The organism is Mycobacterium sp. NGS62, from assembly GCF_059812285.1.
This window is the reverse complement of sequence record NZ_JCALCK010000001.1, coordinates 170,955-226,512: the sequence shown is the minus strand read 5'-3', so window position 1 is coordinate 226,512 and position 55,558 is coordinate 170,955. Positions and strand designations below refer to the sequence as shown.

Annotated in this window: 59 protein-coding genes and 1 pseudogene (2 of these 60 only partly in view); 29 read left to right on the top strand and 31 right to left on the bottom strand. The window is 65.2% G+C overall.

Translation table 11 applies throughout. The features are described from left to right. Positions 1-377, bottom strand: partial view of a Dps family protein gene (locus AC5Y49_RS01110; protein ID WP_499883998.1) — the 5' portion only. 124 nt of this gene lie to the left of the window's left edge; only the first 377 of its 501 coding nucleotides appear in the window; it begins with the start codon at positions 375-377; its stop codon lies off the left edge, out of view. A 21-nt stretch (positions 378-398) separates the two neighbouring features. Next, entirely contained in the window at positions 399-1,052 is a 654-nt protein-coding gene (locus AC5Y49_RS01105) for an HD domain-containing protein (protein WP_499884607.1), read from the bottom strand. Positions 1,053-1,173: 121 nt separating this feature from the next. Here AC5Y49_RS01105 and AC5Y49_RS01100 point away from each other — a divergent pair, with 121 nt between their 5' ends. After that, the gene (locus AC5Y49_RS01100) at positions 1,174-2,121 is read left to right on the top strand and encodes a GlxA family transcriptional regulator (protein ID WP_499884606.1); all 948 of its coding nucleotides are present in this window, start codon (positions 1,174-1,176) and stop codon (positions 2,119-2,121) included. A gap of 7 nt (positions 2,122-2,128) precedes the next feature. Here AC5Y49_RS01100 and AC5Y49_RS01095 read toward each other — a convergent pair whose 3' ends face one another. Both AC5Y49_RS01095 and AC5Y49_RS01090 read right to left on the bottom strand, forming a co-directional pair. Beyond that, a complete protein-coding gene (locus tag AC5Y49_RS01095) occupies positions 2,129-2,818 on the bottom strand; it encodes an Rv0518 family GDSL lipase (RefSeq protein ID WP_499883997.1) in 690 nt (229 codons plus the stop codon). A 110-nt stretch (positions 2,819-2,928) separates the two neighbouring features. Beyond that, positions 2,929-4,170, bottom strand: a complete 1,242-nt coding sequence (locus AC5Y49_RS01090) for an acyltransferase family protein (RefSeq protein WP_499884605.1) — start codon at positions 4,168-4,170, stop codon at positions 2,929-2,931. A gap of 245 nt (positions 4,171-4,415) precedes the next feature. On the opposite strand from AC5Y49_RS01090, the gene AC5Y49_RS01085 reads away from it, so the two are divergent. The 3 genes from AC5Y49_RS01085 (at position 4,416) to AC5Y49_RS01075 (ending at position 7,615) form a co-directional block, all read left to right on the top strand. Further along, positions 4,416-4,805 carry a Fur family transcriptional regulator gene (locus AC5Y49_RS01085; RefSeq protein WP_499884604.1) on the top strand — a complete coding sequence of 130 codons (390 nt, stop codon included), beginning with the start codon at positions 4,416-4,418 and terminating at the stop codon, positions 4,803-4,805. A 49-nt stretch (positions 4,806-4,854) separates the two neighbouring features. Continuing rightward, a complete protein-coding gene (gene katG, locus AC5Y49_RS01080; protein ID WP_499883996.1) occupies positions 4,855-7,095 on the top strand; it encodes a catalase/peroxidase HPI in 2,241 nt (746 codons plus the stop codon). A gap of 100 nt (positions 7,096-7,195) precedes the next feature. Then, positions 7,196-7,615 carry a nitroreductase family deazaflavin-dependent oxidoreductase gene (locus AC5Y49_RS01075; RefSeq protein ID WP_499883995.1) on the top strand — a complete coding sequence of 140 codons (420 nt, stop codon included), beginning with the start codon at positions 7,196-7,198 and terminating at the stop codon, positions 7,613-7,615. Between the two features lie 3 nt (positions 7,616-7,618). On the opposite strand, the gene AC5Y49_RS01070 is transcribed toward AC5Y49_RS01075, so the two are convergent. Next, positions 7,619-7,738 (bottom strand): nuclear transport factor 2 family protein, encoded by a 120-nt coding sequence (locus AC5Y49_RS01070; RefSeq protein WP_499883994.1) that lies wholly within the window; start codon positions 7,736-7,738, stop codon positions 7,619-7,621. A gap of 138 nt (positions 7,739-7,876) precedes the next feature. Between AC5Y49_RS01070 and AC5Y49_RS01065 the strand changes: the two genes are divergently transcribed. Next, on the top strand, positions 7,877-8,335 hold the full coding sequence (locus AC5Y49_RS01065) for an STAS domain-containing protein (protein ID WP_499883993.1): 459 nt from the start codon (positions 7,877-7,879) through the stop codon (positions 8,333-8,335). A gap of 36 nt (positions 8,336-8,371) precedes the next feature. Then, positions 8,372-8,929 (top strand): Rv1352/Rv1906c domain-containing protein, encoded by a 558-nt coding sequence (locus tag AC5Y49_RS01060; protein WP_499883992.1) that lies wholly within the window; start codon positions 8,372-8,374, stop codon positions 8,927-8,929. 17 nt (positions 8,930-8,946) lie between these two features. Here the strand turns inward: AC5Y49_RS01060 and AC5Y49_RS01055 are convergent, their stop codons facing one another. After that, a complete protein-coding gene (locus AC5Y49_RS01055) occupies positions 8,947-9,603 on the bottom strand; it encodes a nitroreductase family protein (protein WP_499883991.1) in 657 nt (218 codons plus the stop codon). A gap of 73 nt (positions 9,604-9,676) precedes the next feature. On the opposite strand from AC5Y49_RS01055, the gene AC5Y49_RS01050 reads away from it, so the two are divergent. Beyond that, positions 9,677-10,345 carry an alpha/beta hydrolase family protein gene (locus AC5Y49_RS01050; protein ID WP_499883990.1) on the top strand — a complete coding sequence of 223 codons (669 nt, stop codon included), beginning with the start codon at positions 9,677-9,679 and terminating at the stop codon, positions 10,343-10,345. 72 nt (positions 10,346-10,417) lie between these two features. Beyond that, a complete protein-coding gene (locus AC5Y49_RS01045; RefSeq protein WP_499883989.1) occupies positions 10,418-11,632 on the top strand; it encodes an acyl-CoA dehydrogenase family protein in 1,215 nt (404 codons plus the stop codon). Positions 11,633-11,661: 29 nt separating this feature from the next. Here AC5Y49_RS01045 and ureG read toward each other — a convergent pair whose 3' ends face one another. The 9 genes from ureG to AC5Y49_RS01000 all read right to left on the bottom strand — a co-directional run bounded on the left by ureG (position 11,662) and on the right by AC5Y49_RS01000 (position 18,922). Then, positions 11,662-12,351, bottom strand: coding sequence for an urease accessory protein UreG (gene ureG / locus AC5Y49_RS01040; RefSeq protein ID WP_499883988.1), 690 nt, complete (start codon positions 12,349-12,351; stop codon positions 11,662-11,664). Then, positions 12,344-13,138, bottom strand: coding sequence for an urease accessory protein UreD (locus tag AC5Y49_RS01035; RefSeq protein ID WP_499883987.1), 795 nt, complete (start codon positions 13,136-13,138; stop codon positions 12,344-12,346). The genes ureG and AC5Y49_RS01035 overlap by 8 nt, the downstream gene beginning before the upstream one ends. 19 nt (positions 13,139-13,157) lie before the next feature. Continuing rightward, positions 13,158-13,823 (bottom strand): urease accessory protein UreF, encoded by a 666-nt coding sequence (locus AC5Y49_RS01030; protein ID WP_499883986.1) that lies wholly within the window; start codon positions 13,821-13,823, stop codon positions 13,158-13,160. Positions 13,824-13,825: 2 nt separating this feature from the next. After that, positions 13,826-15,535 carry an urease subunit alpha gene (locus tag AC5Y49_RS01025; RefSeq protein ID WP_499883985.1) on the bottom strand — a complete coding sequence of 570 codons (1,710 nt, stop codon included), beginning with the start codon at positions 15,533-15,535 and terminating at the stop codon, positions 13,826-13,828. Next, positions 15,528-16,121, bottom strand: coding sequence for an urease subunit beta (gene ureB / locus AC5Y49_RS01020; protein WP_499883984.1), 594 nt, complete (start codon positions 16,119-16,121; stop codon positions 15,528-15,530). Before ureB ends, AC5Y49_RS01025 begins: the two co-directional genes overlap by 8 nt. A gap of 28 nt (positions 16,122-16,149) precedes the next feature. After that, positions 16,150-16,452, bottom strand: a complete 303-nt coding sequence (locus AC5Y49_RS01015) for an urease subunit gamma (RefSeq protein ID WP_499884603.1) — start codon at positions 16,450-16,452, stop codon at positions 16,150-16,152. 61 nt (positions 16,453-16,513) lie between these two features. Then, entirely contained in the window at positions 16,514-17,317 is an 804-nt protein-coding gene (locus tag AC5Y49_RS01010) for an MBL fold metallo-hydrolase (protein WP_499883983.1), read from the bottom strand. A 44-nt stretch (positions 17,318-17,361) separates the two neighbouring features. Next, positions 17,362-17,931, bottom strand: a complete 570-nt coding sequence (locus AC5Y49_RS01005; RefSeq protein ID WP_499883982.1) for an XRE family transcriptional regulator — start codon at positions 17,929-17,931, stop codon at positions 17,362-17,364. Between the two features lie 115 nt (positions 17,932-18,046). Further along, a complete protein-coding gene (locus tag AC5Y49_RS01000) occupies positions 18,047-18,922 on the bottom strand; it encodes a Rieske (2Fe-2S) protein (RefSeq protein WP_499883981.1) in 876 nt (291 codons plus the stop codon). A gap of 182 nt (positions 18,923-19,104) precedes the next feature. Here AC5Y49_RS01000 and AC5Y49_RS00995 point away from each other — a divergent pair, with 182 nt between their 5' ends. Then, entirely contained in the window at positions 19,105-19,923 is an 819-nt protein-coding gene (locus AC5Y49_RS00995) for an alpha/beta hydrolase (RefSeq protein WP_499883980.1), read from the top strand. A 16-nt stretch (positions 19,924-19,939) separates the two neighbouring features. Here the strand turns inward: AC5Y49_RS00995 and AC5Y49_RS00990 are convergent, their stop codons facing one another. Further along, the gene (locus AC5Y49_RS00990; RefSeq protein WP_499883979.1) at positions 19,940-21,007 is read right to left on the bottom strand and encodes an amidohydrolase family protein; all 1,068 of its coding nucleotides are present in this window, start codon (positions 21,005-21,007) and stop codon (positions 19,940-19,942) included. Positions 21,008-21,043: 36 nt separating this feature from the next. On the opposite strand from AC5Y49_RS00990, the gene AC5Y49_RS00985 reads away from it, so the two are divergent. From AC5Y49_RS00985 to lipJ, 3 genes are read left to right on the top strand one after another with little or no spacing between them, the layout of a single operon-like run. After that, entirely contained in the window at positions 21,044-21,958 is a 915-nt protein-coding gene (locus AC5Y49_RS00985) for an alpha/beta fold hydrolase (protein ID WP_499883978.1), read from the top strand. Next, on the top strand, positions 21,955-23,211 hold the full coding sequence (locus tag AC5Y49_RS00980) for an MFS transporter (protein WP_499883977.1): 1,257 nt from the start codon (positions 21,955-21,957) through the stop codon (positions 23,209-23,211). Before AC5Y49_RS00985 ends, AC5Y49_RS00980 begins: the two co-directional genes overlap by 4 nt. A 9-nt stretch (positions 23,212-23,220) precedes the next feature. Beyond that, on the top strand, positions 23,221-24,588 hold the full coding sequence (gene lipJ / locus AC5Y49_RS00975; RefSeq protein WP_499883976.1) for a bifunctional lipase/adenylate cyclase LipJ: 1,368 nt from the start codon (positions 23,221-23,223) through the stop codon (positions 24,586-24,588). 2 nt (positions 24,589-24,590) lie between these two features. On the opposite strand, the gene AC5Y49_RS00970 is transcribed toward lipJ, so the two are convergent. From AC5Y49_RS00970 to AC5Y49_RS00960, 3 genes are read right to left on the bottom strand one after another with little or no spacing between them, the layout of a single operon-like run. Then, positions 24,591-27,884 (bottom strand): helix-turn-helix transcriptional regulator, encoded by a 3,294-nt coding sequence (locus tag AC5Y49_RS00970; RefSeq protein ID WP_499883975.1) that lies wholly within the window; start codon positions 27,882-27,884, stop codon positions 24,591-24,593. A gap of 40 nt (positions 27,885-27,924) precedes the next feature. Further along, positions 27,925-29,382: an HNH endonuclease signature motif containing protein gene (locus AC5Y49_RS00965; protein ID WP_499883974.1), complete on the bottom strand. Its 1,458-nt coding sequence runs from the start codon at positions 29,380-29,382 to the stop codon at positions 27,925-27,927. 32 nt (positions 29,383-29,414) lie between these two features. Continuing rightward, complete coding sequence (locus AC5Y49_RS00960) at positions 29,415-30,677, bottom strand: competence/damage-inducible protein A (RefSeq protein WP_499883973.1); 1,263 nt, start codon at positions 30,675-30,677, stop codon at positions 29,415-29,417. Positions 30,678-30,694: 17 nt separating this feature from the next. Between AC5Y49_RS00960 and AC5Y49_RS00955 the strand changes: the two genes are divergently transcribed. Further along, on the top strand, positions 30,695-31,186 hold the full coding sequence (locus tag AC5Y49_RS00955; protein WP_499883972.1) for a macro domain-containing protein: 492 nt from the start codon (positions 30,695-30,697) through the stop codon (positions 31,184-31,186). On the opposite strand, the gene AC5Y49_RS00950 is transcribed toward AC5Y49_RS00955, so the two are convergent. Beyond that, positions 31,183-31,491, bottom strand: coding sequence for an MTH1187 family thiamine-binding protein (locus AC5Y49_RS00950; RefSeq protein ID WP_499883971.1), 309 nt, complete (start codon positions 31,489-31,491; stop codon positions 31,183-31,185). The two genes, AC5Y49_RS00955 and AC5Y49_RS00950, sit on opposite strands and share 4 nt — an antisense overlap. A 40-nt stretch (positions 31,492-31,531) precedes the next feature. Here AC5Y49_RS00950 and dtd point away from each other — a divergent pair, with 40 nt between their 5' ends. The 4 genes from dtd to AC5Y49_RS00930 are packed head-to-tail and all read left to right on the top strand — an operon-like array spanning position 31,532 to position 34,698. Next, positions 31,532-31,963 carry a D-aminoacyl-tRNA deacylase gene (gene dtd / locus AC5Y49_RS00945; protein WP_499883970.1) on the top strand — a complete coding sequence of 144 codons (432 nt, stop codon included), beginning with the start codon at positions 31,532-31,534 and terminating at the stop codon, positions 31,961-31,963. Positions 31,964-32,000: 37 nt separating this feature from the next. Beyond that, positions 32,001-32,954, top strand: coding sequence for an anti-sigma factor RsbA family regulatory protein (locus tag AC5Y49_RS00940; RefSeq protein ID WP_499884602.1), 954 nt, complete (start codon positions 32,001-32,003; stop codon positions 32,952-32,954). Then, on the top strand, positions 32,954-33,805 hold the full coding sequence (locus AC5Y49_RS00935) for an MEDS domain-containing protein (protein WP_499883969.1): 852 nt from the start codon (positions 32,954-32,956) through the stop codon (positions 33,803-33,805). Before AC5Y49_RS00940 ends, AC5Y49_RS00935 begins: the two co-directional genes overlap by 1 nt. Continuing rightward, positions 33,805-34,698, top strand: coding sequence for a class I SAM-dependent methyltransferase (locus tag AC5Y49_RS00930; RefSeq protein ID WP_499883968.1), 894 nt, complete (start codon positions 33,805-33,807; stop codon positions 34,696-34,698). Before AC5Y49_RS00935 ends, AC5Y49_RS00930 begins: the two co-directional genes overlap by 1 nt. Positions 34,699-34,779: 81 nt before the next feature. Here AC5Y49_RS00930 and AC5Y49_RS00925 read toward each other — a convergent pair whose 3' ends face one another. Both AC5Y49_RS00925 and AC5Y49_RS00920 read right to left on the bottom strand, forming a co-directional pair. Then, positions 34,780-35,517 (bottom strand): glucose 1-dehydrogenase, encoded by a 738-nt coding sequence (locus AC5Y49_RS00925; RefSeq protein WP_499883967.1) that lies wholly within the window; start codon positions 35,515-35,517, stop codon positions 34,780-34,782. Between the two features lie 6 nt (positions 35,518-35,523). Beyond that, positions 35,524-36,606: an NAD(P)H-dependent amine dehydrogenase family protein gene (locus AC5Y49_RS00920; protein WP_499883966.1), complete on the bottom strand. Its 1,083-nt coding sequence runs from the start codon at positions 36,604-36,606 to the stop codon at positions 35,524-35,526. A 120-nt stretch (positions 36,607-36,726) separates the two neighbouring features. Between AC5Y49_RS00920 and AC5Y49_RS00915 the strand changes: the two genes are divergently transcribed. Next, on the top strand, positions 36,727-37,857 hold the full coding sequence (locus tag AC5Y49_RS00915) for a nitronate monooxygenase (protein WP_499883965.1): 1,131 nt from the start codon (positions 36,727-36,729) through the stop codon (positions 37,855-37,857). Positions 37,858-37,871: 14 nt separating this feature from the next. Here AC5Y49_RS00915 and AC5Y49_RS00910 read toward each other — a convergent pair whose 3' ends face one another. Continuing rightward, the gene (locus AC5Y49_RS00910; RefSeq protein ID WP_499883964.1) at positions 37,872-38,090 is read right to left on the bottom strand and encodes an Rv1893 family protein; all 219 of its coding nucleotides are present in this window, start codon (positions 38,088-38,090) and stop codon (positions 37,872-37,874) included. 28 nt (positions 38,091-38,118) lie between these two features. Beyond that, entirely contained in the window at positions 38,119-38,568 is a 450-nt protein-coding gene (locus AC5Y49_RS00905) for a hypothetical protein (RefSeq protein ID WP_499883963.1), read from the bottom strand. 207 nt (positions 38,569-38,775) lie between these two features. On the opposite strand from AC5Y49_RS00905, the gene AC5Y49_RS00900 reads away from it, so the two are divergent. Genes AC5Y49_RS00900 through AC5Y49_RS00885 form a run of 4 tightly spaced genes read left to right on the top strand, consistent with a single transcriptional unit; the run spans position 38,776 to position 42,552 of the window. After that, on the top strand, positions 38,776-40,053 hold the full coding sequence (locus AC5Y49_RS00900) for a cytochrome P450 (RefSeq protein ID WP_499883962.1): 1,278 nt from the start codon (positions 38,776-38,778) through the stop codon (positions 40,051-40,053). A gap of 18 nt (positions 40,054-40,071) precedes the next feature. Then, positions 40,072-41,085 (top strand): alcohol dehydrogenase catalytic domain-containing protein, encoded by a 1,014-nt coding sequence (locus tag AC5Y49_RS00895; RefSeq protein WP_499883961.1) that lies wholly within the window; start codon positions 40,072-40,074, stop codon positions 41,083-41,085. Positions 41,086-41,110: 25 nt separating this feature from the next. Further along, a complete protein-coding gene (locus tag AC5Y49_RS00890; protein ID WP_499883960.1) occupies positions 41,111-41,671 on the top strand; it encodes a YceI family protein in 561 nt (186 codons plus the stop codon). Between the two features lie 8 nt (positions 41,672-41,679). Next, complete coding sequence (locus AC5Y49_RS00885; RefSeq protein ID WP_499883959.1) at positions 41,680-42,552, top strand: LLM class F420-dependent oxidoreductase; 873 nt, start codon at positions 41,680-41,682, stop codon at positions 42,550-42,552. A 4-nt stretch (positions 42,553-42,556) separates the two neighbouring features. Here the strand turns inward: AC5Y49_RS00885 and AC5Y49_RS00880 are convergent, their stop codons facing one another. After that, positions 42,557-43,756, bottom strand: coding sequence for a DUF7159 family protein (locus AC5Y49_RS00880; protein WP_499883958.1), 1,200 nt, complete (start codon positions 43,754-43,756; stop codon positions 42,557-42,559). Positions 43,757-44,132: 376 nt separating this feature from the next. Between AC5Y49_RS00880 and AC5Y49_RS00875 the strand changes: the two genes are divergently transcribed. Then, the gene (locus tag AC5Y49_RS00875) at positions 44,133-45,107 is read left to right on the top strand and encodes an esterase family protein (RefSeq protein WP_499883957.1); all 975 of its coding nucleotides are present in this window, start codon (positions 44,133-44,135) and stop codon (positions 45,105-45,107) included. Positions 45,108-45,131: 24 nt separating this feature from the next. On the opposite strand, the gene AC5Y49_RS00870 is transcribed toward AC5Y49_RS00875, so the two are convergent. Together AC5Y49_RS00870 and AC5Y49_RS00865 are read right to left on the bottom strand one after the other, a co-directional pair. Beyond that, positions 45,132-45,734 carry a lipoprotein LppJ family protein gene (locus AC5Y49_RS00870; protein ID WP_499883956.1) on the bottom strand — a complete coding sequence of 201 codons (603 nt, stop codon included), beginning with the start codon at positions 45,732-45,734 and terminating at the stop codon, positions 45,132-45,134. Further along, a complete protein-coding gene (locus AC5Y49_RS00865; RefSeq protein WP_499884601.1) occupies positions 45,715-46,185 on the bottom strand; it encodes a hypothetical protein in 471 nt (156 codons plus the stop codon). Before AC5Y49_RS00865 ends, AC5Y49_RS00870 begins: the two co-directional genes overlap by 20 nt. Positions 46,186-46,419: 234 nt before the next feature. Here AC5Y49_RS00865 and AC5Y49_RS00860 point away from each other — a divergent pair, with 234 nt between their 5' ends. From AC5Y49_RS00860 to AC5Y49_RS00845, 4 genes and pseudogenes are all read left to right on the top strand, one after another. Further along, positions 46,420-46,848, top strand: coding sequence for a DUF6188 family protein (locus AC5Y49_RS00860; protein ID WP_499884600.1), 429 nt, complete (start codon positions 46,420-46,422; stop codon positions 46,846-46,848). Between the two features lie 16 nt (positions 46,849-46,864). Then, a pseudogene (locus AC5Y49_RS00855) lies at positions 46,865-47,390 on the top strand (SRPBCC family protein). Continuing rightward, a complete protein-coding gene (locus tag AC5Y49_RS00850) occupies positions 47,387-48,220 on the top strand; it encodes an SDR family oxidoreductase (RefSeq protein ID WP_499883955.1) in 834 nt (277 codons plus the stop codon). Before AC5Y49_RS00855 ends, AC5Y49_RS00850 begins: the two are co-directional and overlap by 4 nt. After that, on the top strand, positions 48,217-49,533 hold the full coding sequence (locus AC5Y49_RS00845) for a cytochrome P450 (RefSeq protein WP_499883954.1): 1,317 nt from the start codon (positions 48,217-48,219) through the stop codon (positions 49,531-49,533). The genes AC5Y49_RS00850 and AC5Y49_RS00845 overlap by 4 nt, the downstream gene beginning before the upstream one ends. Positions 49,534-49,539: 6 nt before the next feature. On the opposite strand, the gene AC5Y49_RS00840 is transcribed toward AC5Y49_RS00845, so the two are convergent. Beyond that, the gene (locus AC5Y49_RS00840) at positions 49,540-50,412 is read right to left on the bottom strand and encodes an acyl-CoA thioesterase (RefSeq protein WP_499883953.1); all 873 of its coding nucleotides are present in this window, start codon (positions 50,410-50,412) and stop codon (positions 49,540-49,542) included. An 11-nt stretch (positions 50,413-50,423) separates the two neighbouring features. Continuing rightward, complete coding sequence (locus tag AC5Y49_RS00835) at positions 50,424-52,187, bottom strand: CocE/NonD family hydrolase (RefSeq protein WP_499884599.1); 1,764 nt, start codon at positions 52,185-52,187, stop codon at positions 50,424-50,426. 303 nt (positions 52,188-52,490) lie between these two features. On the opposite strand from AC5Y49_RS00835, the gene AC5Y49_RS00830 reads away from it, so the two are divergent. Both AC5Y49_RS00830 and AC5Y49_RS00825 read left to right on the top strand, forming a co-directional pair. Beyond that, positions 52,491-54,272 (top strand): N-acyl-D-amino-acid deacylase family protein, encoded by a 1,782-nt coding sequence (locus AC5Y49_RS00830; protein ID WP_499883952.1) that lies wholly within the window; start codon positions 52,491-52,493, stop codon positions 54,270-54,272. Further along, the gene (locus tag AC5Y49_RS00825; RefSeq protein ID WP_499883951.1) at positions 54,262-54,705 is read left to right on the top strand and encodes a nuclear transport factor 2 family protein; all 444 of its coding nucleotides are present in this window, start codon (positions 54,262-54,264) and stop codon (positions 54,703-54,705) included. Before AC5Y49_RS00830 ends, AC5Y49_RS00825 begins: the two co-directional genes overlap by 11 nt. A 51-nt stretch (positions 54,706-54,756) precedes the next feature. Here the strand turns inward: AC5Y49_RS00825 and AC5Y49_RS00820 are convergent, their stop codons facing one another. Both AC5Y49_RS00820 and AC5Y49_RS00815 read right to left on the bottom strand, forming a co-directional pair. Further along, positions 54,757-55,194, bottom strand: a complete 438-nt coding sequence (locus tag AC5Y49_RS00820; protein WP_499883950.1) for an SRPBCC family protein — start codon at positions 55,192-55,194, stop codon at positions 54,757-54,759. After that, positions 55,194-55,558, bottom strand: the 3' portion of a protein-coding gene (locus tag AC5Y49_RS00815; RefSeq protein WP_499883949.1) for a lysophospholipid acyltransferase family protein. 469 nt of this gene lie beyond the right edge of the window; only the last 365 of its 834 coding nucleotides appear in the window; its start codon lies beyond the right edge, outside the window; it ends in the stop codon at positions 55,194-55,196. Before AC5Y49_RS00815 ends, AC5Y49_RS00820 begins: the two co-directional genes overlap by 1 nt.

Below are 55,558 nucleotides of genomic sequence, written 5' to 3'. Positions count from 1 at the left end.
GTATCGACGGCGGCATAGATCCGGTTGGTGATCATCTCGACCGCTTCCGCGCTGCCCAGTAGGCCGGGCGCTGCGGCGGGAATGGACGTTGTCGCCACGACCGTGTCGGAGCGGCCGTCTGGGACGGCGTCAAGCGCCCGCATGCGCTCAGCAATCGTGTCGCTGGCTTCGCGGGCGGTGTCCACGATGGTGTCAAGTTGCAGATGCAGGTCTCGGAAGTTCGTCCCGACGACGTTCCAGTGCGCCTGCTTCCCTTGTAGCTGCAACTCGATCAAGTCGACGAGTACCTTCTGCAAATCTTCCAGCAAGCTGGCCGGAGCTTGGAATGCCCGCACCTCGTGGATATTTCGACGGTTGACCGACAGCGAAGTTGTCATCGCGGATTCCCTTTCGTTGAGTTATTCGGGCCAGGTGTTGTTGAGGATCATCTCGACCAGATCGTCGCGGACGAACGACTCGTCGTAGTGTTCGAGGACGTCGGCGTTCATGGTGCCGAAGGTGGTGCGAGGGCGGTCCTTCATGCCGTCGGTGAAAGCGGCCAGGATGCGGCGCTTGAAATCGGGCCGCGGGTGTGCGGCGGTGACGGCCGCCAGCGCCTCAGGTGAAAGATCATCCCGACCGATGCCGACCACGTCGGTTTCGACTCCCGCGGTGACCAACGCGATCTCGGGTTCCAGGAATTCAGTCACACCGGGCGTGGTGTGTAATGCGATGCCCAGCCATACTGTGCGAGCATCGCTTTCATCGACGCCATGCCGCAGTAAAAAGTCGCGTGCTGCATTCGCGCCGTCTACCTCGAAGCGCAGAGTGGAAGAACGGTAGCGCGCAGTGAGGCCGAGGTCATGGAACATCGCGGCGACGTAAAGCAATTCCAGATCGGGCTGTATCCCCCGACGGCGACCCTGTAGCGCCCCGAAGAGGAACACTCGCCGGGAATGGTCGAACAGCAAGTCGTCTTCGGCATCGCGAATGAAGTCGGTGGCGTCGCGTACCAGTGCGGTATCGGGGATCGCGATGCCGGCAATTCTTTCAATCGACTGAGTGTCCACGATGAACCTCCTTGGTTGGGTGCAGCCAGTTTGCCTGCTCGGCGGCCGTTCCGACCGTGGCCATTGAGCCGTGCTTCCCACAAAAAGCGACACAATGAGGTCTGTGAACGAAGCCAATTCGCGGGTGGTGGTGATCGTCGTCTTTGACGAGGTGACGCTGTTGGATGTCGCGGGCGCGGCCGAAGTCTTTGCCGAAGCCAACCGGTTCGGAGCCGACTACCGGCTCAAGATCGCATCGGTGGACGGGCGCGACGTGACGACCTCCATCGGGACCCGGCTGGGCGTCACGGACCGCGTTTCCTCCATCGATGCGGCCGACACCGTCATGATCGCCGGCAGCGACGACCTGGCTAGGCGGGCCGTCGATCCCACGCTCGTCGACGCCGTCAGATCAATGGCGAGCCGGACGCGGCGGCTGGCGTCCATTTGCACCGGGTCTTTCATCTTGGCCCAGGCCGGTCTGCTCAGCGGCCGGCGCGCCACCACGCACTGGCGAGACACCCGGCTGCTCGCCCGGGCCTTTCCTGATGTCACCGTTGAGCCAGACGCGATTTTCGTCCGCGACGGTGACGTCTTCACGTCGGCCGGGATCTCCTCGGGCATCGACCTTGCGCTGGCGTTAGTCGAATTGGATTACGGCACCGAGCTGGTCCGCGACGTGGCTCGGTGGTTGGTGGTCTACCTCAAACGGGCGGGCGGCCAATCACAATTCTCGGTGTTGGTCGAGGCGGACCCACCGCCGCAGTCGGCGCTACGCCCGGTCACCGATGCGATCGCAGCCGACCCGGCCGCCGACCACAGCATGAAAGCCCTTGCGGCACGGGCATCCTTAAGCACCCGGCAGCTGACCAGACTGTTTCAGTCCCAACTCGGCACGACGCCGGCCCGCTACGTCGAAATGGTTCGCATTGACGCTGCCCGCGGCGCACTCGATGCCGGCCGCAGTATCACCGACGCCGCGCACTTGGCCGGCTTTGGCAGCACCGAAACGCTCAGGCGCGCATTCGTCACCCACCTCGGCGTGTCACCGAAGGCCTACCGGGACAGATTTCGTACCGCATCCCGCGGCTGACCGCAGGTCAATTCCGCTTGGGCAGTTGGGCGCGGATCAACGGTGCAATCTTGTCCGCCATGTAGGCGTGCCCGGCGTCGGTGGGGTGTACACCGTCGGCGCCGATCAGATCGGGTCTGTCAACGAACCAGTGATCGTTGATCGGGTCCACGAATGTCGCCCCGACGGCTCGCGCCTGGCCGGCGACCACGTCGCGCACTTCCAGAACCCCGTCGGGCGGGTCGGTCGTCGGCCACGGTGGCCCGATCACCAAAAGTTTTGCGGACGGTGCGATGTGGCGGGCCATATCGAAAGCGTCACGGGTCAATTGGGCCAACAACTCGGGGTTGACCCCCTGGTCATTGCGGGACCCGAAGAACACCACCAGCACATCGTTGGGGTGGACGGCCCGGGCAGTGAGATCCCGAAAAAGGCTGCCATGGTCGCCGGGCACGCCATAGCCCGCTCGGCCTTCGGATGCCACGTCGGGAGCGACCTGCATACCCTGGCGACCAAGTGTCAGCCAGGTGCGAGCGGTCCATGCCTTGGAGCCAAGGCCGCCCTCGTCGGTTCCGTTGGTGTAGGAATCGCCGATCACCGCGACGTGGTTCACCGGCGAACCGATACTGCGTGTCTGGTAGCGCGGCGGCGCGCCCTGTGCAGTGAGAATGCCGAACGCGAATGCGAGTGCGACGACCAACGAGGTCAGACGACCCACTGCTACCTCCACTGTTCACAAACGCCGTCTTAGCGGCATCGTACGAGCAAACGCAAAGAATTGCGGCCCGGGTGGCCGCGAATCCGTTCGGCATCCAGCAGCAATGACTCCTAGCCCGCGCGTACCGAAAGCGGGGCGCTGAGCTCTTCCCTCGGGCCGCCGACTGGTTGGAGCCGCGCCTTCGCCGGGTCGGCACGTAGGTCGACTCGCGTTCCGGCGCTCGGCTCCCCCACGTCGATCATCCTGCGCATCCACCGCCGAGCCGGCTCCTCCACGAAGTGGAACAGCACCGCGGCGATACCCGTGGCGAGCACGAGCAGACCGATGACGGTCAGTTTTCCGCCATAACCGTGCAAGGTGAGCTCAAACTGCTGGGTGGCCCATATCCAGGCCGTGTGCACCAGTTCGTGCACCATGTACAGGCAAAACGAGATTTGGCCGCCATAAACCATGGCCCGGACCGACAGCAGACTCGGCAGACTGCCGGCGCCCATTGCCAGTGTCATCACCAGCGGCACGAACAAAATGTCGACCAGCCCGCCGCTGTCGATGACCCCGGGCACCGGGTGGGTGTCGAGCAGGTACAACAGCCCGACGATGGCCGCGATCAGCAAGCCGGAGAGGTAGCCGGCGCCGCGGCGCGCACGATCGGTCGGACGCAGCCTGATCACCGCGGCGGCAACGAGTGCGCCTGCCGTGAATTGCATGACGATGCGGGGCAGCCAGCTCCACGGCGTATAGAACTGGCCGCTGGCCAACAACAGCAGCACCGGCGGCAGTGATGCGCCGAACGCCAGCCAGATCAGGTTTCGTGCTCTCGTCGCATGCGCCATCCGGAAGATCACCAGTATCAACGCACCGAACATCAGGTAGGCGAGCCACTCAGCGCTGATCGACCACGCCGGACCATCCCAGCTCGATCCGTCGAAGAACGGCTGAAACCACAGCTGCACCAGCAGGACTTGGCGCACATAGCTGACCGCGGTGAGCTGATTCACCGCCTCCGACGGCACATGGCCGACGTGCAGCGTGAAGATCAGCCACGCGGCGGCCAGGTGCAAGGTGACCAGGTAGACGGGCCACACCCGGGCCAGTCGCAGCCACAGGAAATTGAGGGTGGCGCGGGTGGACCATGACCAGCCCATCCGATCGAGGTAGTTCCAGGTCAGCACGAAGCCGCTGAGGATGAAGAACAGATCGACGCCCTGGGCGCCGCAGTTGAGGACCGGAGCCATTGCGTCGCTGAAGCCAGGCGCCGCATCTCGCAACAACGGCCGGAAATGGAACAGCACTACCCAAACGGCGGCGATGATGCGAAGACCGGTAAGGGCCTTGATGTCTCCGCTGCGCACAACACTCTTTCCGGGAAGCCACTGCTGTTTCGGTCGCGCCACTGCGTCGATTGGCCGTGCGGGCCGCCTTCACGCGGCAGCGTTCGGAGGGTACCAGTGCAAGCCCCCCAATGGCCTGTCGGCAAGGCGGTGTGGCTGCGGAAAACTACCGGGCGACACGGCCAACCAAACTATTGACTCATTCCAGAAAATGGGGTCATAGTGCTTGCGTGTCCTCGACGGCAGAGTTCGCGGAGCAACTGCGGATGGCCGATCTACGCGTCACACGTCCTCGCGTCGCGGTGCTGGAGGCGGTGCATGCACACCCGCACGCCGACACCGACACGATTTTCTCGGCCGTGCGGTCCGGCCTGCCCACGGTTTCCCGGCAAGCCGTGTACGACGTTTTGCATGCGCTGACCACCGTCGGTCTGGTGCGGCGCATTCAGCCGTCCGGCTTCGTCGCCCGCTACGAGTCTCGGGTCGCTGACAACCACCATCACGTGGTCTGCCGATCGTGTGGGGCCATCGCGGACGTCGACTGCGCGGTTGGCGAGGCACCCTGTTTAGCCCCGTCTGACGACAGTGGGTTCGTTCTCGACGAGGCCGAGGTCATCTATTGGGGTCAATGCCCCGACTGCTCGACTGCAGATTGAAGGATCACAGCCGTGATCGCAGCCCGATTCACTACCTGGAAGGAATATTGTGTCATCCGATACATCTCAAAGCCGCCCGCCGCACGCCGACACCAAGACGGCTAGCACCAGCGAGAGCGAAAACCCGGCAATCCCATCGCCGAAACCAAAGACGCATGCTCCTCTCACCAACCGGGATTGGTGGCCTGACCAGGTCGACGTCTCGAGGTTGCATCCGCACTCGGCCCAGGCCAACCCGCTCGGCGAGGACTTCGACTACGCCGAGGAGTTCGCCAAGCTCGACGTGGAGGCGCTCAAAGCCGACATGGTCTCACTGATGACCACGTCGCAGGACTGGTGGCCGGCCGACTACGGCCACTACGGTGGCCTGTTCATCCGGATGAGCTGGCACTCGGCGGGCACGTACCGCATTCACGACGGCCGGGGCGGCGGCGGCCAGGGCCTGCAGCGTTTCGCCCCGCTCAACAGTTGGCCGGACAACGCGAGCCTGGACAAGGCCCGCCGGCTGCTGTGGCCGGTCAAGAAGAAGTACGGCAACAAGATCTCCTGGGCGGACCTGATTGTCTTCGCCGGAAACGTGGCCATGGAGTCGATGGGGTTCCAGACGTTCGGCTTCGGTTTCGGCCGCGAAGACGTCTGGGAGCCCGAGGAGATCCTGTGGGGAGAAGAGGACGAATGGTTGGGCACCGACAAGCGCTACTCCGGCAAGCGCGACCTCGCGCAGCCCTACGGCGCGACCACCATGGGTCTGATCTACGTCAACCCGGAAGGTCCAGAGGGCAAGCCGGATCCGATCGCCGCAGCGATCGACATCCGCGAGACGTTCGGCCGGATGGCGATGAACGACGAAGAAACTGCCGCACTCATCGTCGGCGGCCACACCTTCGGCAAGACCCATGGCGCCGGCGACGCCGATCTGGTCGGTCCCGAGCCGGAAGGTGCTCCGATCGAACAACAGGGGCTGGGCTGGAAGAGCTCGTTCGCCAGCGGTTCGGGCAAGGACGCCATCACCAGTGGCCTCGAAGTGGTCTGGACGCCGACCCCGACCAAGTGGGACAACAGTTACCTGGAGACCCTCTACGGCTACGAGTGGGAGCTGACCAAGAGCCCCGCCGGGGCATGGCAGTTCACCGCCAAGGACGGGGCCGGCGCCGGCACGATTCCCGATCCGTTCGGAGGTAAGGGGCGCGCCCCGACGATGCTGGTCACCGACCTCTCGATGCGGGAGTCGCCGATCTACGCCGACATCACCCGGCGCTGGCTCGAGCACCCCGAGGAGCTGGCCGAGGCATTCGCCAAGGCGTGGTACAAGCTGCTGCACCGCGACATGGGACCGATCACGCGTTACCTCGGGCCCTGGATTGCCGAGCCGCAGCTGTGGCAGGACCCGGTTCCGGAGGTGGACCACAAGCTGGTCGACGAGAAAGACGTCGCGGCCCTGAAGAGCAAGGTGCTGGATTCCGGCCTCTCGGTTCCCCAGCTGGTCAAGACGGCCTGGTCAGCGGCGAGCAGTTTCCGCAGGACCGACAAGCGGGGTGGCGCCAACGGAGCCCGGCTGCGCCTCGAACCACAGAAGAACTGGGAGGTCAACGAGCCCGCGGAGTTGGACAAGGTGCTGCCGGTTCTCGAGCAGATCCAGCAGGACTTCAACGGCTCGGCGTCCGGTGGCAAGAAGATCTCGCTTGCTGACCTGATCGTGTTGGCCGGTTCTGCGGGGGTGGAGAAGGCGGCCAAGGACGCCGGCTATGAGATCTCGGTGCATTTCGCGCCGGGGCGGACCGACGCGTCGCAGGAGAGCACCGACGTGGAGTCCTTCGCGGTGCTCGAGCCGCGCGCCGACGGGTTCCGCAACTACGTGCGCCCCGGCGAGAAGGCACCGTTGGAGCAGCTACTGGTCGAGCGGGCCTACCTGCTGGGTGTGACGGCTCCGGAGATGGCGGTGCTCGTCGGTGGCCTGCGTGCGCTTGGCGCCAACCATGGCGGTAGCAAGCACGGGGTGTTCACCGACAGGCCCGGCACGTTGACCAACGAGTTCTTCGTCAACTTGGTGGACATGGGTAACGAGTGGAAGGCCTCGGAGTCGGCGGAGAACGTCTATGAGGTTGTCGACCGCTCGACCGGGCAGCTCAAGTGGACGGCCACCGCCAACGATCTGGTGTTCGGCTCCAATTCGGTGCTGCGCGGGCTGGCTGAGGTCTACGCCCAGGACGACAACCAAGGGAAGTTTGTGGAGGACTTCGTCGCGGCGTGGGTCAAGGTGATGAACCAGGATCGGTTCGACCTCGTTTGATCAACATCCACAACGGCGCATCGGCACCCCGCAGCCCAACACGGACTGCGGGGTGCCGTGCGTTGCAATACCCGAAAGCGACTGGAGGAGTGCGGTATTCATGGCTGACCGTCCCGATGTTTCGATGAACTCTGCGATCATCGACGAATTTCGCGCCAACGGCGGCAAGGTCGGTGGACCGTTCGAGGGCGCGACGTTGCTCCTGCTGCACACGACGGGCGCAAAGTCGGGCAAGACTCGGATCAATCCGGTGATGTACTTCCGCATCGACGGCACGCTGAGCGTTGTCGGTTCCTATGCCGGAGCCGACGTCGACCCCGCGTGGGTGCACAACTTGCGCGCCCATCCGAGGGCGCACATCGAGATCGGCACCGAGTCCTACGAGGTCGAGGCCCGCGAGATGGCGCGCGACGAACGCGACGCAGCGTTTCGGCACGTGGTGACGGCGGCACCGGGCTTCGGCGACTACCAATCCAAGACCGACCGCGTCATCCCCATTTTCGAGTTGCGGAAGGTATAGAGCTCAGCTCGCCGGCGAGGGCTGGTCGGCCGGTGAATCCCAGTCCCTGGTGTCGATCGCGCGTGCGTATCGGCTGAGCAGTGCGGCGATCTCGAGTTCATCGCTGATCCGCTGGGTGTCCATGCACGCTCCAAAATTGTTTCTTAGCAAAGTATTAAACGCTGCTCCCGGTGACCTTAGAGTAGCCAATTACCGTCGTGAGCAGGTTGAGGTAAACCCTGACCCGCAATGTCAGCAACGTGATCGAGAAATGAGGCCGACGTGACCGAATCGATCGACACCGCAGCTTCGTTCGCGAGCCCGCGCCGCGCGACTGCCACCTTCGACTGCGTTGGTGCCCATGTCAGGGCCCAGTGGCGCCACCTGGCGACCGTGGTCACGATCAGTGGGGCAATCGATGCGCTGAACATCGACCGGGTCAGCGAGTACAGCAGGCATTTCGTGCTGCCGGACCAGCCCATTGTCCTGGACATGAGTGGCGTCGATTGCCTGGGAGCTCAGGGTATTCGCCTCTTGTTCCGCATCGACGAAGACTGCCGCGCCGCGGGAGTGGAGTGGGTGCTGATCGCCAGCCCCGCAGTCAGCCGTCTGCTGGGCGTCACCGGTGACGAGGACACGTTCCCCGTCGTCGGTTCTGTGCCTGAGGCGCTGCACTACTTCGCCGACGCGATCTCGGCACGCCGCCGGATGCTGATGCCGCTACTGACTAAGACGGCCTAACTACCCGGTACGCCAGTTACCCGTATGCTGCTTCTCATGAGGTCGAAGCCACTAGCAATCGCCGCGGCGACGCTGCTTTGTGCCGGCTTGGGTGCGTTCTCCGGAGTCGCGAGCGCCGATCCCCCGGCCCCTCCCGCCCCGCATACCCCAGGGCCGGCGCCGGGGCCCGGGCAGACCGCACCTGCGCCGGCACGGACCGCACCTGCGCCGGGGCAGACCGCACCTGCGCCGCAAGCGGCGTCGGGACAACCCAAGACGACCATCGACGCCGACGGCACCTATGCGGTCGGAACCGACATCGTCCCGGGGATTTATACCTCGGCCGGCCCCACCGCAAAGACCACGTGTTACTGGAAGCGGGTCGGCGGCATCGAGGGCAAAGAGATCCTCGACAATGCGATGACCAAGAAGCCGCAGGTCGTGGAGATCCAGCCGACCGACAAATCCTTCAAGACGGACGGTTGTCAGCCGTGGCAGAAGAACGACTCGGCAACCGTCGATCCGGGCAAGTCGATGGCGGAAGCCAAGCTGCAGCTGGGCATCCTGAACGGGATAGTCGAGCAGCATCGCAACGAGCAACCGCCCACGCCGTAGAGCATCCCGGTCACTGCCTAGCCGGTGCCGGCTTCGCCGAGCAGTTGTTCCGCCGGCCGGTCCCAACGATCGAGGTTCACCTTTTCGCCGAGTGGCCGGCGGCGCACCGGCCCATGCCGGCCCTTGGGCCAACCGACAACCACGTGTCCGGCCAGCATCCAATCCGCGGGTACGCCCACCGCGTCGCGCAGCAATTGCTCACCCCCATAGGACGCCCAGCTGGTAAGGCACGCACCGAGCCCTTGGGACCGCGCGGCCAGCAGGAAGTTCTGCATTGCCGGGAAGATCGAGCCGCCAAGCAGGAGTTCCGAGGCCGTCGGGTAATGCTGCTGGGCGAAAAAGACTGACGTGAATTCTCCTGCCCGATCGTGCAATTCGTACGTTGCGCGGTGTGTACGGGCTCGCCTGCTGTGGTCGTCGTCGGCCGGACGGGTCATGCCGTAGACCGGCTCGATGACCGCCAGAGCCTGGGCGGCGGCTTTGGCAACGACGGTCCGTTGTTCGGGTGACTGCAACACAATGAACCGCCAGCCCTGCGCATTGGCACCCGACGGCGCCCAGGTCGCAGCTTGCAGGCATCGGGTGAGCGTCACGTCATCGACCGGCTCACTGGTGAACCGCCGGATTGTCCGAGCGGTCGACATCACCTCCCAGACATCGCTGCTTGCGCTCATGGGGCTCCTTCCCGGCGTGTTCACCGCAAAACCTACTGCGTTACAACCCGCGTCGCTCGGGCACACTTGCGGTATGCAGACCGTTGAATACGCCCCCGGTCGGCTGGTCGACCTGGTCGGTGAGCCGGCACCACGAACCGTGCTGCTGTGGCACGGTCAGCAGAGCAACGCCCGCACCGCCGTGCGGCCCCTCGCCGAGCTGGTGGCCGGCCACGGGCTGGCCGTTGTCGCGCCGGATTGGAATTCCCACGCTGACGACGGTGGGCGCGAGGATCTGTTGCGATCGGTGGATTTCGCGCGGGAGCACACCGACGACCCCGACAAGCTGGTGCTCGTCGGCTGGTCGTTGGGCGGTGCGGCAGCGGCGGGGTTGACGACGCAGGCAAGCCAGTACGGTCTCCGGTTCGCTCATACCGTGTGTCTGGCCGGAGCATTCATGGCACCGGACCCGATATCAGGGAAGCCTCCGACTGCGGGGCTGCACGATGCGGAGCATCGCACGCCATTCACGCTGCTCCACGGCGTTGCCGACGGCGCCGTTCCGGTCGCATGGAGCCGCGAATTTGCGTCGGCGCTCGACCAGAACGGCTGGCCGGTGGAGTTGGTTGAGCTCGGCGCCGACCACGGCTCGATCGCCGGCGCAACGTACGACCCGGTCGCCGACCGCTACTCAGCCGCCGACGATGGCGCGGCCTTGAGCATCGCCGCCGACGTGGCTGCCCGCATCGCCACCGATCCATGATTTGAAGATCAGTATACAAGTGTTTACTGTGCTCATGACGCGCCCACCCAGACACGGCCGACAGGAGCAGTAATGGACGCATTCTCATTGACGTTGCCCGAGGAAGTCGCCCACGTCCGCGACTGGGTGCACGAGTTCTCCGAGTCCGTCATCCGGCCGGCGGCGGCCGAATGGGACGAGCGTGAAGAAACGCCGTGGCCGATCATTCAAGAGGCCGCCAAGGTCGGGCTGTACACACCCGACCTCTTCGCGCAGATGGCGGGCGAACCCAGCGGGCTGGGTCTGCCGGTGGTGTTCGAGGAAATGTTTTGGGGCGACGCCGGCATAGCACTGTCCATCCTGGCCACCGGACTTGCCGCGGCCGCCTTGGCGGCCAACGGCACTCCCGAGCAACTCGGCGAGTGGCTGCCGCAGATGTTCGGTACTCCGGACGACCCGAAACTCGCAGCCTTCTGCTCATCTGAACCCGGCGCCGGCTCGGACGTCGGAGCAGTGCGCACCCGGGCGAAGTACGACGAGGCCACCGACGAATGGGTGCTGAACGGAACCAAGACGTGGGCCACCAACGGCGGCATCGCCAACGTGCATGTGGTGGTGGCGTCGGTCGACCCGGACCTGGGCACTCGCGGGCAGGCGACGTTCATTGTGCCGCCCGGAACCAAAGGTCTGACGCAGGGACAGAAGTTCAAAAAGCACGGTATCCGCGCATCGCACACCGCCGAAGTGGTGCTCGACGGCGTTCGCCTCCCCGGCGAAATGATTCTGGGTGGCAGAGAGCGTTTCGAGCGTCGACTCGCCAAAATCCGGGCGGGCGAACGGACATCCAGCCAGGCGGCGATGATGACGTTCGAACGCACCCGACCCGTGGTCGGTGCGATGGCACTGGGCATTGCCCGCGCTGCCTACGAATACGCGCTGGATTACTCGTGTCAACGCGAGCAGTTCGGGCGGAAGATCGCCGAATTCCAGGCCATCGCGTTCAAGCTGGCGGATATGAAGAGCCGCATCGACGCCTCCCGGCTGCTGGTCTGGCGGGCCGGCTGGATGCAACGCAACGATCAGCAGTTCACCTCGGCCGAAGGCTCGATGGCCAAACTGTTCGCCAGTGAAACCGCGGTGTATGTCACCGATGAGGCAATCCAGATTCTCGGCGGCAACGGCTATACGCGGGACTATCCCGTCGAGCGCATGCATCGAGATGCCAAGATTTTCACTATTTTTGAAGGCACCAGCGAGATTCAACGGCTCGTCATCGGCAGGGCACTGACCGGGCTGACCATCCGCTGACTTCGTCGGGCCGGCACTGGGGTTGATAGCTAGTGATCGGCGGTATGAACATGGGGGGCCATCGCGCCGGGATCCACCGGTGTGTGGTTGCCGCTGCTGTGGGCGGCGTGAATCTTGCGCACCCACGCGCACAGCGCATCGATGGTGTCCTGGCGCGTTTTGGACAGAGCAAGCACTGGTGATCCGGCACGGGCGGCCATGGCGTCGGCGACCATCCGGTCGACGTCGACGTCGACGTGCGGCGCCAGATCGGTCTTGTTGATCACCAGCAGATCGGCGCGGGCAATGCCCGGGCCGCCTTTGCGAGCGACGTCTCCTCCTCCGGCTACGTCGAGGACAAAGATCTGCGCATCGACGAGTCCCGGCGAGAAGGTAGCGGTGAGATTGTCGCCGCCGCTCTCGATCAACACGAGATCCAATGGGGCATAGTCTTTCTCCAGGTCTTCGATTGCGATGAGGTTCATTGTGATGTCATCGCGGATCGCGGTGTGCGGGCAGGCGCCGGTCTCGACGGCGCGAATCCGTTCGGCGGGCAGCACTCCGGCAGCGCGCAGGAACCGCGCGTCTTCATCGGTGTAGATGTCGTTGGTGATCACTCCGATGTTGAACTCCGCGGCCATGTTCCGGCACAACGTGGCAATGATGGAGCTCTTGCCGGTTCCCACCGGCCCTGCCACGCCAAGCCGCAAGGACCGCGTCGAGTTTGCGTCGTCAGTCATTGGTTCCTCCTTGTTGAGCCCAGGAAATCAGCTGCGAAGCCGCGTCATTCAGTCCGCGCCGCAGTTCCAGGGTGTCGGCTGCCAGCGCCGTGACCACCACGGCCGGCCCGGTGAGCGGCAGGATCGCGAGGGTATCTCCCAGCGGACCGCCCGCCGGAAGATCATCCACCCACGCGGGATCGACGACGAGCATCGAGCCGAGGGTTTGATGCTCACCGACCACCGCGGGCGTGTCCCAGCCGGCCGAAGCCGGGCCGACGCCCAGTTGCTGGTGATAAAGCGGCGCACCGTCGCGCCGCACTCGAATGTTTTGGCGGACGTCGCCCGCTGGTTCGCCGTGACGACCGAGCAGCAGCTCCTCGCGCATCAGCAGCCGGGCGCCCGCTTCGAGTTCGACACGCACGTCGTGGCGGTGATGGCACCCGGCTGCGGCGATGATCGGTTCGGGCAGCCAGATCAGCGTGGCGCCCTCGGCGACGCGGATATCGATCGCCATGACGGATTGTTCGCCGCGCGGTCCGGGCAGTAGCACCGTCGACGAGATATCTGCCAGGACCAGCGTGCTGTGTGCGCCGACATCGACGCTGAGGCTAAGACGATCGCCGCCGACCGGGCCGGCGGCTCCGGCGGCGATACAGACGTAAACCGCATCAGGGTTTTCGCTGGCGCACTGCTCGCGATCCTTCGGCATGGTGAGTCGAAGACTCAATGGTGCCTCGCAACATAATTCGGAGACGAAGCTACCGCTCGCCTTGCGTTCGGTGGCGAGGCGAGCGTGGGCAACCATTCCGCTGCAGTGATATCGGTCAAGAAGCAAACAGCCGCACCGCCTCTCGGGCATGGTGCTCCGCGGCGATGTCAAGCAGCGGTGCATTGGCCGCCGGCAAGTCGGACACCGGAGCGCCGACGTATCGGATTGCCTGATCGGCTAAATCGTCGAGCAGCCCGGTGAGGTTTGCCAATACGGCATGCACGTGAAATGGGTCGAGGCTTAACAGGCGCACCGCCGCAGTGGCCGGACCGACCACACTTTCATGCAGCGCCCACAGCCCCGCCTGGCGTGGATCCAGCGCGAACATTGTTGCGGCAACGCCCATCACGATGGGTTGATGGGCGTTGTCGTCGAGTCCGGCGAGCCCGGAATGCGGTCGGACTCGATGGACGGCGCGGGCGAGTTGACGGCCGAGTGCGCGCGAAACTGTGCGCACCGCCGGCGACGGTAAGCGGGCATCGAGTTCGAGGTCCAGGGCGTGTAGACGGCTGGGGTCGGTAGTCCCGCAGGCCGCCGCGGCGAAGGCGGCGGCCACCACACCTGAGGTCGCGGCTCGGCCGCGCAAGAATGCTTCCAGGCTCGAAATATCGTGTACGCGTCCGGCCAGAATGCTCGGTTCCACACCGCCGGAATGCGCGTATCCCCCGGACGGGAACCGGCCGTCGGCCAGCAGCAGAAGCGCCGCGGAACTCGTCGGCATGGTCAGTAGAGGAAGTAGCGCTGGGTCATCGGCAGTTCGGTGAGCGGCGGGTGGTTGGCGGGTTGACCGTCGATGCGGACCTCAAACGTGTTGGGGTTGACCTCGATTGTGGGCAAGGCATCGTTGAGGGGCAGGTCGGCTTTGGACAGGTCGCGCATGTTCTTGACCGGCACCAGTTTTCGGTCGATGTTCAGCCGGTCAGCCAGTCCGTCCTCCAGCGCGGCCGGCGCGACGAACGCGACGCTGGTGGCCGCCGCGGCGCGGGTATGGGCGTTGTAACCCAGCCGCGGCAACACCGGCTGAGGTGTCGGCACCGATGCGCTCGGGTCGCCGAGCAATGCCATCGCCGCCATTCCACCCTTGAACACCACGGTCGGCTTGACTCCGAACAGCGCCGGTGTCCACAACACGAAGTCCGCCAGTTTGCCCGGCGCGATCGACCCGATCTCGTCATCGAGGCCGTGGATCACCGCCGGACAGATGGTGGTCTTGGCGACGTAGCGGCGGGCGCGATCGTTGTCGGCCAGTTCATTTGGCGACAGCGGGCCGCGCAGCTGTTTCATCGCGTGCGCCGTCTGCCAAGTACGCAACACCGTCTCACCGAGCCGTCCCATAGCCTGGGCGTCCGACTGCATCGCGGAGATCGCACCAATGTCTTGCAAAATGTCTTCGGCAGCGATGGTGCCGGCGCGTACCCGGCTCTCGGCGAACTGCAACTCTGCGGGGATCTTCGGATTGAGTTGATGTGCGACGAGGACCATGTCGAGTTGCTCGTCGACGGTGTTGACGGTGAACGGGCGGGTCGGTGTCGTCGACGACGGCAGCGCGTTGGACTCGCCGGCGAGCCGGATGATGTCGGGCGCGTGTCCGCCCCCAGCGCCCTCGGTGTGGAAACTGTGAAAAGACCGCCCAGCCACGGTGTCGATGAGTGTCTCGACGAACCCAGTCTCGTTGAGGGTGTCACTGTGGATGGCCACCTGCACGCCGGCGTCGTCGGCGACGCGCAGTGCAGCGTCGATCACGGCCGGGGTGGCGCCCCAGTCTTCGTGGACCTTGAAGCCTGCCGCCCCGGCGCGCAGCTGTTCCCACAGCGACTCTTCCGAGATTGTGGTGCCGCGACCCAGGAACGCCACATTGACCGGCCATGGGTCGAAGCCCTCGAACATCCGTGCCAGCCACCAGGCCCCCGGGGTGGCCAGGGTCGCCTTGGATCCGTCGGTGGGTCCGCTGCCGCCACCGACGAACGTGGTGATCCCGGCCTGCAGCCCGACCAAACACATGTCGGGGGAAACGGTGTGCACGTGGCTATCGATTGCGCCGGCTGTCATGATCATGCCGGTGCCGTTCATGATTTCGGTGGACGGACCGATGACCAGATCAGGATGGACATCATCCATGATGTCGGGGTTGCCCGACTTGCCGATCGCGGTGAAGCGGCCGTCGCGAACGCCGACATCGGCCTTGATGATCCCCCAGTGGTCCAGAATCACCACGTTGGTGATTACCAGGTCGGGGGTGCCCTGCGAACGCGGTGTGTGCGATTGGCCCTGAGATTCCCGGCCGGATTTGCCACCACCGAAGACGATCTCGTTGCCGCCGACGCAGCGGTCTTCTTCGATTTCGATGAACAGGTCGGTATCGGCCAGGCGAAGCCGGTCCCCTGCGGTGGGGCCGACCATTGATTCATAGAGCGGCCGCGGAACTTCAGCCATCCAGCGGTCCCCCGCATTCGTTGCGGAAGCCGGCAGCAATTCGCCTGCCGCCGAAGGGAATCAGCTCGATTTCCTGGGTGATGCCCGGATCGAAGCGGGTCATGCCGCTGGAGATGATGTTCTGCCGTTTACCCCAGGCCGCCTTGCGGTCGAATTCGAGCGCGGGGTTTGCCTCGGCGAAGTGATAGTGCGACCCGACCGAGATCGGGCGATCGCCTGTGTTGACCACTTTGATCGTGGTCACCTCGCATCCAACGTTGATCGGTACCGGTTCGCGGCCGAAGATGATGCAACCGGGCGCACCGGGTTTCATGCTGGAGTCCGCCCCGGGCTGCACGAGGGCGATCGCGCCGCCTTTGCCCGACCCCAGCGGAACCGTCTTGCCGGTGCCCGGACGCTTGCGGCTTGGCGGCGGGGTATGCCGATCCACGGTCTCAACGACTCTGTCCAGAATCGGAGTGCGCGCAAGTATCCGTTGGCCGGCGGCAACCGCTTTGGTCGCCACCCCTTGCCCCTTCCCGGCGGCCAAGGCTCGTTGCATCTGGTTGGTGACGGTGTCTTTGATCTTGTCGGTGAAGCGGCTCATCGCGTCAACTCCAGGTGCTGGGCGGCGCTCAGTGGATGGGCTCGGGAACGGTGATCAATTTGGTGCCGTCGGGGAAGGTTGCTTCCAAATGGAGTTGCTGGAGCATCTCCGGCACGCCGTCCATGACGTCTTCGCGCTTGAGCACACTGCGCGCGGCGTCCTGCAAATCGGCCTTTGTCCGCCCATCGCGGGCGCCTTCGAGCAAATACTGGGTGATCACCGCGGTGGCTTCAGGCAGGTTGAGCTTGAGGCCGCGCTTGCGCCGTTTCAATGCCACCTCAGCCGCGACGTGAATCAGCAGGCGTTCCTGCTCCCTGAGTGTCAACAGCATGACGAGCTTTACCCGTTCCGGCGACCGCCCAACCGCCACGTCGAGCAGGGTCGGTCTGGTGTCAGAGGGTGATGGATTCGCCGCGGCCCACCTCGACGATGCGGTCGGCCAGTCCGCGTTGCTTCATTTCGTCGATGAAATCCGTGAGAGGTGAAGCAAATACTGTGTAGTCGTCGAAGTGAATCGGAACCACCTTGGGCAGCTTCAGCCGGTCAACCACCTCGGTGCCTTGGCGTCCGTCCATGGTCACTGTCAGCCCGGGCAGTCGGGGGCCGGCCGGCAATCGAGTACCGCCGAGGTGCAGCACCCCGGCATCGATGGCGTCGAATCGCACCGGGATCTCGTTGAGTTCTTCGATCAGCAGCGTGTCGCCCGAGATGTAGAGCCGCCTGCGCGCCGAACCGTCCACCGATTCGAACTCCAGCATGCTGCCCATCACCGGCGGCAGCAGCCGATTGAGCGGCGTCGGGGCATGGCGGCCCGGCAGCGCGGTCAGTGTCAGCTTGATGTCGCCCTTGATGACGGTGTGGGCCTGCCAAGTGGACAACCCCAGCGCGCGGCTGAACCCGCGCCGGCGCAGCCGCTTGGCCGCGTGCGGCGTCGTCACCACGGGCAGGCCGTGGTTAAGCCCTTTTTGGGCAACGCGATCCCAGTGGTCGCCGTGCATATGCGACAGCACGATCGCATCCAGCAGCGGCAGCTCCTCGATCTCGAGGGCCGGGTTATGCCTGCGCTTGGAGACCAGACCGTATCCCAGATAGGCATGCTGACCCTGGTGCAGAAAATTTGGGTCGGTCAACAGCGTGATCTCGCCGGCCGAGATCAGCGTGGTCGCATTGCCGATGAAGGTGATGCTGATATCCACCCAACGCGACTACCCGCATCACCTGGGTTCAATCAATCGATTGGTCAGGGCGCTGCTGCTGCCTCGGGCTCATGCTCTGCGCCGTTAGTGGCCGCCGCATCATCCCAACCGTTGACATGCGGCTCGGTCGGCTGAGCGAGGTCTTCCGAGCTGGTCACCTCGCGAAGCGCGGCGATCAGCTGGTGGACTTTGACCACCTCTTCCTCGGTCGGAATGGCCCCGGCCTCGAGTTCGTCGGGCAACTCGGCCCGAAGGCCCACTCCGTTGGCCGCCTCTGCCGCCGACAACTTGGCGCGGATGCGCGCGGTGTACAGCTGCTGGCCCAGTGTCGATCCGGGGGCGGCGGCAGCGCGCTCCATCAGGTCGTCATAGCGTCGCCGGACATCGCTGAGCGCCACGATGACGGTGGAGGTGGATCGGCTCTGTGTTGCCGCGTTACTCAGCGCCGCGCGGAGTTTACGCAGACCGGAGAGAACCACTTCGGCCCGCTTCTGGAACTTCTTGTCTTCGGGGAACGGCAACGAATCAATGGCGGCTCCGTACATGTGCATGGCCGCCTCGGCGAGACTGACAATGACTTGCGCTTCGCCTTCATTCTGATCGAATTCGCCCATGGCCCCTCAATTCTGTGCTGGTTCAACTTTCGTCGCTTCGACTGCACCGAAGAGAGTATCGGTAAGAGGCGCATAACAATAGCGGTGCTGCAGGCGGGGCTGGTCTCGTCAGCTGTTAGCCGCGCGAAACTCTGCGGACCTCGATCCGGCCGTCGTTTTCGCGCACCTCCAGTGCCGGCTGGCTGACGATCGCGGGCCCCTGCAGCAAAGTGCCGTCGCGGATGTCGAACCGCGAGCCGTGGCAGGAGCAGGTGATGACGTGGCCATCGAGGTCGCCCTCGCTGAGCAGGCAGCCGCGATGGCTGCAGCGGTCGTGGATCGCATAGATGCGTCCGTCGCGACGAACCAGCAGGACCGGCGTGTCGTCGACGTCGGCGGAATGCGGTTGCCCATCAGCCAGATCCGCGCCTGAATCGACCGCCGTCCAGTCCTCAGGACCGGGATCAAAGGCAGTCTGGTTGACGCCGACACCGCGTACGTAGGCCATATGCCCACCCAGGTAGCCGCTGCCGCCGAGCACCCCTGCGCCGGCGAGTGCCAGGAATGCGCCCCGAATCCGGGCTCCCCGTCGACGGGCCATCAACGACGCGCCGTAGAGCAGCAACGCGACGGAGTTAGCTTCGGCATGGATCAACCCGACCCGGCGGACGCCCTCGTCGGACAGCTCGGTGTCGGCCCAGTCGCTGAGCCCGGTGACCGCGGTGGGTACCGCTGCGGCAATGCCGATCGTGATCAACCGCTGCGCCGCTCGGGCGCCGGCGCGTGGGGCGAACAGATCCAGCAGGGATGCCGACAGGAATGATCCGATCACCAGGTCGGTCATTGGCGGGTGCGCCGGGTGACCTAGCCACGTTCCGCTGATCGCGTCTTTGAGCGGTTCGGCGCTCAGCAACCCGCGGGCCTTTTTGGCGATCCACTGTGCCGGAACGTCGAGGAAGCTGGCGCGCTCGAGCGCATCGATCAGCGGTCGGCCTGGCGTGGAGACGGACACGGCGGGACCTCCCTTGAGCGGCGATCCCCCTGCAGTACCCGGCTGCTGCTGGCTCTACACGCGCTTCTGAGCGTGCGAACCCAGAAATGGAGTAGTTCGCCTACTCTAGGTGCCCGTCTGCTTCGCGCCCGAGACTGCGCACAGCCGTTGTCACGTCAATCGCGCGAAGGGACCCGAGTCCGATGAAATATCCGTCGACTCTGAGCACCGCAGACAAACTGGAAGTAATCGACAAGGGTGTTTGCACGCCCGCGCATCCGGTGCCGCTGCTGTTCGTGCACGGCGCCTGGCATGGCGCGTGGTGCTGGGATAGCAATTTTTTAGATTACTTCGCGGACAACGGCTTTCGGGCTCTCGCAGTGAGCCTGCGCGGACATGGAAAGAGCCCGGTAGCCAAGCCGCTTCGCAGTTGTTCGTGCGCAGACTATGTCGACGATGTCCGTTCGGTCGCCGACGACTTGCCGATCCGGCCGGTGGTCATCGGCCATTCGATGGGCGGTTATGTGGTGCAGAAGTATCTGGAGTCATTCTCCGCGCCGGCCGGCGTTCTGGTCGCGCCCATGTCCCCACGGGGTACGTACGGTTTAATGCTCCGGCTGGCGCGACGACACCCGTGGCTCTTGACGAAAGCCCTGCTCCTCGGCAAATCGTTGCCGTGTGCCAACACTCCTGCCCGTGCGCGTGAACTGTTGTTCTCAGCGCAGACTGCCGACTCCCACGTGGTGGGTTACGTGACACGGCTGGTGGAAGAAAGCCAACGAGCCATATTCGACGGGTTGCTGTTCAATCCGCCCAGGCCTAAGCGGGTGACCACGCCGCTGCTCGTCGTGGGCGCCGAAGATGACGGTTGTTTCATCGTCGACGACGTACGCGCACTGGCGCGCGCGTATCGCACCGAAGCAGAGATCATCCCCGGTATGGGCCACGACATGATGCTGGAACCCGAGTGGGTGGCCGTCGCCGAACGGATCCATACGTGGCTGAGCACCCGTGGACTGTGACGCTAATAGTCGGTCGTCAGTTCAATCGGTAGAAGCGTTGCGCGTTCAATCCCGCGATCTTGGCGCGGACCTCGTCGCTGATGTCGGGACGCGAGCGTAGGTGCTTGGTGCTCTCCGGCCACTCGCCATCCCAGTGCGGATAATCGCTGGCGAACATGATGAAGTCGGCGCCGAGCACATCGATGACGCCCGGCAGAATCGGCTCCTCGGGTTCACAGGTCACCCAGATGTTGCCGGCCTGGACATACTCCTGCGGATCCCGCTGCCAGCCACCCTCGATCCAATCGCCGCGCTTCTCGTAATGCTCGTGCAGCCGGTCGATGAAGAACGGCACCCAGCCGACCCCAGCCTCCAGGAAGGCCACCCGCAAGTCTGGGTGGCGATCGAAAACGCCGCCCGACACCAGTGCCGTCATTGCCGTCATCTGGTCGAACGGAAAACTGATGCAGTGCACCTGGATGTAGTTGGTGAACCGGTCGACGCCGATTTTCGGTAGATGGAAGCCGGGAACGCCGTGGATGCCCAGCGGCATCTCGAGTTCGACCGCCGCGGCATAAAACGGGTCGAGGTCGGGGTGATCGAGGTTGCGAGTCTTCAGTGCCGGTGGAAGCAGTGTGGCGGCCAGCCCCAGATCCTTCGCCTCGCGCATGATGTCGATCGCGACCTGCCCGTGCTCGATCGGCGTTACCGCCACGCCGCGCAGCCGGCCGGCCGTCGGTTCGCAGTAGTCAGCGATCCATTGGTTGTACAGCCGTGCGAACCCTGCGGCGAACTCGGGATCCTCCAGAGTTGGGGCGCACAGCCCGAGACTGGGATAAAGCACCATCGTGTCGATGTGATCACGATCCGCGTCGCCCAGCACACCGTCGGCAGAGGAGCAATTGATCCCGACAGCTCTGGTCAGACCGTGCTCGACCGGCACACCGGCGCCGGGACCGTGGTCCTCCGGGTAGTGGCGGCCCTCGATCAGCAGCCTCGGGCGGCCGTCGGTACTGGGGGTGACGTGCTGCGGCCAGCGCTTCATTGCCTCGATCGCCAGGGTGGGGCTCTCGGCGACGTGGCCGTCGGCGTCGATGATGCGCATGTCCCGAACCGTAACCGCTCGTGAAACACTCTCGTCATGGTTATCGCGATTGCTCGGCCCAAGCTGGAAGGCAACATCGCCGTCGGCGATGATCGTCAGCTCGGCTTCGCCGAGTTCGGCGACCCGCAGGGACGTGCCGTCTTCTGGCTGCATGGCACCCCCGGCGCTCGCCGGCAGATCCCGACCGAGGCCCGCGTCTACGCCGAGGAGAACCACATTCGGTTGATCGGCGTAGACCGGCCCGGGATCGGGTCGTCCACGCCCTACCAGTACGACACCGTCGTCGCATTCGCCGAAGACCTGCGCACCATGGCCGACACGCTCGGCATCGACAAAATGACCGTCATCGGCTTGTCCGGCGGCGGCCCGTACACCCTGGGGTGTGCGGCGGCGATGCCGGATCGTGTCGTAGCGGTCGGAGTGCTCGGCGGCGTCGCCCCGACGCGCGGCACCGACGCGATCGGCGGCGGAGTGATGGCGCTGGGTTCGCTGGTGGCGCCGCTGCTCACCGTGGCCGGCTGGCCGATCCGGATGGCGGCGATCGGTTTCATTCGGATGATCCGTCCGGTAGCGGAACCGGCGTTGTACGTCTACGCCCACGTTTCGCCGGAGGGCGACCGGCGGCTGCTGGTGCGACCCGAATTCAAGGCCATGTTCCTTGACGACCTGCTCAATGGCAGTCGCAAGCAACTGGCCGCCCCATTTGCCGATGTGGTGGTCTTCGCCCGGGACTGGGGTTTTCGGCTCGATCAGGTCAAGGTGCCGGTGCACTGGTGGCACGGCGACCGCGACCACATCGTCCCGTTCTCCCACGGTCAGCACGTGGTCGAAAGACTGCCCGATGCCAAGCTGCACCCGATACCCGGTGAAAGCCACCTGGCCGGGCTGGGCCGCGCAGAGGAGATTTTGCGGACCATGATCAAGGTCTGGGACCGCGCCGAGCAGAAGTGACTCGACAACGGCTCACCGGCGATCAGCGAGATTCTTTCGTCGCGGCGCTACTGGGCTGGACGATGGATGCCTTCGATTACTTCCTCGTTGTCCTGGTCTACGCCGATATCGCAGAAACCTTTCACCGCACCAAGACCGAAGTCGCGTTTCTCACCACCGCCACTTTGATGATGCGCCCGGTGGGGGCGCTGCTGTTCGGTCTGTGGGCTGACCGGGTGGGACGGCGACTACCACTGATGGTGGACGTGACGTTCTACTCCGTGGTCGGGTTTCTTTGCGCCTTTGCCCCCAATTTCACCGTGTTGGTGATCCTGCGGCTGTTGTACGGCATTGGGATGGGTGGCGAATGGGGACTGGGTGCCGCACTCGCGATGGAGAAGGTTCCGGGCGAACGCCGCGGCTTTTTCTCCGGCCTGCTGCAGGAGGGCTACGCCTTTGGCTATCTGCTGGCGACCGTGGCGTCGCTGCTGGTGATCGACTGGCTGGGGTTGTCGTGGCGCTGGCTGTTCGGTCTGTCCATCATCCCGGCCCTGGTCAGCCTGATCATCCGGTACCGGGTGAAGGAGTCCGAGGTATGGGAGTCGGCGCAGCAACGAATGCGCCTGACGAACACCAGGATTCGCGATATTCTGCGCGACGCCAAGGTCATCCGTCGGTTCATCTATTTGGTGGTGCTGATGACTGCGTTCAACTGGATGAGCCACGGCACTCAAGACGTCTATCCCACGTTCCTGTCAGCTTCCGACGACGGCGGCGCTGCGTTATCGGGCGGGACAGCGAAGTCGATCGTGGTGATCTACAACGTCGGCGCCATACTCGGCGGCCTCGTGTTCGGCACGCTCTCCCAGCGGTTCGGCCGCCGCCACACCGTCGTCTTCTGCGCAATCCTCGGGCTGCCGATCGTGCCGCTCTTCGCCTACTCGCGCAGCGCGGCGATGCTGTGCCTTGGTGCTTTTCTGATGCAGGTCGTCGTGCAGGGCGCCTGGGGCGTCATCCCCGCGCATTTGACCGAGATGTCGCCGGACGCGATCCGAGGCCTCTACCCCGGCGTCACCTATCAGTTGGGCAACCTGCTGGCTGCGTTCAATCTGCCGCTGCAGGAGGCGTTGGCCGTTTCCCATGGCTACCCCTTTGCGTTGGCCGCCACGATCACGCCGGTGCTGATTGCGGTCGCGCTGCTCACGGCGATCGGCAAAGATGCCACCGGAATCAGGTTCGGCACGGAGCGGACTCTTGTCGGTGGCGTGAACTAACCTGTGGCCGTGGCGCAGGTTCCGCGAACTCGCTACGCCAGCACCGGCGGCATCGACATCGCCTACCAGGTCTTCGGCGACGGCCCGACAGATCTCCTTGTGCTGCCCGGGCCGTCGATTCCGGTCGACACCATCGACTCCGAGCCGTCGATGTACCGCTTCCATCGGCGCTTGGCATCGTTCAGCAGACTGATCCGGTTCGACCTGCGCGGGATGGGGCTATCGTCACGTGCCCCATCGGTGGATGCGCTCGGGCCGCAGTTTTGGGCCGAGGATGCCATCGCAGTCATGGACGCGGTGGGGTGCGCCCAGGCGTCGATTCTCGCCCCTAGTTTCAACGCAATGATCGGCTTGGTTTTGGCCGCCCGTTATCCCGAGCGGGTGCGCAGTCTGGTCATCGTCAACGGCGCAGCGCGCGTGCTGCAGGCGGCCGACTATCCGGTGGGCGCGACGCTGAGTACCGCCGAATCCTTCATGACCGTCGGCATCGAGGCCGACGCCGTCGAGCAGGGTTTCGACATGCTGGGCATCGTCGCGCCCAGCGTTGCCCGCGATGACGCGTTCCGCGCGTGGTGGGATCTCGCCGGCAACCGGGCGGCGTCGCCGAGCATGGCCCGTATCGCCACCAAAGCCGTGATCGATGCTGATGTTCGCGACACTCTGGCATGTATCGCCGCGCCGACGCTGATCCTGCATCGCAGCGGGGTGGACTTCATTCCAGTCGGTCACGGCCGCTACCTTGCCGAGCACATCGCGGGATCCCGCTTCGTGGAGTTACCCGGAGCCGATTCGCTGTATTGGGTCGGCGACGCCGCGCCGATGCTCGATGAGATCGAAGAATTCATCACCGGCGTGCGGGGCGGCTTCGAGGCCGAACGGGTGCTGCTCACCGTCGTATTCACCGACATCGTCGGTTCCACCGAGCATGCCGCTGCGCTCGGCGACGATCGTTGGCGCGACCTGCTCGACAATCACGACAACATCGTCCGCCACGAACTCGAGCGGTTCGGCGGCCGTGAGGCCAACACGGCCGGCGACGGATTCGTCGCGACGTTCACCAGTCCGAGCGCTGGACTTGCCTGTGCGGCCGCCCTTGTCGACGCAGTGCGGACGCTCGGTATCGAGGTGCGGATCGGCATTCACGCCGGCGAGGTGGAGGCGCGCGGTACCGACGTCGCCGGGATGGCCGTGCACATCGGTGCGCGGGTAGCTGCGCTCGCCGGACCAAGCGAAGTGTTGGTGTCCTCGACGGTGCGCGACATCGTCGCCGGCTCGCGTCGCAGATTCGTCGACCGCGGCGAGCACGAACTCAGAGGCGTGCCCGGCCGCTGGCAACTGTGTGCGTTGGTGCGCGACGAGGCGGCGATCCGGCAGTAGCGCTAGCTCTGGCGTGCCGCTTCCTGTGCGAGTTGCACGCGCGACGTGAGGCCTAACTTGGTGTAGACGTGCGTGAGATGAGTTTGCACGGTGCGCGGCGAGACGAAAAGCCGTGTGGCGATGTCCTTGTTGGGAAGTCCGTCGCTGACGAGCCTGACGACGTCGAGTTCGGTGGGAGTCAACGACGCCCACCCGTTCGACGGCCGTTTGCGTTCACCGAGTCCGCGCCGGGCGTAAGCAATCACCTCCTCGGTGGACAGCGCAGCGCCGTCGCTCCACGCGGTGTCGAAGTCTTGCTGCCCCAAGGCATCTCGTACGGTCGCGACCGCGGCTTCGTACCCTGCCTCATGGACCGGGAACCGCACTTCTCCACTGCGCTGGCGGATGGCTTCCGCGGCGCCGAGAAGGCGCGTCGCATACTGGTGACTGCCGCCGTCGGCCGCGGTGCGGGCGAGGCATTCCAGGGTGTCGGGCAGGCGCACATAGCCACCAGTTCGAGCGACGATAGCCAGTGCCTCATGCGAGTCACGCTCGGCTTGTTCCGGCTCACCTTGCGCGAGCGCGACAAAGGCGCGCACGGTCAGTGCCATCACCTGGAACCAACCGGGCACCACTGCGACGGTGTCCTCGGCCCAGCGGCGAGCCAGGGCAAGGTCACCACATGCCAGCGCGGCTTCAGCCATCGGATTCGTACTTCTACCGAAGATTTCACGCAGCGGGAGGGTTTGCCGCCACGACGTCTCGCATGCCAGCTTCGCTGCGTCACCGTCCCCTTCGGCCAGTGCGGCGTAGGCGAACACGGTGTAGACCGAGTCGCCGTAGAATCCGCCCATCGCGGCGGCGGTCTCTTCGGCGGATTCGGCTGCGGCGCGAGCAGCGGCTGCCTGACCCTGGTAGGCGAGCACTACGCCATGCGCCACGAGACCGTTCACGCTGTTGCCCAGTTCAGCCGCCGTCGCCGCTTCGTCGGTTATCGAGGCGAGCACTCGGCCGGCGTCGCCGAGTTCGCCCTGCATCCAGAGCGCTAAGCCAAGCCATATTCGGGAGTTCCGTGAGTAGAACCGATCGCCCAGGGTGTCGGCGATGTCTCGTGCTTCTTCGGCCGCATCTCGCCCACTGATCGGGTCACCCGCGAAACAGGCCGTGATTGCCTGCAGATTCCGGATCTGGCAGAGCTGCGACCGGTCGTTAGCGGCCTGGGCGTGCTCGATCGCCTCGGTGAAGAACCCTTGCGCGTCTTGGGCGTTGTAGAGCGCCAACATGCCACACGCCTTGAGCGCGTGTGCGATCAATGCCGGATCGCCGAGTTGACGTGCAGTCGTAAGAGCGTCCTGCGCCCGGTTTGCGCTGGCGGGGGTGCCCGTCGACGCCGTCAACAAGCTGTGGTCGGCGACTGCACGCACCCACACGTCCGGTTCGACTTCCGAGGCGCGCTCGTCGGTCAAGATGGCGTCGAACCCGGCCAGTCCTTCCGCTAACCGCCCTCGCCTGACCCAGAACTGCAGCAGCGTCGAGACCAATCGCAATGCCCCATTGACGTCGGACCTCTCCCGGCTCCACGTGTACGCGGCCCGCAGATTGTCGATCTCGGCTTCGGCCCACTCCACGAGCCGCTCGTACGCCTGTTGAGGCGTCGATTCCAAATAGGCTGCAGTAGACGTGTAGTAGTCACGGTGCCGGGTGCGCACGTCGTCCGCCTCGCCCGACTCACCGAGCTTTTCCAACGCGTATTGACGCACCGTCTCCAACAGCCGGTAACGCATTGCGCCCCTGGCCTCTTCGGCGACCACAAGCGACTTGTCGACCAACAAGCCGAGTTGGTCGAGGATCTGGTAGCCCTCCACGTCGGTGCTGGCACCCACGGCTCGGGCGGCATCGAAGTCGAATCCGCCCATGAAGACCGCCAGCCGGCGCAACAGGATCTGTTCAGGCTCAGTGAGCAGCGCGTGCGACCAGTCCACTGATGCCCGCAGTGTCTGCTGGCGGCGCACCGCTGTGCGCGCACCACCGGTCAATAGCCTGAAGCGGTCGTGGAGACTGTCGACGATCTGGGTAAGCGACAGCGCCCGTACCCGAGCCGCTGCCAGTTCGATAGCCAACGGCATGCCGTCGAGACGGTGGCAGATCTCCGCCACAAGGGCACGATTGTCGTCGGTGATATGGAAGTCGGGCCGGGCACGGCGGGCCCGGTCGGTAAAGAGCTCGATGGCCTCGTCCGCGAGCGACAGCGACGGCACCCGCCAAATCACCTCGCCGGCAATGCCGAGCGGTTCGCGACTGGTGGCAAGAATCGTCAACTGCGGACAGGCATTTAGTAGCCCAACAATTATGGCGCCACACGCGTCGAGCAGGTGTTCACAGTTGTCCAGCAGCAGCAGCATTCTGCGGTCGTCGACGAATCGCAGCAGGGTGTCCATTGTCGAGCGGCCCGGCTGGTCGGGCAGTCCGAGCGTGCGCGCCACGGCAATCTGCACCAAGGCCGGGATCGTGATCGGCGCCAGATCGACGTACCACGCACCATCCCCGAACTCGGGTGAGAGTTGGGCGGCGACCTCGACGGCGAGTCGTGTTTTACCGGCGCCGCCGGCGCCCGTGAGCGTGACAAACCGGTTATCAACGACGATCTGGCGCATCTCTGTCATTTCGGCCTGGCGTCCAACGAAACTCGTCAGCTGCGTTGGAAGATTCTGCGAGACAGTCGTTGTCGATGTCCGTAGTGGCGGGAACTCGTTGTGCAACTCGGGATGGCAGAGCTGTACAACTCGCTCGGGTCTGGGCACGCCACGTAGCGGGAAGCTGCCCAGATCGGCCAGCCAAGCATCGGGCGGGAGCCGATCGATGACTAGGGCCTCGGTGATGCCCGAGAGTACGGTTTGGCCGCCGTGGGCCAAATCGCGGATGCGCGCGGTTCGGTTGATGGTGGGGCCGATGTAGTTGTTCTCGTCGCGCAGCTGAATTTCGCCGCTGTGCAGCCCGATGCGTAATCGGATGGGAGCCAATGGTGCTTGCTGTAATGCGAGGGCACACGCGACTGCGTCGCTGGCGCGGGAGAATGCGACCACGAAGCTATCGCCCTCGCCCTGCTCGACGGGCCGTACGCCGGCATGCGCGGCGGTGAGTTCCGCAAGCGTGCGGTCCAGCCGGGCCACGGCATCGGTCATCTGGTCGGGCTGGCTTTCCCAGAGTTGAGTGGAGCCCTCGACGTCAGCAAGCAGCAACGTAACCGTTCCGGTCGGCAGCTCACTCACGCCCAACTCACCCCAGTTCAGCGGCAGTTCGCTCATGGTAGCCAGCATGCAGTCACCGGGTAGGGCAAAACATCAGCGAAACCGCGTATTAAAAGGGTGGCGCCTCGTAGTTGGCAGCTCTCCAGGCGGCGCGTTTTCGACGTTCTTCGGCAAGACGTTCTTCGTTGATGCGTCGCTCGGCAGCGATACGGGCGGCGCGTTCGTCGGCGCGGGTCCGTTTCCGGGTGGGCATCATCAGCCCCCGGTTCTCGTCCGGCGGCTCTGTCGCGGTCGGCAACGCTAATTCCCCTGTGGGATCCGCCAATATCGGGAAGAACACGGCACCGCCGGGCGTGGTGGTGTACGTGTGGCCGGTGGGCGCCGTCCAGATCACCGTGCCGTCGCTGAGTTGCCGATCGGCCCAGCCGGGGTAGAAGGTCTTCAACAGGTGATGGTATCGACAGAGCAGCTTGAGATTCGACGGATGCGTAGGGCCAAACGGAAACGGGACCGTGTGGTCGATATCGCAACATTCGGCGGGCAAATCGCAGCCGGGGAACCGGCAAGTCAAATCCCGCAGCCGTACGAACTCGGCCAGCGCCGCCGACGGGCGATACCCAGCCTGCGGATCTGCCGATGGCTTGACGAAGGGCTTGAGTTTGGCGGTAGCTGCGAGGTTGCGCAGTACAGCGGCGGGAACAGGCCCAAACCCCGGCAGAAAGCCCGGCGCCTGCGAGTCGCCTTTTACAGAAGCCTGATCGGCGAACACGTAAATCAGCACATCTGTGCCCGGGTTCCGCGCTGCCGCAGCACAATCCGTTGAGCCGCATTCGCACCGCATCACGTCCAATCCGGCGGCCAGAGCGCCCAGCGCGTCCGCACGTCGCTGCGCCTTGGTGCGCGGATCATTACGGCACACCGTGGCGGCCAGTGCATCCAGCGTGCGATCCAACGCGGCGCCGTCATGAGCCTGAACCTGTCCCCAGATTCCGGCCAATCCGGTTTCGACGGGTCCGATCTCGACATAACGATCCTGGTTGCGCTCCCCCGGCACCCGCTGCGCGGCTGGATCAAATCGGACCACCCACATGTCGATACGCTCGAACAGCTTGGGCTCCGATAGCCGCTTCCACTTGTGCCCATGCCGAGCGATCGCGGCATCGATCTTCGCGATCAACACTGGATCCTTGACCAACTCGGTGCGGCACACCACTGCAGCCATCACCCGAAAATCGATAGCCCCCGACGCGAAAGTCTCGGCCACCAGAGGCAGCCGCTCCCGCAACGCAATCGCATACCCCAGCCGCCCCCGGGCGCGGCCCCGGCTGATCCCCAACGCCGCCGCCACTTCGGCCACCACATTTTCATGGCCGTCGATGGCCCAATTTTCCCGGTCGACATCGTCCTCAGGCGCCCGCCGCGCGTACAACTCACCGATCGCGGCCAATTCTCGCCCACACATCGCGTTCTGCGCCTGCGCCGCCGCGGTGATCGCATCGACCACAGCACCGTCATCTGCATCAGCTAAACAGCCGCTGACCTGAGCCGATGCACCGGTATCGAACATAGGTTCGATGGTAGTCGGACCCCCCGACAGGATTAGTCGCTGAGCACGTGCCGCAACAGATGCATCGCCACCGTCGTCGAGCGCTCCCGAATGTCGGCGCGGCTGCCGGGCAGCTGTACCGTGCGGGTCAGCGACCGGCCGTCGGCCAGCGCGACCCTAAAGCAGACCGTGCCGACCGGCTTGTCCTCGGTTCCGCCGCCCGGGCCGGCGATCCCGGTGATCGCGACCGCAGTGTCGGCCCCGAAACGGCGCAGCGCACCTGCGGCCATCGCTTCGGCCACCGGCTCGGACACCGCCCCGTGCGCGTCGATCAGCGCCGAATCCACGCCCAGCAGCTCCGTCTTGGCATCGTTGGAGTAGGCGACTACCCCACCGGCGACATAGGCCGACGAACCGGCCAGATCCGTCAGCCGTGCAGCAAGAAGCCCCGCGGTACACGACTCTGCCGTCGCGATCCGCCGGTCTGCCAGTAGCTGGGCGACCTGATCGTCCACCCGCGAGCCATCTTCGGAAAAGATTTGCTGCCCATGCTTTTCGCGCAGCACCTCGAGCAGTTGCCGGTACACGCCGGCGGCGTCGGGCTCGTAGCGAGTGACCATTTCGACCTCCCCGCGCCGCAGGCAGGTGGTGATCTCCAGCGAGCCGAAACCGGGAAGGCGCTCCTCGGCGTCGCGCAGCGTCTCGGCCAAGCCCGATTCCGGTAACCCGAACATCCGCACGGTGTCCTGGCGATACACCGTCCGCCCCGCGAGGGCCTCCTGCACAGCGGACGTCTGCACCGCGGTCCGCCACATCGGCTGCAGTTCGCGCGGCGGCCCGGGCAGCACCACCACGGTCGGCGCGCCGGGTACGACGACGCCCGGCGCGGTCCCCACTGGGTCCATCACCACCGCCCCGGCCGGGATCATTGCCTGCTTGCGGTTGGCTGCGCGCACCGCGTCGAAATCCCCGCCGCCGACACGCTTCATCAGCGATTTCAGGATCGCCGCGATCTTGCCCTCCAGCTCGGCGTCCAACACCAGCTCACGCCCGCAGAACCCGGCCACCGTCGCCACGGTCATATCGTCGGCCGTCGGACCCAATCCCCCGCTGGTCACGATCAGGTCCACGCCTTGATCGGCCAGGAACCGCAACTGGGCCTCGATGTCGTGCTGCCGGTCCCCGCAGATCGTGATGTGCGCCAGTTCGACACCCAATTCGAGCAGCCGATCGGCGATCCATGGACCGTTGCGGTCCTGTACCCGCCCGGTCAAGACCTCAGTTCCGGTGACGACAATGCCCGCACGTGCGCTCACTGGTATGACCTTAAAGCGTGGAACTAGAGGTACTTCAAGCCGACGTGACCAAGCTCGAGGTTGACGCAATCACCAATGCGGCCAATACCCAACTGCGTCACGGCGGCGGCGTGGCCGCGGCCATCTCCCGCGCCGGCGGACCGCAGGTGCAACGCGAGTCGAACGAAAAGGCGCCGATCGGGCTGGGCGAAGCCGTCGAAACTACCGCCGGCGACATGCCGGCACGCTTCGTCATCCACGCGGCCACGATGGAACTCGGCGGGCCGACATCGGCGGCGATCATCACCAACGCCACCCGCTCGACGCTACGCAAGGCCGACGAGCTCGGCTGCCGCTCGGTGGCGCTGGTGGCTTTCGGCACCGGAGTCGGCGGGTTTCCGCTCGCCGAGGCGGCTCGGGTGATGGTCGCCGCGGTTCGGGAGCACACGCCGAGCTCACTGCAGCGGGTGGTGTTCGCGGTCCACGGCGACGAGGCCGAGCAGGCCTTTCGCGCGGCGGCGCAGGCCTAAGCCTCCCGCGACAGGTACCGCTGCACCGATTCGGTCTTGTGGGTCATCGCATCCGCGGCGCCGGAGCGCCAGTCCGCCTTGATTACCACACTGACCCGGGGCGCGCGGGCTTTCACTGCCTCGACGGCGCGCTGGACGACCGTCATCACCTCATCCCAGGAATCTCCTTCGATCACGGTGAACATCGCGTCGGTCTTATTCGGCAACCCGGACTCGCGGACTACCCGCACCGCTTCAGCGACCAGCTCACCCACGCCCTCGCCGACGCCCATCGGGGTAACGGAGAACGCGACGAGCACTGACACAACTCAAGCTTAAAGCGCGGCACGTGGCAGCATCGGCCTCATGCGGGTTCTGGTGCAACGGGTCTCGTCGGCATCGGTGACGGTGGACCGCCAGGTTGTGGGCGCGATCCGGCCCGAGGGTCAGGGACTGCTCGCCTTCGTCGGTGTCACCCACGACGACGACGTCGATAAGGCGCAGCGACTTGCTGAAAAGGTTTGGCAACTCCGCATCCTCGACGAGGAACGCTCCGCCGCTGACATCGACGCACCGATCCTGGTGGTCAGCCAGTTCACGCTGTACGCCGACACCGCCAAGGGCCGACGGCCGTCGTGGAACGCCGCCGCGCCGGGGACTGTCGCCGAACCGCTGATGACGGCATTCGTGGAACAGTTGCGGAGATTGGGCGCCTCGGTGCAGACCGGGACCTTCGGAGCGCACATGGAAGTCGAACTGGTCAACGATGGCCCGGTGACCGTCTTGCTGGAATTGTGATGCCGGTTTTCCGCGGCGGCGGTGAAGCGTAGCGTGAATTGACGTAACCAACGCACCGATCGATCATCATGCCTTCGCGCACCCGGCGCTGTTTTATCGCACCGCCGGGGAGTACCGCGACTGCTTGCTGCCGTTCGTGTCGGATGGGCTCGACGCCGAGCAACCCGTGTTGGCCGCGGTTCCTGAGCCCAATATGAGCCTGCTGCGGGACGGGTTGGGGCCAGCTGCTGCGAAGGTGACGATGGTCGACATGACCGAAGCGGGACGCAATCCCGGCCGGATCCTGGGCGAAGTATTGAGCGGCTTCCTCGAACGGCATCCGGATCAGCCGGTCCGAATGATCGGTGAACCGGTCTGGCCCAGCCGATCTGAGCTGGAGTATCCGGCATGTGTACAACACGAGGCGTTGATCAACCAGGCGTTCACCGGTCGTGCTGTCACGCTGGTATGCCCATACGACGTGGCGCGTCTGGAGCCCCAAGCTCTCACTGACGCCCGCGCCACCCACCCGGTGCTCTGGCAGGCTGGATCGCCCGCCGAAGCCAGCGCCACATTCGCGCCCGACGCGGCATGGGCGCATTACAACCAACCGCTGTCGAGCCACGACGCCGCGGTCAGATACACCGCCCGCCGACTCGCTGACCTCAGCGGGGCGCGTGCTTTCGCGGCCAGCTACGGCGAATGGTTCGGGCTACCTCCCGAGCGAATCGCAGACCTGCAATTGATCATCAATGAGTTGGCCACCTCCAGCCTGATGCAAGCCGGCGCCTGCCGGCTTGCCCTTTGGCAGAGCGACGGTCATCTGGTCTGCGAAGCCCGCGACAGTACATATCTGGACGACCCGCTCGCCGGTCGCCGCCCGTATGACCGCGACACCAGCCGGGGGCGCGGCCTTTATGTGGTCAATGCGCTCGCCGATCTGGTGCGCACCCACACCACCTCCGACGCGACCACGATCCAGGCCTACCTTCGGATGGAAGGGGCGGCGTAATGCGCGGGAACGCTGCGCTGCATTCCGCCGCCGGGTTGACGCCGTTCGGGCACTTGGCGTGGAGCTATACCGAACGCACCGAGTTTCTGCACCGCGCCGCCGAGTACATCGCTGACGGGCTGCGGCACAACCAATACATCGCCTACGCGGGTGAGGGAACGCGCGACGCACTGCTGTCCGAGTTGGCCACAGTCCCGGGGATCGCCGAACATCTCGATTCCGGCCGCATCGAGGCGATTCCGGCGGACGACTACTACACCTTCTGTCCCGGCACCGACGTCATCGACGGCGATGCGGCGGTGGCTAAATATCTCAGCGCCGCCCACCAGGCAATCGCCAACGGCTACAGCGGATTCCGGGCGGTATCCGATGTCACACCGGTGGCGCGCACCCAAGCACAGCGCGACGGGCTGGCCCGGCTGGAGTATCTCGTCGACCAGCAGATGGCGGTGCTGCCGTTTTCAGCCATGTGCGCCTACAACGCCCGTGAACTCGGTTCAGCCGCAGACGAGTTGATGTGCCTGCACCCATTCGTCAACGCAGGGACCGTGATGTTCCGGCTCTACGCCGACCCTGATACCGGCACGGACTTCACGCTGGCCGGCGAAATCGACGCCCAAACCAACGACTTGTTCGACACCACGCTGCATCGTGTGTGGCCCCTGGTGCCAGGTCATAGCATGCGAATTGCTGCCGACGAGTTGCAGTTCATCAGCCACCAGCAGTTGTGTCTGCTGGAAAGCCGGGCCCGTCAGCACAACCGCAACGTCATCCTGTCGACGACCCAACCCACCATCAGTCGGCTCGTCGATCTGCTTGGCCTCAGTCATGTGCAGGTCGCTGTCGCGTGATGACCCGCTGCGATGACGACGAGTGGGACATCGTCAGCAGCGTGGGCTACACCGCCCTGCTGGTGGCCGGGTGGCGCGCTCTACACGCCGCCGACCGGCAACCGTTGGTCCGCGACGACTACGCGAAGCATTTCATCACCGCGTCAGGCGATCCGTATCTGACGAGATTGCTGGCCGACCCGGGGACGTCGGTGGGCGCGACGGCGTTTCCGCGCCTGTACGGCGTGCAGACCCGGTACTTCGACGAATTCTTCCTGAGCTCTACCGGTGAGGGCATCCGACAAGCGGTGATCGTCGCGGCCGGTCTCGACTCCCGGGCCTATCGCCTCGAATGGCTCAGTGGCACAACCGTGTTCGAGCTCGACCGGAGCCAAGTCCTCGAATTCAAAGCCGGTGTCCTCGCTGGCCACGCAGCCGAACCCACCGCACGCCGCACAGCGGTTGCGGCGGATCTGCGCGAAGACTGGTCGATACCGTTGCGTGAAGCCGGTTTCGATCCGCGACAACGCACGGCCTGGTCGGTCGAGGGGGTGCTGCCATACCTGACCGGCGAGGCGCAAGACGCGCTGTTCACCCATATCGATCGACTCTCGGCACCGGGCAGCCGGATCGCGATCGGTGCGCTCGGGTCGCGTCTGGACCAAAGCCGGCTCGCTGACTTGGAAGCGACGTATCCCGGGCTCAACAGGTCGGGCGATGTGGACTTCTCAGCCCTGACCTACGACGACGAGGACAAGACCGATCCGGCGGAGTGGCTCGCCGATCACGGATGGACGGTCGAACCCGTCCGCACCAACCCGCAGTTACAAGCGGACTATGGGCGCACCCCGCCACACGTCGACACACAGATCGACAGCATCATGCGCTCCCGGTATATCGCGGCAACGCGCTGAGCCCGCGACGCCCGCGAATGGCCACTTATTGCACGCGATTCCGCAAAAGGTGTGTAATAACTGGCCGCTCGCCAAGGGCGTTCAGAGCTTGTGCGGAACGTCGAGGATCAGGCCACCGTCCATGACGTATTCGCTGCCGGTCGAGTAGGACGACTCGTCGCTGGCCAGAAACAGCACAAACGTCGACACCTCACTCGACGCGGCGGGGCGGCCGAGCGGGATGGTGAGCATGTTGTCGGGAAAGTGTTTGGTCATCGGGGTGCGGATGAAGCCCGGATGAATCGAGTTGACCCGGATGTTGTGCGGCGCCAGCTCCAATGCCGCGGATTTGGACAGGCCGCGCACCGCCCACTTGGAGGCGACATAGGGGTGGACCATTTGGGCGCCGCGTAGCCCTTCGATCGACGAGACGTTGATGATCGAGCCGCCGCCCGCGGCGATCATCGGCTCGACAGCCACCCGCATGCCCAGAAACGTGCCGGTGAGGTTGACGTCGATGACCTTCTGCCACTTGGCCATATCGAATTTGTGAATCTGGCCCAGCGCGACGATGCCGGCGTTGTTGACGAGGACGTTCAGCGTGCCGAAGTCCTGCACCGCGGTGGCAGCGGCGGCTTCCCATTGTTCGAGTTCGGTGACGTCGAGGTGCACGTAACGCGCAGCCTCGCCGATCTCATCGGCGAGCGCCTTGCCCTCGTCGTCGAGGATGTCGCCGATCACCACTTTGGCGCCCTCGTCGACGAGCATCCGGGCGTGGGCAGCGCCCATGCCGCGGGCGCCGCCGCTGATCAGTGCAACTTTTCCGTCTACGCGTCCCATGACGGGTCAGGCTACCTCAGCGGCATAGACGCCGTTTCCGGTGATCAGCGGCAGGTCCAACGTGGTGCGGATGCCCGGATCGGCGGCGACCACCGCCGGGATGGCATTCACGATCCGGCCCGCGGCCGCGACAATCGCGGCGTGGTTGTGGTCGCCCCTGCGGCTGGACGGGCAGATGTCCACCGCGTAGGACGGCTCGCCGGTGATCTCGACGCGATACGACCCGCCGGGCTGTGCCGGCCGCGGCCAGTCGGGACGCAGGTCGTCGCGCAATCGGGTGACGTGCTCGATGACGATCGCGGGCCGGCCGTTGACCATCCCGCTGATCTCGAAGCGCATCGCCGCGACACTGCCCTTGGGCACATGGCCGACCGCGATGTCGAAGGCCTCCGGCGCCGGCTCGCGTTCGTAGGTTTCGGTGATGTCGTCGACCTCGATGCCCAGCCCGGCCGCCAACTGCCGGATGGCCGTGCCCCAGGCGATGCTCAGCACGCCCGGTTGCAACAGGATCGGCAGTTCGTCGAACGGCTTGCCGAAACCCATCACGTCGAACATGACGATCGCGCCGTCGTAGGTGGCGTAGTCGGCGATTTCCATGCAGCGCACCTGCTCGATCCGCTGACAGGTGCCGGCGAACGCGAACGGGATCAGGTCGGTGGCGAAACCGGGGTCGACTCCGGTGATGAACAAGCTCGAATTAGCTTGTCGGGCAGTATCTTCCATCCGCGCGATGTATTTGTCGGGCATCACCTGCCACGGGTACTGCAGCAGACCCGGCGCCGAGCCCACGACGTTGACGCCGGCGGCCAGCAGACGTCGGACGTCACCGATCGCCTCCACCAGGCGGTCGTCGCCCATCGCGCAGTACGCCGCGCACTGCGGCTCGGTGGCCAGCAACGCGTCCAGGTCGTTGACGGCGGTGACGCCGCTGGCGACGTCAAGCCCGGCCAACTCCCCGGCGTCCTTGCCGATCTTGGCATCCGACGAGACGCACACGGCGGTCAGCTCGAACCGGGGGTCGGTGACGAGCTGGCGCAGTGCCAGCCGACCAACGTTTCCGGTGCCGATGTGAGCGACGCGGATTGCCATGCTGCCTCCCTAAACGATGGGGTCTCGCCGGGCGAAACCGTACCGCGTAGTGGCTGCCGGTGTAATCCGTACTAAACTAGAACACGTTCCAGTTCGCCTACCGTCCCCCGAGGAGCAGGCATGCACACTCCCATCTGCGACGAACTCGGCATCGAGTTCCCGATCTTCGCCTTCACGCACTGCCGCGATGTCGTCGTCGCCGTGAGCAAAGCCGGCGGTTTCGGGGTGCTCGGCGCGGTCGGCTTCACCCCGGAGCAGCTCGAGATCGAGCTCAAGTGGATCGACGAGAACATCGGCGACCACCCTTACGGGGTCGACATCGTGATCCCGAACAAGTACGAAGGCATGGATTCGCACCTGTCGGCGGAGGAGCTGGCCGACACCTTGCGCAAGATGGTGCCGCAGGAGCACCTCGACTTCGGAAAGAAGATTCTCGCCGATCACGGGGTGCCGGTCGAGGACAGCGACGGCGACAGCCTGCAGCTCCTCGGTTGGACCGAGGCGACGGCCACGCCCCAGGTCGAGGTGGCGCTCAAGCACCCGAAAGTGAAGATGATCGCCAACGCGCTCGGCACCCCGCCGGCCGACATGATCAAGCACATCCACGACGCGGGACTCAAGGTGGCCGCACTATGCGGCTCCCCCTCGCAGGCGCGCAAGCACGCCGACGCGGGCGTCGACATCATCATTGCCCAGGGCGGCGAGGCGGGCGGACACTGCGGCGAGGTGGGCTCGATCGTGCTGTGGCCGCAGGTCGTCAAGGAGGTCGCCCCGGTTCCGGTGCTGGCCGCGGGCGGTATCGGCAGCGGCGAGCAGATCGCGGCGGCACTGGCGCTCGGCGCACAGGGCGCGTGGACCGGATCGCAGTGGTTGATGGTCGAGGAATCCTCGAACACCCCGGTTCAGCAGGAGGCCTACGTCAAGGCCGGCAGTCGCGACACCGTCCGCAGTCGCTCGTTCACCGGCAAGCCGGCCCGCATGCTACGCAACGACTGGACCGAGGCATGGGAGGCGCCGGACAACCCGAAGCCGCTCGGTATGCCGTTGCAGTACATGGTGTCCGGCATGGCCGTCCGGGCCACGAACCGGTACCCCAACGAATCGGTCGACGTGGCATTCAACCCCGTCGGTCAGGTGGTCGGACAGTTCACCAAGGTGGAGAAAACGGCGACGGTCATCGAGCGCTGGGTGCAGGAGTACCTGGAGGCGACGAACCGCCTCGACGAACTCAACGCCGCCGCCGGCGCCTGATCGCCGGCGGCGCGTTACTCGCCGTCAGCGCTCGGACCGGTGAAAACCTCCTTGGTCCGGCCGACGGCGTACGTCGCGATGTCCAGCGAATTGTGGACGATGTCGCCGGTGCCGCCGGCGATGTCGCCGCGGATGATGTCGCCGGCATTGTCGACGATGTCCGAAACCCGCTCGACGGCGTTGGTGGTGATGTCTCGTGCGGCGGTCAGCGCGTCTTTCGGGTTGAAAGCCATCAGAACCTCCATGTGATCTGGATCGGCATTATGGGTTCGGGTTATCGGTGGTGATACTTGTGTCTGAGGGGAACCCTCCGCTTTGAAGCGGGAACCCGCCGTTGGTCAGCTGCCCGATCTGCCAGCCGTGCTCGGTGCACATCATTGGATACCCATCGGGCGACTGGGCCGCCGATCCGCGCGGGTTAGCGCACGGTGCGCCGACCTCCTGGACTCCGTTCAACGGGTAGGAAATCACCCAGTAGCCGGTCTGGGCGGCTGGGAACTGATGGGTGATGAAGTGGCATGCCTCGACCTGGCCGCCGGAAGTCCGGCCGAAGATGAAGCGCTCGTAGTTGTCGCACGGTGCGCCCATCGACGCGTCGTAGCTCATTCCCGGCACGTCACCGTCGTAGTGCGGCGGGTCGGCAGCGGCGGTCGGAGCCATGCTGATCGCGGTACCACTGATGACAGCAGCGAGGAACAGTTGACGATTCATGATCCACCTCGGGTCCCGGTTTGGACCAAAGCATAACGAGTGGACACCGGGCCACAAGGCCGATTGCCCGCGGCCGATAGCGAGAACACGTTGCAATTCGGAACCGGCAATCCCGCGAGAAGACGTTCCATCTCCGCGGTTCCGATGCTTTACTGAGCCAGACGCGCTCGTATCAGGTCGTATCAGGTCGTATCCAAGGAGTGCATGGTGCCTTCTCTTCACACGCACGCTCCGAATCTGCCACCCGGGTTCGATTTCACCGATCCAGACATTTACGCCGAGCGGTTGCCGGTCGATGAGTTGGCCGAAATGCGCCGTGTCGCACCGATTTGGTGGAACGAGCAGCCGCTGGGCAAGGGCGGCTTCGACGACGGTGGCTTCTGGGTGGTCACCAAGCACAAGGATGTCAAAGAGATCTCGCTGCGCAGCGACGTCTTTTCCAGCCTGAAGAAGACCGCGTTGCCGCGGTATAAAGACGGCACGGTCGGTGAGCAGGTCGAACGCGGCAAGTTCGTCCTACTCAACATGGACGCGCCCCAGCACACCCGGCTGCGAAAGATCATCTCGCGGGCCTTCACGCCCCGAGCGGTGGAACGCCTGCGCGACGACCTCAACGAGCGTGCCCAGCGCATCGTCGAGGCGGCGGCCGCACAGGGTTCCGGCGACTTCGTCGAACAGGTTTCCTGTGAGCTGCCACTGCAGGCCATTGCCGGGCTGATGGGCGTGCCGCAGGAAGACCGCAAGAAGCTGTTCCACTGGTCGAATCAGATGGTGGGCGACCAGGATCCGGAGTTCGCCTCCAACGACGCCATCACCGCGTCGGTGGAGCTGATCATGTACGGCATGCAGATGGCCGCCGAAAAGGCCAAGAACCCCGGGCAAGATCTTGTCACCACGCTGATCCAGGCCGACGTCGACGGCCACAAACTCTCCGAGGACGAGTTCGGGTTTTTCGTCATCCTGCTGGCGGTCGCCGGTAACGAGACCACCCGGAACTCCATCACCCAGGGCATGATGGCCTTCGCCGACCATCCGGATCAGTGGGACCTGTTCAAACGTGAACGTCCGGTGACCGCTGCCGACGAGATCGTCCGGTGGGCCACTCCCGTCACGTCGTTCCAGCGCACCGCGCTGGAGGACTACGAACTGTCCGGTGTGCAGATCGAGAAGGATCAGCGGGTGGTGATGTTCTATCGGTCCGCCAACTTTGACGAGGACGTGTTCGACGACCCGTTCACCTTCGACATTTTGCGTAATCCCAACCCGCACGTCGGATTCGGTGGCACCGGCGCTCATTACTGCATCGGTGCCAATTTGGCCCGGATGACGATCGACCTGATGTTCAATGCGATCGCCGACCAGATGCCCGATCTGGAATCCGCGGGCATACCCGAGCGGCTGCGGTCGGGTTGGCTCAACGGTATCAAGCATTGGCAAGTCGATTATCACAGCGATGCTGCGGCGAAATGCCCTGTCGCGCATTGACTCTGATATACATAACGCATGGCGACTCATCGCGCAGTCCACGTCAACACCGTTGGCGGCCCCCTGGAAGTAGTCGACGCTGAGACGATCCCGCCGGGCCGCGACGAGGTACGAATTGCGGTGTCCGCGTGCGGCGTATGCGGCACGGATCGTGCGTTCGTCAATGGCGGCTTTCCGGACATGTCGTGGCCACTCACGCCGGGCCATGAAATAGCCGGAACCATCAGCGAACTGGGTGAGGCAGTCACCGAGTTCGCCGTGGGTGATCGCGTCGCAGTCGGCTGGTTCGGCGGAAACTGCAACCACTGCGTCCCATGCCGGCAAGGCATCTTCATTCATTGCGAGGACATCAAGGTGCCCAGCTGGCAGTACCCCGGTGGCTATGCGGAGACGGTGACGGTACCCGCCAACGCGCTGGCCCGAATACCGGCTGAGCTTTCCTTCGCCGAAGCGGCCCCGATGGGATGTGCCGGCGTCACCACCTACAACGCGCTTCGGCACACAAAGGCCCGGCCCGGTGACCGGGTCGCCGTCCTCGGCGTCGGCGGCCTCGGACATCTGGGAGTGCAGTTCTGTCGAGCAATGGGTTTCGAGACCATCGCGATCGCCCGCGGCACCGATAAGGCAGAAGATGCTCGCAAACTGGGTGCCCACCACTACATCGATTCCACCAGCAACGACGTCAGCGATGCGCTGCGGGCGCTGGGCGGGGTATCGGTCGTCCTTGCCACAGCAGGAAACTCGAATGCCATGGCCGACACAGTGGGCGGGCTGCTCCCCCGCGGTGAGCTGATCACCATCGGCGTCACCGCCGATCCATTGCCGATCAGTCCGGCCCAGCTGATCCTCCCGGGCGTCAGCATCACTGGGCACCCCTCCGGCACCGCGCGTGACGTGGAGGAAACCATGGCCTTTGCGGTGCTGTCCGGCGTGCGGGCATGGATCGAGGAACGCCCCCTTGCCGAGGCCGCCGACGCGTACGCCGCCATGGAGCAGGGCCGGCCGCGTTACCGTATGGTCCTCACCACCTGACCGCACCCGGTCGATACGGTGAGGTGTGACCGCCGAAACCTGGACCCTGACCGCCGCCGACGGCGAACTGCTGGTCCACACCGGGGTCACCGGCCGGGCCGCGAAAATGGGTCACCGTCTCACCATCGCGATGCGGCATTGGCAGGCCGCCGTGAAGTGGACCGACGGCGAACCCACGGCGGCAGAAATTGTGATCGACGTGCGCTCGCTCGACGTATTGCGAGGCGACGGAGGCGTCACACCGCTGTCCGCGCCGGAGAAGACGCTGGTGCGGTCGAATGCCTTGAAGTCGTTGCACGCTGAGCGATTCGCCGACATCGGCTTTGCCGCCGATGCAATCGAGAAAAGCGACGCCGGCTACCGATTGCGCGGAAGGCTGCGGATCCACGGCAAGACGCGCGAGCAGGTAATCGACCTTTGCACAGCGGATCTCGGCGAGTCGTGGCGAATGTCGAGTAATACCACCGTTCGCCAATCCGACTTCGGCGTCAAGCCGTACTCACTGCTGCTGGGTTCGATGAAAGTCGCCGACGAGGTGACCGTGTCGTTTACCGCGCAGCGCGCCAAGAAGACGCCCAAGGAATAGGAGCCGCCATGCGCATTGGAGTGGTATTCCCCCAGACCGAGATCGGTGCCGACGCCGGTGCGGTGCGGGCCTACGCCGAGCATGTCGAAGGGCTCGGATTTGCCCATCTGCTCGCCTACGACCACGTGGTGGGCGCCGACCCGCAAATCCATCAGGGTTGGAACGGGCCGTATGACCTACACAGCACCTTCCACGAGCCGTTGGTGACCTTCGGCTACCTCGCGGCGGTCACCACCTCGCTCGAGCTGGTGACCGGCATCGTGATCTTGCCCCAGCGGCAGACCGTTCTGGTGGCCAAACAGGCCGCGGAGGTCGACCTGCTCAGCGGCGGCCGGTTGCGGCTCGGCGTCGGCCTGGGTTGGAACGCGGTGGAATACGAGGCGCTCGGCCAAGACTTCTCCAACCGAGGCAAGCGCTCCGAAGAGCAGGTGGAGTTGATGCGCCGACTTTGGACCGAGGAGACCGTTACCTACCGCGGCACCTTTCACCAGGTCACCGGAGCCGGATTGGCCCCGCTGCCGATACAACGGCCGATCCCGGTGTGGTTCGGCGCATCCTCGCAGCGCGCCTGCCGGCGTGCCGGACGCCTCGCCGATGGTTGGTTTCCCATGGTTGGGCCCGGACCGAAACTTGACCAGGCGTTGCAGGCGGTACAGGAAGCGGCGACCGAGGCTGGCCGCGACCCCGCCCAGATCGCCATGGAGGGCCGGGTCTCCTGGCAGGGCAACCCCGACGAATTCGTTGCCGCACTGCGCAGTTGGGTCGTCGCCGGCGCCTCACACGTGTCCGTCAATACGATGGGCGCCGGGTTCGCATCGGTCGACGACCACCTGACCGCGTTGACGACTGCTGCTCAAGCCGCCAAAGCAGTCGCCCCCTAGACCCTTACGGAGACGGGATCGGTGCCGGCGCACGCTCTTCCGGTGGAACGTCGTCATGGTGGCCGTGCAGGCGCTCGAGCACCCTGGTCAGAAGCGGATGCGGGTTCGGTTCCGGAGGCGGCGGAGGAGGCAACGGTTCCGGTGGCGGCGCGGGAGCCGCGGCAGCGACGGGCAGGTCGTTTGACGGCTCTGCGGTAAAGGCGTTTTGCGGCTCGACCGGTGCCGCGATGACAGCCGGTTCTTCTGGCGGCGCCGGCTCGGGTGCTGCCTGCGGTGGCGGCGCCTCGACCCTGGCCGGCGGCGGAGCAGGCGCTTGCGCGACCGGCGCCGACTTGTGCACCATGTGCCGGACCGGTTCGGTTGGCCTGTCGGGAAGCAGACGCGGGCCCACGGCCAGCGACACCGACGCTACGAACGTCGCCGCGCCGGCGACCAGCATCGTCAACGCCCCGGCGTAGGCCGGCGGTCGTGACCGCACCGTCCGCCGGGTGGGCGTGCCGACCGACTCCAGGCTCGAAGAGTCCGCGAATTTCGTGCTGTCAGCCGCCGCCAGCGCGGCACCCCGGGCCAGGGCCGGCGCCACTCCGCTTTGGGTGAACACCGGCACCGGCAACGCCTCGTCGAGTTGCCAGGACAGCGCATCGACGACGTGATCGGCGCCGACGACGATCACACCGTCCGGCTGCCAAGTACTCCGCTCGAACATCGTGGCCAGCCACCGGGCCAGCCGGTCCGCGCCGCCGTCGAGGTGTTTGACGGCGGTTTGTGCCCGACCGTCGCCGGCATCGACCATCACCACGGTGGTCGAATCGCCTTCCACCACGCACACTGCGGCCTTCTGATAGCCGACAACGGGCGCGATACCCTGCGCCAACGTCTCGGCGGCCCGCAGCGACCGGATCGGTACCACGTTGTCGAAACCGGCGTCGGTCAGCGACTCCAACAGCACAGCGGCCTCGGCGGACGCGTCGTCGCTCCATGTCACGCCGAACACGTGCAGGCGGTGATCCCGTTGTGTCGCTGCCGACACGGCATCCAACACCGCGGCAGTCACTCGCTCGGAGATGCTGGCCGCCCGCGTCCCGCCGCCGGTATGCACCTCGAAATCGTCATGGTCCAGGATGGCGCCGTCAGCGTCCCGACCGTCGACAAGTACCCAGCCGACGGCGGTCGACGTCAGCGACAGCCCTAGTACCGTATCCAAATTCGCACCTCAATCATGCCGCTCCGTCGTGGCCCCAAGCCGAGATGACGCCGTTCACGCGCACTCAAAAGTCGTCATGCTGTGGTGCGGTGGTTCACAGCGCCGAACGGACCGGGGGCAGTGTCTCTTCGTCGGCGTACCCCGGGAGAGCCTACGCGGCCGACAGCACGGCCGCCGGTTGGGTATCGACAGCCCAGGTGTGGTGCGTACCGGATTTGGGTAGCCACGGGTGTCGATACGGTCGCGATCACCGGCGCCGAGCAGGTGGTAGCGGCCGATATAAATGTGAGACACGTTTGCGCTCTCATCGACATATGGACTACCAGAAGGTAAGTTCTGCCACGGGCGCACGACGGCATACGACAAGGGGCCAGGTATGACAGACGTGAGCAAACGGATGCGCGGCTGGGTGCGGCGATTGACAGTCGCCGCCATCGGGGCCGCCGCACTGCCAGGGCTGGTCGGCCTTGCAGGTGGTGCCGCGACCGCGGGAGCGTTCTCCCGGCCCGGTCTGCCGGTCGAGTACCTGCAAGTGCCGTCTGCGGCGATGGGCCGTGACATCAAGGTCCAGTTCCAGAGCGGCGGAGCCAACTCCCCGGCGGTCTATTTGCTTGATGGCCTGCGTGCCCAAGACGACTACAACGGCTGGGACATCAACACCCCCGCCTTTGAGTGGTACTACCAGTCCGGTCTGTCGGTTGTCATGCCCGTCGGTGGGCAGTCCAGCTTCTACACCGACTGGTACAGCCCGGCGTGCGGCAAGGCCGGCTGCTCGACCTACAAGTGGGAGACCTTCCTGACCAGCGAGCTGCCCGGGTATCTGGCCTCCAACCAGTCGGTCAAGTCGACCGGCAGTGCTGCGGTCGGAATCTCCATGGCCGGTGCGTCGGCAATGAATCTGGCGATCTACCACCCTGGCCAGTTCGTCTACGCTGGTTCGCTTTCCGGCTACCTGAGCCCGTCCACTGGGCAAAGCTGGATCGGCCTGGCGATGAATGATGCCGGGGGCTACAAGAAGGAAGACATGTGGGGGCCGGACAGCGACCCGGCGTGGGTGCGCAATGACCCCACGGTCAACGTCGGGCAACTCGTCGCCAACAACACCCGGCTCTGGGTGTACTGCGGCAATGGGACGCCAAACGAATTGGGCGGCGCGAACCTGCCGGCCACGTTCCTCGAGAGCAATTTCATGATCGGCGGCAACAAGAAGTTCGAAGAGGCCTACAACGCCGCGGGCGGCCACAACGCCGTGTTCAACTTCCCGGCCTACGGCACTCACAGCTGGGAGTACTGGGGTGCTCAGCTGCAGGCCATGAAGCCCGATCTGCAGAGCAGCCTGGGCGCCGCCTAGTACCGCAGCAATCGGCAGCCGGCCTTACTGGATCTGGTCGGTGACATCGACCCACGCCGTCGTGTCGTTACGGTGGTCGGTCATGTTCCGGCATTGACCGTAGAGCCGCGCGATTCCGAGGTTCGGGTCGTCGTCGTCTCGATACAGGATCGCGGTGACGCCGTCTTGGTGCAGCGTCTTGCCGAACAGGTAGCGGTTCGACGCCACACCTTCCTGCCAACCGCGAGCCACCATCGCCGTCGCGATCTCGTCGAAGTACGCGTCGGCTCGAGCATCGCCGGGCACGGTGAAGTTCAGATATACCGCGCCTTGATACGGCGGGCTTTCCCGGTCCTTGCAGGACATCAGAAGATAGCCCGCCGTCGGCTGCTGTAGTCGGGCGATCGCGACGAGATGTTTTGCCTGCTGCACGACTTCGGCTTGGGATTGATCGTCGGTGCTCAGATGAGCGGGATGGTCCAGCATGTCGTCCGCGGACGAACGCAGTTTGTCGATCGCCAGAAATGAGCCGCCCAGCACCAGCGAGAGTGACAACGTGGCACCAAGCAGCACCCGAGCGGCCGGCGAGCGAAGCCTGTTGCCGCCACCGGACACGTCGAGCCCCTGGCTAGCCGCCGAGTGCGGCAATGAGCTCCTTGATCCGGGCGGCCTCGTCGTCGGTCGGGGTCTCGTCGGCCTCGATGGCGTCGAGAAGGTCTGCCCGCAGGCCGGCGCCATTGGCGGTTTCCTGCGCGGAGAGTTTGGCACGTCGCCGGGTGACGTACAGCTGCTGGCCCAATGTTGCGCCGGGCGATTCGGCGGCCATTTCCATCAGGTCGTCGTATTGGGTCCGGACCCCGCTGAGCGACACGATGACCGACGGCGTCGCGCGGCCACGAGACGCCGCTTCGGTCAGCGCGGTTTGCAATTTGCGCAAGCCGGCGAGTATCACCGTGGCGCGTCCGGAGAACTCCGGATCGCTGGAATCCGGCAGGGCTTCAATCGATGCGGTGAACATCTGCATTGCCGCTTCGACCAGGCTGACAATGACAGGTGCCTCACCATCATCCAGCGCGGCATCAGACTTGAACCGATTCATGTTGTGCAGGGCCTCACTGATCTCCGAGTCGACGATGATCACTCCGTGTTGATCGTGGCGGAGGACGTCGAAACGCTAGCGCGTCTGCTGCGGCGATACAAGGGTCGCGGCGCGGGTGATGCTGTCGCCGTATAGCCAACGGCGGCATAACAATCCATTCTGCGCGATTCTTTCATCGCCATTTCCTCATTTTCGGCTCTTGTGCACGTGACTTATAGCGGCCAGAGTAAATACATGACCGAACAGAAATTGATCGAGCACTGGATCCAGGGCTGTGCGGTACAGCGGATCATGTTCCGTGACGGCCTCGTGTTGAACTTTGACGACGACAACGAACTGGTGATCTCGGCACCGATCCGCCTGACCCTGCCGGCCACGGCCAGCGCACCCGCCGAGGTGGTTTCCATCGATCCGAACGACCCGGCGTTGCAAGAGCGGCCGTTGTTTGATTTCTCCGGGGCGACGTGCACCGAGGTGGCTTGGGGTGACAGCGGAGATTTGCACCTGGAGTTTTCCGACGGGCATCAGATTGACGTATCGCCGGACGAGAAAGTAACGGCATGGGAGCTGTACGGCAAATATCACGGGTATGCCGCATGCCTGGCGCACGGCAAAGTACGAGTGGTACGCCATGACATGCCGGAAAATGGCGTCGAAAACTAGGGTCGCCCAATAGCACGTGGCCTGCCCGCCGAGGAATGTCCCTCTTCCGCTCACCGTCTACGGCCGGACATGCTTGGATCAGCGACATGCAAGGGTCGGCGACAGTACATATGGCAGCGCCCGCGGAGAAGATCTGGGATCTGATTGCGGATATCCGCAATACCGGGCGGTTCTCCCCGGAGACATTTGAAGCGGAGTGGCTTGACGGTGCCACCGGGCCCGCGCTGGGCGCGCGGTTCCGCGGCCACGTCAAACGCAACGAAATCGGCCCGGTTTACTGGACCACGTGTCAGGTCACCGCCTGTGAGCCCGGCCGGGAGTTCGGCTTCGACGTGCTCATCGGGGATCGAGCGGTGAACAATTGGCACTATCGGTTGGCCCCCAACGCCGACGGCACCGACGTGACGGAGTCGTTTCGGCTCGCCTCGTCGCCGCTGACCAGCGTGTATTACTGGGTATTCGGCGGATTCCTGCGGCAACGCCGAAACATTCGCGATATGACGAAGACGCTGCACCGCATCAAAGAGGAAGCCGAGGCATGAAATCGATCTTCATCACCGGGGCCGGCAGCGGAATGGGCCGCGAGGGCGCCAAGCTTTTCCACGCCAACGGCTGGCGGGTCGCCGCGGTCGACCGCGATGGCGACGGCCTTGCCGCACTGGCCGAAGAACTCGCCAGCCAGCGGTTGTGGACACGCACGGTCGACGTGACCGACAAGCCTGCTCTGGACGCCGCCCTGGCCGACTTCTGCGGGGACCGCGACGGGCTGGACATGATGTGGAACAACGCCGGGATCGGTGAGTCGGGCTGGTTCGAGGACGTCCCCTACGAGGCCGCGATGCGCGTGGTGGACGTCAACTTCAAGGCGGTGCTCACCGGCGCCTACGGCGCACTGCCCTACCTCAAGAAGGCGTCGGGCAGCCTGATGTTCTCCACATCGTCATCGGCGGGCACGTATGGCATGCCCCGCCTGGCGGTTTATTCGGCCACCAAGCACGCCATCAAAGGGCTGACGGAAGCGTTGAGTGTGGAATGGCGGCGCCACGACGTGCGGGTGGCTGACGTGCTGCCGGGCATGATTGACACCGCAATCCTCACCAACACACCCGAGCACTCCGAGAGCGGCGTTTCGACCCGCACGGCCGAAGACATCAGGGCCGCTGCCCCGAAGCGGGGCATGATGCGGTTGATGCCGGCCAGCAGCGTCGCCGAGGCGGCCTGGCAGGCCTACCATCACCCCACCCGAATGCACTGGTATGTGCCCAAGGGCATTCGGATGATCGACCGGATCAAAGGGATCAGTCCAGAGATGGTGCGCGACCGCATCGTCAAGTCGCTGCCGGCGCTGCTGCCCGACCAGGAGCTGGGTTGAGGCAACGATTGCACTGGCTTGCGCTGCACGGGTACGTCCGTGGCATCGCATCACTCGGCGCCCGGCGCGGCGACCCGCAGGGCCGGCTGGTCGCCGACCCCGCCGTCAAAGCGAACCCGGCGCCCTTCTACGACGAATTGCGGCCGCAGGGACCGCTGGTGCGCTGCCGCCTCGGTTATCTCGCCGTCGGCCATGCAGTTGCCCACGAACTGCTGCGGTCCGACGACTTCCGCGTGGTCTGCCTCGGCGGGAACCTGCCCGCGCCGGTGCGGTGGCTGGAGAGTCGCGTCCGCGACGACCTCCTCCATCCGTTAAGGCCACCCTCGCTACTGGCGGTCGAACCGCCGGAGCACACCCGCTACCGCAAGACAGTGTCGTCGGTGTTCACGCCCAAAGCAGTAGCGGCGTTGCGGGACCGGGTCGAGCAGACGGCGACGGCATTGTTGGATCGCCTTGCCGAACAGCCGGGTGTCGTCGACATCGTCGACAAGTACTGCGCGCAGCTTCCGGTGGCCATCATCAGCGACATCCTGGGCGTGCCTGACCGGGATCGCGGCAATGTCCTGGAGTTCGGCGAGCTGGCCGCACCCAGTTTGGACGTCGGGGTGTCGTGGCGGCAGTACCGGCGCGTGCAGCACGGCATCGCGGGATTCAACCTCTGGCTCGGTGAGCATCTGCGCCAGTTGCGACGCGCGCCCGGTGACGACTTGCTCAGCCAATTGATCGTGGCATCCGAAAACGGCTCGCCCGACGAGTGTTTGGATGAGACAGAGCTACAGGCTCTTGCCGGGCTGGTGTTGGCGGCCGGCTTCGAAACCACAGTGAACCTGTTGGGCAACGGGATCCGGATGCTGCTGGACACACCCGAGCATCTGCGCACGCTCAGCGCGCAACCGCAGTTATGGCCCAACGCTGTCGAGGAGATCTTGCGGCTGGATTCGCCGGTTCAGCTCACCGTACGGGTGGCGCTGCGCGACACCGAAGTAGCGGGCCGGCCCGTCAAGCGCGACGAGATGGTGGTGATTTATCTGGGCGCCGCCAACCGCGACCCTGAGGTGTTCGCCGACCCGAACCGCTTCGACATCCAACGTGGCAACGCCGGCCGACATTTGGCGTTCTCCGGCGGCCGGCACTTTTGTCTGGGCGCGGCGTTGGCCCGTGCTGAAGGGGAGGTGGGGTTGCGGACCTTCTTCGACCGCTTCCCCGAGGCGCGGTCGGCGGGTGCGGGCAGCCGCCGTGACACCCGGGTGCTGCGCGGGTGGTCGCAGCTGCCGGTGGCGCTGGGACCGTCGCGGTCGATGGCCGCCCGCTGAACCCCGCTATCGTTCGGCGGCGCCGGGCGCCCGGCGGCCGAAGTACCCTTCCAGAGTCGTGGTGCAGACCAGGTGCCCGCCGCGGTTGAACATGGCGCCGCTGGCCAGCGCCCGGCCGCCGATACCGTTAGGCGATTGCTGGTCGTAGAGCAGCCAATCCGACAGGTCCGGCGCCTGGTGAAACCACACTGCGTGATCGATCAACGCCGAGATTCCGGGTCCCAGCGGTGTCGTGCGCCGGGCGATCATGGCCGGTTCGAGTAGCGTCCGGCCCGAGACATAGACCACCAGGCAGGTTGCCAGCAATGGATCGGCGGGTGGAATACCATTGGGACGCCACCAGATTCGCGTCCTCGCCGACGGCGTACCGGTGAGGTCGAGTGCGAGTCTGGCCGGGGCGTCCACGTAGCGCAGCTCGACGGGCTGCGGCCGGACCCACCAGCCGTCGAACTCGTCGGCGTAAGCGCTGAGCTGAACATCTAGCGGCGCAAGGGATTCGGGGCCGGGCACATCCGGGTGCTGCTGTTGGTACACCTCGTTGTCGACGGGCACGCTGAACGACGCGGTGCCCTCCAGCAGCACTGCGCCGAATTGCCGCGCAGTGACCCGGCGGGCGGAGAAGGTGCCGCCGTCATGTAGTGCGGTCACCTCGAAATCCACCGGGTGCCTGGCGTCGCCGCGCCGCAGGAAATACACGTGCATGCTGTGCGGGGCGCGGCCGGACACGGTTCGGCTGGCCGCCATCAGCGCCTGCGCGGCAATGTGGCCGCCGACGATGTGATCGCCGATTTCTTCGAGCTGGGTTCCGACGAAGGAGCCGTCGCTGACCTGCTCGAGCTCGAGCGTGTCGAGTACCTGGCTCAGTGTCAGGGTCGACATCGGCGGCATGGTCACGTCAGCGTGTCTGGATCAGCCAGCGGGATCAGGATGTGCGACGGGGTGGGGCCGCCCTGGTGCACCTGGTAGCTGCCGCCGGCCAACGCTTTTCGCGCAGGCTTGGTGGGAACCAGGTTCGGAAAGTCATAAGTGGTCAGGGTGAGGCGCAGTTGGTGGTCGGGGGCGATCAGTGCGGCGGTGGGAAAGATCTCGATGTCATAGCGGGTCACTTCGCCCGGGGCGACGGGCCGGCTGGCCGAGCGGGTGCTGACGTGGTGTGGTCGCAGCACCGTGCCATCGGGTAGATACCACGTGCGATCCGGATCGAGCGCGCGATGCGAGCCGAGCAACGCACCCTGCGAGAGTGGCCGGCTGGCGCCGTCGGGTGCAACGTCGTCGAGGTGGGCAACCCATACCGTCTCGGTGGTGTTGGCTGTCGCGTGCACGGTGAGGCTGATCGGTCCGACGACCAGCGTGGCCGCGGTGAACGGCTCGGTGGTGTAGGTCAGTGCTCCGCGCTGCAGCCGCCGGTTATCCAGGTCGTAGCGGATCCGCGCGCCCCGCTGGGTGGCCATGAAGCTGTTCATGCCCAGGCTCCACTGCTCCATGCTCCGACCGGCCACCGGCCCCCGCGGCTTGTAATTGAGGGTGACCGTGCATTCATCCTGGCCTGCGTCGCGGGTCAGGTTTCCGTCCGGCGACAGGTAGAAGCAGGTGGGTTCCGCCTCGGCAACGGGATAGTCGCGTGCGTGGAACCACTGCGAGCTTCCGACGGCCTGGAAGGTGAACGGCGATCCGGATACCGCGGCGGTGTGGTCATCCTTGAGCCAGTGGTCGAACCAGCGCAACTGCAGGGCACCCAGATGCAGTCCGCCGAAGTTCGACACGTGATACCAGGGACCCATCATCAGCTGGAACCGGTCGGACACCGGTTGGTCCGGTTCCATCGGCGCGCCGTTGGGTCGCCCGGCGAAGGCGTTCTGCAGTCCGGCGTAGTTGAGCGGCTCCCCCCGCTGGAACGCGTCGTGCCAGCCGCCGACCAGGAAGACCGCCACACCGTTGGCGGCGATGTCCGCAAGGACGTCGCCCGGGCGCAGCGTGTCCCAGAACGGTTCGTCGTAGGCCACTTCACCGCCGCTCATGGCATCGGCGACGAGCGGCCCGAAATAGCGTCGCTGGTCACGTCCACGCTGTCGTACGGCGGTCAGCCCTCCCGCGCGCGGCCGCGGATGCCCACCGCGAGCGAGCAGCTCCAGCGTCGGATTGACGACGTTGAGCAGCGAGTAGATCGCTCCGTACGCCCGGATGGTCCGCAGGTGCGGCACCCCGCCCATCGCCGCTGCATCGCGGTAAAAGTCGTGGGCCGCCATCACCGGAAAGATTGCCTTCAGCGGCGAATCCGGACCGACGGCGGCGGCGGTGAAGAGCTGGTTGATCGCCAGGTAGGAGATACCGAACATGCCGACGCGACCGTTGGCATTCGGCAGTGTCGCCGCCCAGTTGACCAGATCTACCCCGTCCTGGGTCTGTTCGACGCCGAGCATCTCGAAGGAGCCGCCCGAGGCCCCGGTGCCGCGAACATCGACCATCACCTCGATGTAGCCGCGCTTGATCAGGTAGGGCGTTGCGCCACCGCCGATCTGGGCGGCCGGCGGCGGCGCCTTTTTGCCGTACGGCGTCACCGACACCAGCACGGGGAACGGCCCGGCCGCGGGTTGTCCGGTCTCCGGTTCGACGGGGTAATGAATGTCAGCCCGCAGCACCACGCCGTCGCTCATCGGAACCTCGACGTTGTGGCGAACCCCGACCTTGTAACGGGCGGGCCCTGGTTCCCAGGTCGAGTACGGCGACGGGCTGACGTCGCGGGCACGTGCCGCCACCGCCCGGCCCGCCGCCGCTGTCACCCCGACGGCCGCCAACGCCAACCCGGCGCGGCGTGCCACCCGCAGTCCCGCCCTTCTGGCCATCACTGCCCTCCCGCATCGTCGACTGCTCAGACTCTAGGCAATGGGTTTGCGGCGCCGTTGCTGGGCGTCCGCCATGCTGGACACCTGTCCAACAACGCCGTTATATTCACCGCTGTGACCTATGACGCAATCATCCGGAATGGACGCTGGTTCGACGGCACCGGCGGTCCGTCGGCGATCAGGAACATCGGTATCCGCGACGGGCGCGTCAGCGCTGTCACCGCAGCAGACCTCGATTCCACGGGTTGTCCGCAGGTGGTCGACGCGACCGGTAAATGGGTGCTGCCGGGTCTGCTCGACATTCACACCCACTACGACGTGGAGGTGCTCGATGGACCTTCGCTGGCCGAATCGCTTCGTCACGGGGTCACGACGGTGTTCGTCGGCTCCTGCTCACTGTCGACCATCCACGTCGACGGGGTGAATGCCGGCGACCTGTTCGGCCGCGTGGAGGCTATCCCACGTGAGCATGTGATCGCCGCTGTCGACAAGCACAAGACGTGGCGCAGTTGCGAAGAGTATGTGTCCGCACTCGAGGCGCGGCCGCTGGGCCCCAATGTGGCCGCATTCATCGGGCACTCCGATATGCGCACGGCCACAATGGGTCTCGACAGCGCTACCCGTAAGTCCGTGCGGCCCAACAAGGCTCAGCTGGCGCGCATGGAGCAGATGCTGACCGAGGCGTTGGCGGCCGGTTTTGTCGGGATGTCGTCACAGCAACTGCTGTTCGACAAACTCGATGGCGACACGTGTCGCTCCCGCACCTTGCCGTCGACCTACGCCAAGCCGCGGGAGCTGCGCCGGCTGAAGTCGTTGCTGCGCCGCAGCGGCCGAGTCTTTCAGTCCGGGCCCGATATCACCAACCCGCTCAATCTCGGCTCACAGGTGGCTCAGTCACTGGGCCTGTTCCGCAAACCGCTCAAGACCAGTCTGCTCTCCGCCGCCGACGTCAAAGCCAACCCGTTCGCGATCCATGTCCTGGGCCCGCTGGCGCGGCTGGCCAACCGGTTCGGGGCCGATTTCCGCTGGCAACATCTGCCGGTTCCGTTCGAGGTGTACGCAGACGGCATCGACCTGGTGGTCTTCGAGGAATTCGGCGCCGGCGCAGCGGCTTTGCATCTTCGCGACGAGCTCGAGCGCAACGCGTTGATGCGCGACGAAAGCTACCGCCGCCGGTTCCGCAAGGACTACGAGAGCAAGTTCGCCGTGCGGGTATGGCAGCGCGACTTCTTCGATGCCGAGATTGTCGGATGCCCGGATGCCGCGGTGGTCGGCAAGTCGTTCGGGCAAGTCGGTCTCGAGCGCGGCGGGCTGCATCCCGTCGACGCATTCCTGGACCTGGTGCTCGAACACGGCACCGCGCTGCGCTGGCGGACCACGATCTCCAACCATCGGCCCGAGGTGCTGAAAAAGCTGGCCGCCGAACCCGGTGTGCAGATGGGCTTTTCCGATGCCGGCGCGCACCTGCGCAATATGGCGTTCTACAACTCCGGGCTTCGCCTGTTGCGTCATGTCCACGACGCCGAGAAGGCGGGCCGGCCATTCACCACGATCGAGCATGCAGTGCACCGCCTCACCGGGGAACTCGCCGACTGGTTCCAACTCGATGCCGGTCACCTTCGCGAGGGTGACCGCGCCGATCTGGTCGTGGTGGATCCCGAGCACCTCGACGCGTCGCTCGACGAGTACGCCGAGGCCGACGTCGACCAGTTCGGCCAGATGTCGCGGATGGTCAACCGCAACGACGACACGGTGAACGCCGTCTTCGTCGGCGGGCGCGCGGTATTCCTCGACGGGGCGCCGACCGAGGTGCTCGGCGTGCAGCGCACCGGCCGCTTCCTGCGCGCGAAGACCGTTACTTCGCCCGTGAAAGGTGAACTGGCCCATGTCGGTTGACGAGGCAGTACTGAAGCTGTGGCAGGCGCTGTCGCAGCGGGACTGGGAATCGGTCAAGACGTTTCTGTCGGCAGACTGCATCTATGTCGACATGCCGGTGGGGCCGACAGCCGCCGCGCGCGGTCCCGACGACATCGTCAAGCGTCTCAAGGTCGGCCTGGAGTCGCTGGCGCACTACGAAAATCACGACGGTGTGCTGGTATCCAACGGCGCCGACGTGATGTACGAACACTCCGAGACATGGCGCTGGCACACCGGCGAGACGGCCCTGCTCAAGTTCGTCAGCGTGCATCAGGTCCACGATGGCAAAGTGACGCTGTGGAAGGACTATTGGGACATGGGCTCGATGGTCAGCCAGGCTCCCGCCACCTGGATGGAAGACCTGGCCGGTACCGACACGTCGTGGATCTTCGATGCGACGGGGCTGATCTAGCGGCGATCGCAAGCGCGGCGGAGCCGGGCGCAGCGGATCGCCGCCATTGATCTAGGACTCGACGAGTCCTTTGAGCCGTTTCAGGGTTTCGGCCAACGTGCGACCCACTTGGCGTACGGCGACGCGATCGGCGATGTAGCCCAGGATTCCGCCGGGTACCTGGTATGACAGCCGGAATGTCGCCTTCGTCCGGCCCTCCCCCGCGTCGCGCAGCCGGATCCGGCCGCGCTGGTTGACACCGCCGGTGATGCTGACCCAAGCCAAGTCGCGGGCCTCGTCGAACTCGACCACCTCGATCAGCCCACCAACGGGCACCGAGCCGATCTTCCAGTGCACGGTATAGCGGGCCCCGATACCCGCGGGCTGCTCGTTCGCGTTTTCCCAGCGCTCCAGGCTGGTCATGAACGACGGGTAGCAGTCCGGATCGCTGACGAACTTCCACACCTCGCCGCGGTCGGCGTCGATCACGCACCGGCGTTCGACGCGCATCAGCCGATCACCGGGAATCGACGCTCGGCGGCCAGTCGGTCCACGCCGCCCTGCAAACTGGCCATTACCTTGTCGTGCACTGCCTGGTCATCGCCGTCGACGTCGATGGGCTCTTGCACCTCGATCGTGATCTTTGCCGGCAGCGGAAGGTGTCCGGCGAGATCGCTGATATTCAGCCCCCACGGCAGCGCCAGCGATATCGGAATGCTCTTGAGCCGCAGCAACTTATCCGCCATCAGCAGCTTGGCCAGCCATTGGCCGCGGTTGAGGAACAACGCGGTTTCCTGGCCGCCGACACTGGCGACGGGCACGATCGGCACACCGGCTTCGCGGGCCAGCCGCACATAGCCCATCCGGCCGCCGA

What these genes read in the sequence shown, in the direction of transcription:
- AC5Y49_RS01085 (WP_499884604.1), top strand. Translation starts at nt 4,416, where the DNA reads ATGGCCGATCTACGCGTCACACGTCCTCGCGTCGCGGTGCTGGAGGCG.
- AC5Y49_RS01075 (WP_499883995.1), top strand. Translation starts at nt 7,196, where the DNA reads ATGGCTGACCGTCCCGATGTTTCGATGAACTCTGCGATCATCGACGAA.
- AC5Y49_RS01070 (WP_499883994.1), bottom strand. Translation starts at nt 7,738, where the DNA reads ATGGACACCCAGCGGATCAGCGATGAACTCGAGATCGCCGCACTGCTC.
- AC5Y49_RS01060 (WP_499883992.1), top strand. Translation starts at nt 8,372, where the DNA reads ATGAGGTCGAAGCCACTAGCAATCGCCGCGGCGACGCTGCTTTGTGCC.
- AC5Y49_RS01055 (WP_499883991.1), bottom strand. Translation starts at nt 9,603, where the DNA reads ATGAGCGCAAGCAGCGATGTCTGGGAGGTGATGTCGACCGCTCGGACA.
- AC5Y49_RS01050 (WP_499883990.1), top strand. Translation starts at nt 9,677, where the DNA reads ATGCAGACCGTTGAATACGCCCCCGGTCGGCTGGTCGACCTGGTCGGT.
- AC5Y49_RS01045 (WP_499883989.1), top strand. Translation starts at nt 10,418, where the DNA reads ATGGACGCATTCTCATTGACGTTGCCCGAGGAAGTCGCCCACGTCCGC.
- ureG (WP_499883988.1), bottom strand. Translation starts at nt 12,351, where the DNA reads ATGACTGACGACGCAAACTCGACGCGGTCCTTGCGGCTTGGCGTGGCA.
- AC5Y49_RS01035 (WP_499883987.1), bottom strand. Translation starts at nt 13,138, where the DNA reads ATGGTTGCCCACGCTCGCCTCGCCACCGAACGCAAGGCGAGCGGTAGC.
- AC5Y49_RS01030 (WP_499883986.1), bottom strand. Translation starts at nt 13,823, where the DNA reads ATGCCGACGAGTTCCGCGGCGCTTCTGCTGCTGGCCGACGGCCGGTTC.
- AC5Y49_RS01025 (WP_499883985.1), bottom strand. Translation starts at nt 15,535, where the DNA reads ATGGCTGAAGTTCCGCGGCCGCTCTATGAATCAATGGTCGGCCCCACC.
- ureB (WP_499883984.1), bottom strand. Translation starts at nt 16,121, where the DNA reads ATGAGCCGCTTCACCGACAAGATCAAAGACACCGTCACCAACCAGATG.
- AC5Y49_RS01015 (WP_499884603.1), bottom strand. Translation starts at nt 16,452, where the DNA reads ATGCTGTTGACACTCAGGGAGCAGGAACGCCTGCTGATTCACGTCGCG.
- AC5Y49_RS01005 (WP_499883982.1), bottom strand. Translation starts at nt 17,931, where the DNA reads ATGGGCGAATTCGATCAGAATGAAGGCGAAGCGCAAGTCATTGTCAGT.
- AC5Y49_RS00995 (WP_499883980.1), top strand. Translation starts at nt 19,105, where the DNA reads ATGAAATATCCGTCGACTCTGAGCACCGCAGACAAACTGGAAGTAATC.
- AC5Y49_RS00990 (WP_499883979.1), bottom strand. Translation starts at nt 21,007, where the DNA reads ATGCGCATCATCGACGCCGACGGCCACGTCGCCGAGAGCCCCACCCTG.
- AC5Y49_RS00985 (WP_499883978.1), top strand. Translation starts at nt 21,044, where the DNA reads ATGGTTATCGCGATTGCTCGGCCCAAGCTGGAAGGCAACATCGCCGTC.
- AC5Y49_RS00970 (WP_499883975.1), bottom strand. Translation starts at nt 27,884, where the DNA reads ATGCTGGCTACCATGAGCGAACTGCCGCTGAACTGGGGTGAGTTGGGC.
- AC5Y49_RS00965 (WP_499883974.1), bottom strand. Translation starts at nt 29,382, where the DNA reads ATGTTCGATACCGGTGCATCGGCTCAGGTCAGCGGCTGTTTAGCTGAT.
- dtd (WP_499883970.1), top strand. Translation starts at nt 31,532, where the DNA reads ATGCGGGTTCTGGTGCAACGGGTCTCGTCGGCATCGGTGACGGTGGAC.
- AC5Y49_RS00935 (WP_499883969.1), top strand. Translation starts at nt 32,954, where the DNA reads ATGCGCGGGAACGCTGCGCTGCATTCCGCCGCCGGGTTGACGCCGTTC.
- AC5Y49_RS00930 (WP_499883968.1), top strand. Translation starts at nt 33,805, where the DNA reads ATGACCCGCTGCGATGACGACGAGTGGGACATCGTCAGCAGCGTGGGC.
- AC5Y49_RS00925 (WP_499883967.1), bottom strand. Translation starts at nt 35,517, where the DNA reads ATGGGACGCGTAGACGGAAAAGTTGCACTGATCAGCGGCGGCGCCCGC.
- AC5Y49_RS00920 (WP_499883966.1), bottom strand. Translation starts at nt 36,606, where the DNA reads ATGGCAATCCGCGTCGCTCACATCGGCACCGGAAACGTTGGTCGGCTG.
- AC5Y49_RS00915 (WP_499883965.1), top strand. Translation starts at nt 36,727, where the DNA reads ATGCACACTCCCATCTGCGACGAACTCGGCATCGAGTTCCCGATCTTC.
- AC5Y49_RS00910 (WP_499883964.1), bottom strand. Translation starts at nt 38,090, where the DNA reads ATGGCTTTCAACCCGAAAGACGCGCTGACCGCCGCACGAGACATCACC.
- AC5Y49_RS00905 (WP_499883963.1), bottom strand. Translation starts at nt 38,568, where the DNA reads ATGAATCGTCAACTGTTCCTCGCTGCTGTCATCAGTGGTACCGCGATC.
- AC5Y49_RS00895 (WP_499883961.1), top strand. Translation starts at nt 40,072, where the DNA reads ATGGCGACTCATCGCGCAGTCCACGTCAACACCGTTGGCGGCCCCCTG.
- AC5Y49_RS00885 (WP_499883959.1), top strand. Translation starts at nt 41,680, where the DNA reads ATGCGCATTGGAGTGGTATTCCCCCAGACCGAGATCGGTGCCGACGCC.
- AC5Y49_RS00875 (WP_499883957.1), top strand. Translation starts at nt 44,133, where the DNA reads ATGACAGACGTGAGCAAACGGATGCGCGGCTGGGTGCGGCGATTGACA.
- AC5Y49_RS00865 (WP_499884601.1), bottom strand. Translation starts at nt 46,185, where the DNA reads ATGAATCGGTTCAAGTCTGATGCCGCGCTGGATGATGGTGAGGCACCT.
- AC5Y49_RS00860 (WP_499884600.1), top strand. Translation starts at nt 46,420, where the DNA reads ATGACCGAACAGAAATTGATCGAGCACTGGATCCAGGGCTGTGCGGTA.
- AC5Y49_RS00850 (WP_499883955.1), top strand. Translation starts at nt 47,387, where the DNA reads ATGAAATCGATCTTCATCACCGGGGCCGGCAGCGGAATGGGCCGCGAG.
- AC5Y49_RS00840 (WP_499883953.1), bottom strand. Translation starts at nt 50,412, where the DNA reads ATGTCGACCCTGACACTGAGCCAGGTACTCGACACGCTCGAGCTCGAG.
- AC5Y49_RS00835 (WP_499884599.1), bottom strand. Translation starts at nt 52,187, where the DNA reads ATGAGCGACGGCGTGGTGCTGCGGGCTGACATTCATTACCCCGTCGAA.
- AC5Y49_RS00825 (WP_499883951.1), top strand. Translation starts at nt 54,262, where the DNA reads ATGTCGGTTGACGAGGCAGTACTGAAGCTGTGGCAGGCGCTGTCGCAG.
- AC5Y49_RS00820 (WP_499883950.1), bottom strand. Translation starts at nt 55,194, where the DNA reads ATGCGCGTCGAACGCCGGTGCGTGATCGACGCCGACCGCGGCGAGGTG.